Origin of the sequence: Streptomyces sp. NPDC007901, assembly GCF_042959465.1 — a bacterium.
Classification (GTDB): Bacteria; Actinomycetota; Actinomycetes; order Streptomycetales; family Streptomycetaceae; genus Streptomyces.
This window is the reverse complement of the sequence record NZ_JBIBKW010000020.1, coordinates 1-57,018: the sequence shown is the minus strand read 5'-3', so window position 1 is coordinate 57,018 and position 57,018 is coordinate 1. Positions and strand designations below refer to the sequence as shown.

Genomic DNA, 57,018 nt, shown 5'->3' with positions numbered 1-57,018 from the left:
CTCCGACGACCCCAAGGTCGACTGGGTCACCGACTTCGAGAAGCAGACCGGCTGCCAGGTCCACTCCAAGGTCGCCGCCAGCTCCGACGAGATGGTCAAACTGATGAAGACGGGGGAGTACGACGCCGTCTCCGCGTCCGGCGACGCCTCACTGCGCCTGATCGCCTCCGGCGACGCGGCCCCCGTCAACACCAAGCTCGTACCGAACTACCAGGACATCTTCAGCGGCCTGAAGAACGGCGCCTGGAACTCCGTCAAGGGCCAGATGTACGGCATCCCGCACGGCCGCGGCGCCAACCTGCTGATGTACAACACCCAGAAGGTCAGCCCCGCGCCCACCTCCTGGTCCGCCGTCTTCGACGACGCCGGGACGTACAAGGGCCATGTGACGGCCTACGACTCGCCGATCTACATCGCCGACGCGGCCCTGTACCTCAAGGCCACCAGGCCCGAGTTGAAGATCAAGGACCCCTACGCGCTCGACCAGAAGCAGTTCGACGCGGCCGTCGCCCTGCTGAAGAAGCAGAACGCCGACATCGGCGAGTACTGGAGCGACTACCTCAAGGAGATCTCAGCCTTCAAGAGCGGCGACTCGGTGGTGGGTACGACCTGGCAGGTCATCGCCAACCTTGCCGCCGACGAGGGCGCGAAGGTCAAGGCCTTCGTACCCAAGGAGGGTTCCACGGGCTGGTCCGACACCTGGATGGTCTCCGCCAAGGCCAAGCACCCCAACTGCGCCTACAAATGGCTCGACTGGATCGTCTCCCCGAAGGTCAACGCCGAGGTCGCCGAGTACTTCGGCGAGGCCCCGGCCAACGCCAAGGCCTGCGACCTGACCAGCGACAAGAACTTCTGCGCGACCTACCACGCGGCCGACGAGAGCTACTGGAAGAGCATCGCCTTCTGGAACACGCCCATCGAGCAGTGCCTGGACGGCCGCACCGACGTCACGTGCGTGCCGTACGCCAAGTGGGTGCAGGCCTGGACCGAGATCAAGGGCTGAGCCATGACCGTGCTCACCCGGACCGCGGGGGCGCTGCACCGGCGCCCCCGGCTCCGTCTCGTCCTGCTGCTGAGTGCCCCGCTGCTGTGGCTTGCGGTGCTCTACCTCGGTTCGCTGGCCGTGCTGTTCGTCTCCGCGTTCTGGACGACGGACTCCTTCACCTCCGAGGTGGTGAAGGTCTGGTCGACCGACAACTTCCACGAGCTGTTCACCACGCCGGTGTTCCGGCAGGTGATCCTGCGCAGCGTCGGCGTGGCCCTCGCGGTGACCGCCCTGTGCGCGGTGATCGCCTTCCCGGTCGCCTTCTACACGGCGCGGGTGGCCAAACCGAGTCGCCGCCCGCTGCTCGTCGTCGCCATCCTCACCCCGCTGTGGGCGAGTTACCTGGTCAAGGTGTACGCCTGGCGGCTGATCCTCTCCGAGGGCGGGCTCGCCGACTGGGCGCTGAAGCCGTTCGGGCTGAGCGGGCCCGGCTTCGGCCTGCCGGCCACCGTGCTCACCCTGACGTACCTGTGGCTGCCGTACATGATCCTGCCGATCCACACCGCGCTGGAGCAGCTGCCCGACAACCTGCTGGACGCGTCGGCGGACCTGGGGGCGCGGGCCGGGCGGACCTTCCGGTCCGTGGTGCTGCCGATGGTGCTGCCGTCCGTCGCCGCCGGGTCGGTGTTCACCTTCTCGCTCAGCCTCGGCGACTACATCACCGTGCAGATCGTCGGCGGGAAGACCCAGCTCATCGGCAACCTCGTCTACGCCAACATCGAACTCAACCTGCCCATGGCCGCCGCGCTCGCCACCGTCCCGGTCGTCGTCATCGTGCTGTATCTGCTGGCGATGCGGCGGACGGGCGCGTTGAGCAGCCTCTGACGACGGGTGTTATGTCACATGCCACTCTCCCGATCCGCCCGTATCGCCCTCCGTGTCGCCGCCGGCCTCGGCTTCGCCGTGATCTACGTGCCGCTGCTGCTGGTCCTCGTCAACTCCCTCAACCCCGACCGGAGCGCGAGCTGGCCGCCGCCCGGCCTGACCACCCGCTGGTGGTCGGCCGCCTGGCACAGCTCCGGCGCCCGCGAGGCCCTGTGGACCTCGGTGAAGGCCGGGCTCGGCGCCACCGCGATCGCGCTGGTGCTCGGCACGCTCGTCGCCTTCGCCGTCGCCCGGTACCGCTTCTTCGGCCGGGACGGCCTGTCCTTCGTGGTCGTCCTGCCGATCGCGCTGCCCGGCATCGTCACCGGCATCGCCCTCAACTCGGCCTTCAGCACGGTCCTCGCGCCGCTCGGCGTCGGGCTCGGCCTGTTCACCGTGGTCGTCGGACACGCCACCTTCTGTGTGGTGATCGTCTTCAACAACGTCGTCGCCCGGCTGCGCCGCACCTCCGGGAGCTACGAGGAAGCGGCGGCCGACCTGGGCGCCGACACCTTCCGCGCCTTCGCCGACGTCACCTTCCCGCTGGTGCGCTCGGCGCTGCTGGCGGGCGGGCTGCTCGCCTTCGCCCTCTCCTTCGACGAGATCGTCGTCACCACCTTCACCGCCGGTCCGGGTGTCCAGACCCTGCCCCTGTGGATCTTCGACAACATGACCCGGCCCCAGCAGGCGCCGGTGGTGAACGTGGTGGCGGCCGTCCTCGTCCTGCTGTCCGTCGTCCCGATCTATGTCGCGCAGCGGCTGTCGGCGGACACCGCGACCGCCAGTCGCGTCTGATCCCCGGCCGGCTGAGGAGGGCCGACTTTCGACGGTTACGCAAGCAGCTTGCGTAACTTGCGCTATCCTTGCGTGTATGACGCGACGACTTGCGGAAGTGGCCAAGAAGGTCGGGGTCAGCGAGGCCACGGTCAGCCGGGTGCTCAACGGCAAGCCCGGGGTCTCCGAGGCCACCCGGCAGGCGGTGCTCTCGGCCCTGGACGTCCTCGGCTACGAGCGGCCCACCCAACTGCGCGGCGAGCGCGCCCGGCTCGTCGGCCTGGTCCTGCCCGAGCTGCAGAACCCCATCTTCCCGGCCTTCGCCGAGGTCATCGGCGGCGCGCTGGCGCAGCTCGGGCTCACCCCGGTGCTGTGCACCCAGACCAAGGGCGGGGTCTCCGAGGCCGACTACGTCGAGTTGCTGCTGCAACAGCAGGTCTCGGGCGTGGTGTTCGCCGGCGGGCTGTACGCCCAGGCCGACGCCCCGCACGACCACTACCGGCTGCTCGCCGAACGCAACATTCCGGTGGTGCTGGTCAACGCGGCCATCGAGCACCTCGGTTTCCCCGCGGTGTCCTGCGACGACGCGGTGGCGGTGGAGCAGGCCTGGCGGCACCTGGCCTCCCTCGGCCACGAGCGGATCGGTCTCGTCCTCGGCCCGGCCGACCATGTCCCCTCGGCCCGCAAGCTGGCCGCCGCGCGGGCCCTGGGGGAGCTCCCCGAGGAGCGTGTCGTCCGCGCCATGTTCTCCATCGAGGGCGGTCACGCGGCCGCCACCCGGCTCATCGACCAGGGCGTCACCGGGATCATCTGCGCCAGTGATCCGCTTGCGCTCGGCGCGATCCGGGCGGCCCGCCGCAAGGGCCTGGACGTCCCGTCCCGGGTCTCGGTCGTCGGCTACGACGACTCCGCTTTCATGAACTGCACCGAACCGCCGCTCACCACCGTCCGCCAGCCCATCGAGGCCATGGGCAGGGCCGCCGTGGAGCTGCTGAACGCACAGGTCAACGGCAGCGCCGTGGCCCCCGAGGAGCTGCTCTTCGAGCCCGAGCTGGTGGTCCGCGGTTCCACCGCGCAAGCGCCTCGCGACTGAGACAGGGAGTTATCCAGGAGATCCCATCCACTGTCAAATAATTACAGATTCTGCGCGACATATTGCGGACTCTTGCTTCCGGTGCTTGAGTGTGCGGCGCCCACCGGTCCCGGTGCGGCGCCCACTGCTCCTGTCTGGGGGGTCCACCGATGTCCAGCACCGGGTTCCGCCGTGCTCTCGTCGCGATAGGCGTCTGTTCCTCGCTCGCGCTCTCCGCCTCGGCCTGCGGGTCGAGTGACGACGACGCGGGGAGCGGCAAGACGCGCATCACCGTCAACTGCGAGCCGCCCAAGAGCGCCAAGGTCGACCGCTCCTTCTTCGACCAGGACATCGCGACCTTCGAGAAGCAGAACCCGGACATCGACGTCGTCGCGCACGACGCGTTCCCCTGCCAGGACCCGAAGACCTTCGACGCCAAACTGGCCGGCGGCCAGATGGAGGACGTGTTCTACACGTACTTCACCGACGCCAAGCACGTCGTGGACATCAACCAGGCGGCCGATCTCACGCCGTATCTCAAGGAGTTGCAGAGCTACGACACCATCCAGCAGCAGCTGCGGGACATCTACACCGTCGGCGGCAAGGTCTACGGCATTCCGCGCACCGGCTACTCGATGGGTCTGATCTACAACCGCAAGCTCTTCCAGCAGGCCGGCCTCGACCCCGACAAGCCCCCGACGACCTGGGAAGAGGTCCGCGCCGACGCCAAGAAGATCGCCGCGCTCGGCAACGGCACCGTCGGGTACGCCGACTACAGCGCCCAGAACCAGGGCGGCTGGCACTTCACCGCCGAGATGTACTCCCAGGGCGGTGACGTCGTCTCCGCCGACGGCAAGTCCGCGACCGTCGACACCCCCGAGGGCCACGCGGTCCTGCAGAACCTGCACGACATGCGCTGGACCGACAACTCGATGGGCAGCAAGCAGCTGCTGATCATCAACGACGTCCAGCAGATGATGGGTTCGGGCAAGCTCGGCATGTACCTCTCCGCCCCGGACAACATCCCGATCCTGGTGAAGGAGAAGGGCGGCAACTACAAGGACCTCGCCCTCGGCCCGATGCCCGGCGGCAAGGGCACGCTCATCGGCGGCGACGGCTACATGTTCAACAAGAAGGACACCCCGGCCCAGATCCGCGCCGGCCTCAAGTGGCTCGACTCCATGTTCCTCACCCCCGGTGACGGCTTCCTCGGCGACTACGCCCGCGCCAAGAAGAACGACGCGCCCGTCGGCCTGCCCGAGCCGCGCCTGTTCACCGGCGCCGCCGACGCCAAGGACCAGGCGGTCAAGAAGGCCAACGCCAACGTGCCGGTGGAGAACTACCAGGCGTTCCTGGACGGCAACCAGTCACTGGAGATGAAGATCGAGCCGCCGGACGCCCAGCAGATCTACTCCGTCCTCGACGGCACCGTCTCCGCCGTCCTCACCAAGAAGGACGCCGACATCGACCAGCTCCTCAAGGACGCCAACGGCAAGATCGACGGCATCCTGGCCAGGGGCTGACCGCGATGACCAAGACGGCCGAGCGCCGACCGGCCCCCGCGGCGGTCGGCGCCCGACAGGCCCCGGCGCCGCCCCCGGCAGGGGACCGGAGGCGGCGCCGGATCACCGACCAGGCCCGGGCCTACGGCTTCCTGCTCGGCGGACTGATCTGCTTCGCCCTGTTCTCCTGGTACCCCGCGATCCGCGCGATCGTGATCTCCTTCCAGAAGTACACGCCCGGCTCGTCCCCCGAGTGGGTCGGCACCGCCAACTTCACCCGGGTCCTGCACGACCCCGAGTTCTCGGCGGCCTGGCGCAACACCCTCACCTTCACCCTGCTGGCCCTGCTCATCGGCTTCGCGATCCCGTTCGTGCTCGCCCTGGTCCTCAACGAACTCCGGCACGCGAAGGCGTTCTTCCGGGTCGTGGTCTACCTCCCGGTGATGATCCCGCCGGTGGTCAGCGCCCTGCTGTGGAAGTGGTTCTACGACCCGGGCGCCGGCCTCGCCAACGAGACCCTGCGCTTCCTGCACCTGCCGACCTCGAACTGGTCCAACGGTGCCGACACCGCGCTCGTCTCCCTGGTGATCGTGGCCACCTGGGCGAACATGGGCGGCACCGTCCTCATCTACCTGGCCGCCCTCCAGTCCATCCCCGGCGAGCTGTACGAGGCCGCCGAACTCGACGGCGCCAACCTCCTCCAGCGCATCCGGCATGTGACGATCCCCCAGACCCGATTCGTCATCCTCATGCTGATGCTCCTTCAGATCATCGCCACCATGCAGGTGTTCACCGAACCGTTCGTCATCACGGGAGGCGGCCCGGAGAACGCCACGGTCACGGTCCTCTACCTGATCTACAAGTACGCCTTCCTCTACAACGACTTCGGCGGCGCCTGCGCGCTCAGCGTGATGCTCCTGGTGCTGCTCGGCATCTTCTCCGCCGTGTACCTGCGGCTGACCCGCTCCGGGGAGGACGGATGAGCAGCGCGACCCGCACCCTGATCTCGCCCGCGACCCTGGCCCGCCCGCGCGGCAGGGCGGTCTACTGGACGGTCTTCACCGGCGTCGTCCTGCTGTTCGCGCTCGCCTTCCTCTTCCCCGTGTACTGGATGGTGACCGGCGCGATGAAGTCCCCGGACGAGGTCACCCGGACCCCGCCCACCCTCGTCCCGAAACACTGGCACCTGTCCGGCTACACCGATGCCTGGGACCTGATGCAGCTCCCGGAGCACCTGTGGAACACGGTGGTGCAGGCCGCCGGCGCCTGGGCCTTCCAGCTGGTGTTCTGCACGGCCGCCGCCTACGCCCTGTCGAAGCTGAAGCCCGCCTTCGGCAAGGTGGTCCTCGGCGGCATCCTGGCCACCCTGATGGTCCCGGCCCAGGCCCTGGTCGTCCCCAAGTACCTGACCGTCGCCGACCTGCCGTTCCTCCACACCAGCCTGCTCAACGACCCGCTCGGCATCTGGCTGCCGGCCGTCGCCAACGCCTTCAACCTGTATCTGCTGAAGCGGTTCTTCGACCAGTTGCCGCGGGACGTGCTGGAGGCCGCCGAGATCGACGGCGCCGGAAAGCTGCGCATCCTGTGGTCCGTGGTCCTGCCCATGTCCCGCCCGGTGCTCGGGGTGGTGTCGATCTTCGCGCTGGTCGCGGTCTGGCAGGACTTCCTGTGGCCGCTGATGGTCTTCTCCGACACCGACAAGCAGCCCATCAGCGTGGCCCTGGTCCAGCTGTCGCAGAACATCCAGCTCACCGTGCTCATCGCCGCGATGGTGATCGCCAGCATCCCGATGGTCGCGCTGTTCCTCGTCTTCCAGCGGCACATCATCGCCGGGATCAGCGCGGGCAGCACCAAGGGCTGACGGCCCTTCCTCCGACAGAAAGGTACGCACAGTGGGACAGCCCAGCCATGCCCCGAAGGACCACGAGGACCACGACTGGTGGCGTTCCGCCGTCATCTACCAGGTGTACGTCCGCAGCTTCGCCGACAGCGACGGCGACGGCACCGGCGACCTCGCGGGCGTCCGCGCCCGGCTGCCGTACCTCGCCGAACTCGGCGTGGACGCCCTGTGGTTCAGCCCCTGGTACCCGTCACCCATGAAGGACGGCGGATACGACGTCGCCGACTACCGGGCCATCGACCCGGCCTTCGGCACCCTCGCCGAGGCCGAGAAACTCATCGCGGAAGCACGGGAGCTGGGCATCCGGACGATCGTCGACATCGTCCCCAACCACGTCTCCGACCAGCACCCCTGGTTCCGGGCGGCGCTGGCGGCCGGCCCCGGCAGTGCGGAGCGCGAGCTGTTCCACTTCCGCCCGGGCCGCGGCCCGGACGGCGACCTCCCGCCCAACGACTGGCCCTCGCAGTTCGTCGGCTCCACCGAACCGGTGTGGACCCGGCTGCCCGACGGCGAGTGGTACCTGCACCTCTTCACCCCCGAGCAGCCCGACCTCAACTGGGCGCACCCGGCCGTCCGCCAGGAGCACGAGGACATCCTGCGGTTCTGGTTCGAGCGGGGCGTCGCGGGCGTCCGCATCGACTCGGCGGCCCTGCTCGCCAAGGATCCGGCCCTGCCCGACCTGGCCACCCGCCCGCAGCCGCACCCGTTCGTCGACCGCGACGAACTCCACGACATCTACCGCTCCTGGCGCGCGGTCGCCGACGCCTACGGCGGTGTCTTCGTCGGCGAGGTCTGGCTGCCCGACGCCGAGCGCTTCGCCCGCTACCTCCGCCCCGACGAACTCCACACCGCCTTCAACTTCTCCTTCCTGTCCTGCCCCTGGGACGCGGACCGGCTGCGGACGTCGATCGACACCACCCTCGCCGAGCACGCGCCCGTCGGCGCCCCCGCCACCTGGGTGCTGTGCAACCACGACGTGACCCGCACGGCCACCCGCTACGGCCGCGAGGACACCGGCTTCGACTTCGCGGCCAAGGCCTTCGGCATCCCGACGGACCTCGCCCTGGGCACCCGCCGGGCCCGGGCCGCGGCCCTGCTCTCGCTGGCCCTGCCCGGCGCGGTCTACGTCTACCAGGGGGAGGAGCTGGGGCTGCCGGAGGCCGAGATCCCGGCCGACCGCATCCAGGATCCGATGTACTTCCGGTCGGGCGGCACCGATCCGGGCCGCGACGGCTGCCGGGTGCCGCTGCCCTGGGCGGCCGGGGCGCCGTACGCGGGCTTCGGTTCAGGCGAGGAGCCGTGGCTGCCGCAGCCGGCCGGCTGGGCGTCGTACGCGGTCGACCGCCAGCAGGACGACCCCGGCTCCGTGCTCGCGCTCTACCGCCACGCGATCGCGCTGCGCCCGCGCTTCGGCGCAGGACCGCTGACCTGGCTGCCCGCCCCCGAGGGCGTCCTGGCCTTCACCCGCGCCGACGGTGCGACCTGCGTGGTCAACCTCGCGCCCGCCCCCGCCGAACTCCCCGCCCACTCCGCGCTCCTGCTCACCAGCGGCCCCCTGGACGACGAGGGCCGGCTGCCGCAGGACACGGCGGCCTGGCTGACGACCTGAGCCGCCGGTACCGCTCGCGCTATCCCGTTCACCCCCCACCTCGAAGGGATCAGCACGTGCAGGGCACCACAGGCGGAACTGTCAGGGGCATGCCAGCCATCGCGGCGGCCGCCACCCTCCCCTTCACCTCCGTGGAGGCGGAGTCGGCGACCACCACCGGCACGAAGATCGGCCCCGACTACACGCAGGGCACCCTCGCCTCCGAGGCATCCGGCCGCCAGGCCGTCCGCCTCACCTCCGGGCAGCGGGTCGAGTTCACCGCCCCCAGACATCCAACGCCGTGAACGTCTCCACTTCTTCGACAACGCCCGGCTGCTGCTCGGCCGGAACATCCAGGCCGGCGACAAGGTCGCCTTCGAGTCCACAGGCACTCAAGTCACCGTCGACGTGGCCGACTTCGAGCAGGTCGCCGCAGCCGCCTCGCATCCACCCAGGCCTTCCGGGACGCCATCTCCGCCGCCCAGGGCGGGACGGTGTGGATCCCGCCGGCGACTACAAGCTGACGTCCTCCCTGAGCGGCGTGCGGAACGTGACCCTGCTCGGCGCCGGCAGTTGGTACTCGGTCGTGCCCAGCACCTCTGGTGGGCGCCGCCGACTACCGCTTCGACCCGGCCACCGGCAAGACCGTCACCGTGGCCCTGGCCGACTCCACCAACCTGCGCCACCTGCGGCTGACGTCACCGCCAACAACGGCTGGCCGGATGGCCAGTTCAGTGAAGTGGAGGTCTATCTGAGGTCGTGACCGGGTCCTCCCCCCGGGGTACCCCGCGCTTCGCCGCCTGGATCTGCTGGTACACATGGGTCCGCAGTTCGGCGAAGCGCGGGGCGACCCGCGTGTGCAACTGGTCCCGCTCGTCCGGCAGATCGACCTTCAGCTGTTCCCGCACGACGGTGGGGGAGGCGGAGAGGACGATGACCCGCTCGCCCAGGTAGACCGCCTCGTCGATGTCGTGGGTGACGAACAGGATGGTGATCCCGCGCTCCCGCCACAGACCCCGGACCAGGTCCTCCAGATCGGCCCGGGTCTGGGCGTCGACGGCCGCGAACGGTTCGTCCATGAGCAGCACCCGGGGTTCGTAGGCGAGGGCGCGGGCGATCGCGACCCGCTGCTGCATACCGCCCGAGAGCTGCCAGGGGTACGCGTCGGCGGCGTCCGCGAGGCCGACCGAGCGCAGCGCGTCGGCGACCAGCTCCCTGCGCCGCTCCCGGGGCAGGTTCTTCTGCTTCAGCGGGAGTTCGATGTTCGCGGCGACCCGCATCCAGGGGAACAGACTGCGGCCGTACTCCTGGAAGACGAAGGCCATCCCGGGCGGTGGCCCGGTCACCTTCCGCCCCTCCAGCTGGACTTCGCCGCCGGTCGGGGTGAGCAGCCCGCCCATGCACTTCAGCAGGGTGGTCTTGCCGCAGCCCGACGGGCCGACGAGGCAGACGAGTTCGCCCGCCTCCACGGTGAAGGTGAGGTCCCGCACCGCCTCGATACGGCGTCCGGATCCGTCGTAGACCTTCCGCAGGCCGCGTACGTCGAGCATGGACCGCCCTTTCACGAGGTTCACTCAAGGCCGCCGGGTTGTCGCGCGCAGACCGTGGTACCAGCCGAGCACCCGCCGCTCGACCACCTGGAAGACCGCCGACAGCGCGAAGCCGAGCAGGCCCAGCAGCAGGATCCCGGTCCACATGTCGGGGATCGCGAAACCGCGCTGGAACTGCACGATGGTGAAGCCGAGCCCGTTGCTGGCCGCGAACATCTCGCTGATGACCATCAGGATGATCCCGATGGACAGCGCCTGCCGCAGGCCCGCGAAGATCTGCGGGCTCGCCGAACGCAGTACCAGCGTACGCAGCCGGGCCACGCCTGTGATGCCGTAGGACCGGGCCGTCTCCGCCATCACCGGGTCGACCGCCCGTACGCCCTCGACCGTGTTGAGCAGGACCGGCCAGACGCAGCCGCTGGCGATCACCACGATCTTCATGGTGTCGCCGATGCCCGCGAACAGCATGATGACCGGGACCAGCACCGGCGGCGGCACCGCCCGCAGGAACTCCAGGACCGGCTCGCACACCGCCCGCACCCGCCGGTACGAGCCGATGACCGTGCCGAGGGCCACCCCCGCGACGGCCGCCGTCGCGTACCCGGCGAGCAGCCGCAGCACACTGCGCAGCAGGTCGTCGCGGAGCCGCTGACCGGTCCAGACGTCCGGGAAGGTCCTCAGGATCGTGCGCAGCGGCGGCCAGTAGACGTTCGTGCTGCCGTCCGAGGCCACCCACCAGAGCGCGACCAGCACCGCGGGCAGGGCCAGCACGTACACCGCGCCGAGCAGCAGCCGCCTCACACCGCCACCTCCCCGCGCACCGACTGGTGCCAGGCCAGCGCCCGCCGCTCCACCGAGCGGGCGCCCACGTTGATGACCAGCCCCAGCAGCCCGGTCACCACGATCAGGGCGTACATGTCCGGCACCGCCTGCGAGGCCTGGGCGACCGCGATCTGCTGCCCCAACCCCGGTGCGCCGATGACCAGTTCGGCGGTGATGGTGAGGATCAGCGCGACCGCGGCGGCCAGCCGGACGCCGGTCATCACATACGGCAGCGCGGTCGGCCACAGCACATGGCGGACCCGGGCCCAGGTGCCGAGACCGTACGACCGTGCCGTCTCCTCGGCGACCGGGTCGACGTCCTGGACGCCGTACATCACCTGGATCAGCACCTGCCAGAAGGAGGCGTAGACGACGAGCAGGAGGACGGAGCGGAGTTCGGTGCCGTAGAGGAGGATGGCGAGGGGGATGAGAGCGACCGAGGGGATCGGGCGGAGGAACTCGATCGTGGAGGCGGTCGCCCGGCGCAGGTGCGGGACGACCGAGAGGACGACGCCCGCCGCGATGCCGGCGCCGACTGCGACGGCCAGACCCACCGCCCAGCCGGTGAGGGTGTCGCCGAGCGCCGACCAGAAGGCGCGGTCGGCGAGTTCGGTGCCGAGGGCGCGGACGATGCGGCTGGTCGGCGGGAAGTAGTCCGCCTTGACCAGGCCGAGCCGCGGCACCGCCTCGCCGAGGGCGAGGAAGGCCGCGAGCCCGGCCGCACCCAACAGGGTGTTCAGGCCCTTCACGGCAGCAGCTTGTCCAGGTCGGGGGCGGTCTTGAAGAGGCCGTCCTGCTCGCTCAGCTTCTCCAGCGCCTCGATCGAGGAACGGTTCGCGTCGGCGGGCCACTTGGGCAGGGTCACCTGGGCCAGCACATCGGCCGGGGTCTTGGTGTACGTGGTGACGATCTGCCGGACCTCGTCCGGGTGCGCGTCCGCGTAGGCCAGCGACTCGGCGGTGGCCTCCTGGAACTTCTTGACGACGGCCGGGTTCTTCTGCGCGTACGAGGCCGAGGTGAAGTACATCGCCACGGTGAGGTTCTTCGCCACGTCGACCAGCGGCGAGGCGATCTCCGTGGCGCCCTGGCCCTTCATGGTGGCGAGGGCCGGCTCGACGGCCATCGCCGCGTCGATCTGGCCCTTGTCCAGCGCGGCCGGCATCTGGTCGAAGGCGAGCTCGACGAAGTTCACCTTGTCCGGGTCGCCGCCCGCCTTGCGCACCGACTCGCGCACCGCGGTCTCGTTGATGTTCTTCAGCGTGTTGACGGCGACCTTCTTGCCCTCCAGCTGCTTCGCCGAGGTGATGCTGCTGCCCTTCTTCACGACGAGCCCGCCGAAGTCCTTGCCCTCGACGCCGGTCGAGGCCACGCCGTTGGCGATCGCCTGCACGGGCACGCCGTTGGACTGGGCGATCATCAGCGAGGTCATGTTGCTGAACCCGAACTGGAACTGACCACTCGTCACCCCGGGCACGATGGCCGCGCCGCCCTGGGCGAGCGTCATGGACAGCTTCAGGCCGCGCTTGCTGTAGAAGCCCTCCTTCTGCCCGAGGTAGAGGGGGGCCACGTCGACGATGGGGATGATCCCCACCTTGACGGTGGTGGTGCCGCCCGGCGAGGACGAGGTGGACGACGAGCCCCCGGAGGAGCCGCAGGCCGCCGTGGCGAACATGAAGGTGCCGGCCGCGAGACCGGCGAGCAGACGACGCATGGCTCCTCCTGTGCAGACAACGGTGTTCCGACAGGCTGTGCGCTGTGCGCACAATGGTGCTCGGTTGGGGGGCTCAGCGGGACGGTAGAACCGGCCGGACAACCCGGTCAATGGTTTTAGCTGACAAAATTGTTGACAGTTATCGAACCGCGCTCTCACCGTGTTCTCCGAGTCGAACCGCCGAATCGGGGAGGCGCCCATGCCGAGTGATGCCCGCGCACCGCACTTCGTGAGGTCCTTCGAGCGTGGTCTGGCCGTGATCCGCGCCTTCGACGCCGACCATTCGGCGCGCACGCTCAGCGAGGTGGCCCGCGCCTGCGACCTGCCCCGCGCGGCCGCCCGCCGCCTGCTGCTCACCCTCGCCGACCTGGGCTATGTGGACTCGGACGGCCGCCTCTTCCGCCTCACCCCACGCGTCCTGGAACTCGGCTACGCCTATCTCTCCGGCCTCGACCTGCCGGACCTCGCGCGACCGCATCTGGAGCAACTCGCCGTGCTGACAGGGGAGTCGGCGACGCTGTGCGTGCTGGACGGAGGCACGGTCGTGCATGTCGCCGCCGCCCCGGCCCGGCGGGTCATGGCGGCGACGATCGCCGTGGGCGCACGCTTCCCGGCGTACGGGACGGCGGCGGGCCGGGCGTTACTGGCCCACGCACCGGGACACACCCTGTGCGAGGACGACCCCGAGGACGGCGTCAGCACACTGGCCGCCCCGGTGCGGGACCGGAGCGGCCAGGTGGTGGCCGGGGTGACCCTCGCGACGCACAGCGGCCGGACGTCCGCCGCGACGGCCCGCCGCGAACTGCTGCCCCACCTGCTGGCGGCGGTGGCGCGCATCGAGGCGGACCTGCGGATCACAGATCGAGTACCAGGCGCTCCCCTCGGCACCGCGACACGCAGATGAGCATGGTCTCGCCGGCCGCCCGTTCCTCCTCGGTCAGCACCGAGTCCCGGTGGTCCGGCTCGCCTTCGAGGACGTCCGTCTCGCACGTCCCGCAGGTGCCCTCGGTGCAGGAGTAGAGCACCTCGACCCCGGCGCCCCGGACGGTCTCCAGCACGGAGACACCGGGCGCGACCGTGAGGGTACGACCGCTCTGCGCGAGGACGACCTCGAACTCCCGCTCCTCGCCCGCCGGTCGCTCCTTGGGCTGGAACCGCTCCACCCGCAGCACCCCCGCCGGACAGCGCGCCTCCACCGCGTCCAGCAGCGGCCCCGGACCGCAGCAGTACACCAGGGTGCCCTCCGGGACGTCGTCCAGCACCGCACCCAGGTCCAGCAACCCCGTCTCGTCCTGCGGGGCGACGGTGACCCGGTCGTCGCCGTACCGGGCCAACTCCCCGGTGAACGCCATGGACTGCCGGGTCCGTCCGCCGTACAGCAGCGTCCACTCGGCGCCCGCGGCCTCGGCGGCGGCGAGCATCGGCAGGATCGGGGTGATGCCGATACCGCCCGCGACGAACCGGTAGCGGGGGGCCGCTTCCAGCCGGAAGTGGTTACGGGGTCCGCGCACCCGTACCTTGTCGCCGACGCGCAGCTGCTCGTGGACGAAGGCGGATCCACCCCGCCCGTCCGGCTCCCGCAGCACCGCGATCCGCCACCGGGAGCGGTCGCCGGGGTCCCCGCACAGCGAGAACTGCCGTTCCAGCTCCGGCCCCAGCACCACGTCGAGATGTGCTCCGGGCTCCCAGCCGGGAAGCTCCTCGCCGTGCGGGTGCCGCAGCGTGAGGGCGACGACACCGTCGGCCGCCGACTTCCGCTCGCCGACGACCAGTTCGGCCTCGTACAGGTTCATGGGGTGCGCTCCGGGGGCTGGTGGCCTTCGGGGGGGCCGAGCATCCACTCCCACATCTCGACCGGGTCCTGCGCGGTGTGCTCGGCGCCGCAGTGACAGGTGCCGTGCAGCACGTCGGTGCCCGGCAGCCAGTCGATGCGGTAGACCTCACCGGTCGGCGTGCTCACAGGACCTTCTCCACGGGCTTGTCGCCCTCCTCGACCAGCCGGGCGAGGATCCGGCGGGCGGCGAGACCACCGGTGTCGATGTTGATGCTCAGCTCCTGGTAGCCGGCCCGCTCCGAACCCAGCGTCCGCTGCAGCAGGTTGAGGGCGTCCACGTCCTGCATGACCACCGTGTGGTTGTTGCCGCGCAGGAACTCGGTGACCTCGGCGTCGTCGGTCGCCCAGTCCCGGGAGACCATCCAGAAGTCGTACACCTTGCCGTCCGCGGACGGGGTGATCGCGTAGGTGATCTCGGTGTGGAAGCCGTTCGGGTCGCTGCCGTCGGCCTCCGGCACCACACCGACCGGGGCGATCCTGCTGTGCAGCAGATACAGGCACGGGGCGTGGTACTCGATGTCCTGCCAGCGGGTGATCCGGCCCTCGATCCCGGTCGAACGGGCGTAGAACGGCGGGCACTCGGCGTCGTCCATGTGCCGGCTCACCCGCACGATCCCCGCCCCCTCGTCGACCTCGGTCGTGATGGGCGTCTCGGCGACCTCGGGGGTGCCGATGTAACCGCCGTGCAGATAGGTCTCGTGGGAGAGGTCGAGGAGGTTGTCGACGAGGAGACCGTAGTCGGCGTCGATGGGCTCCATGCCCCGCACGGTCGTCCAGCCGGGGGAGTCCAGGTGCCGGGCCCGCGGGATGGTCTCCGCGTCCGCGAGCGCCGGGTCGCCGATCCACACCCACACCAGCGAGTCCTGCTCGACCACCGGGTAGGAGGTGACCCGGGCGGTGCGCGGTATGCGTTTCTGCCCCGGCACGTACACGCACGCGCCGGTCCGGTCGTAGGTGAACCCGTGGTACCCGCACACGATCCGGTCCCCGTCCAGCCCGCTCTCCGACAGCGGGTAACGCCGGTGCACACAGCGGTCGCTGAGCGCGACCGGCGCACCGTCCTCCTCGGCCCGGTAGAACACGAGCGGCTCCCCGAGGATCGTCCGCCCGAGCAACTCCCGCCCGACTTCCTCGCTGTAGGCGGCGACGTACCACTGGTTCCTGGCGAACGCGGTCATGTGCGGCATGGCAGTTCCCGTCCCTGTCGGCGGGGCTCCGTCGCCCCGCGTGCCGTGGTTGGAATCAGAGTCGTGAGACTTGCATCGGCTCGGCAAGGCGGCTTCTGTCAGGCGGAAGAACTTCTGCAAAGAGGCTGGTCACAGCCTTGTTCTGTCAACCCTGGTCGCCAGAGTGGAGTGCCGCGTGGTGCGGCCATTCGGTTCGCGCTCGGGGGAGCCGGAGGCGGCGACGGCGAGTGCGACTACTCACGGCGTGGCGTTAATCGCCCAGTAATATCCATTTAGTTTCAATTGCGCTACTCGTTTGTCGGTGGATGCTCGGTACAGCGGCAAGAATCAGCATCACTGCAGGTCAACTACTGTTCGTTGTGGAGTCTGGGGCCCTCGGGTCGAATCCAAGGACGTGACGACCGGAAAGACACCGCGAAAGGACGCCGCGCGCAATCGCCGCAGAATCCTCGAAGCCGCTGAGCTTGTCTTCGCACGCCGCGGGCTGGACGGGTCTGTTGAAGAGGTCGCAGCGTCTGCGGGCGTCGGCGTCGCGAGCGTGTATCGCGCCTTCGGCTCCAAGGCTGGCCTCGTCAAGGAGGTCTTCGAGGACGTCCTCGACCGCGCAATTGCTGTCCTTGATGAGTGCGCGCGCAGACACCGGCTGGGATGCGCTCTGCGCGGCACTGCGCCGCATGTCCGAGATGCAAGTAAGGGAACGAGGTGCCTACCAGGCCCTGTTTGAGGGGGCTGTACGGGAGGACTTCACAGCCACCGACTTTGCCTTGCTGATCCACGCCGCCAGTTCAGCAGCGGCTCGCATGGAAACCCACGGTCCCGAGCTTGCGTCTCGGCACATCGAGCTGCTCATCAAGGGCATCGCCGCAACCCCTGACCCCACTCCCGTACCAGCGCCGCTGGCGGACGACGACTTCCAAGCCTGGATGCGGGCAGCTTATTCACCATGACACGGGTGCGACATTGTTGACGGAGTACCCGGGGGTGGCCCGGTGGGACAGGATGCTTCCCCGTCATTGCGTCATTCTCGCGGCCTCGGGAGGGATGGCCGGTGGTGCGGCGGGCCATGACGCTGGCTGGCGCTCCACGGCGGGTCTCACCCGCGACGAGACCCTTCCCGCCCGCCCCTGAGTCGTGGTCCACCTCGCTGTGACCGACCTGAGGGCCCGCCGCCGCCTCACCGGCGCGCCCACCATCTCCTGGCGCAACCCGACACCGCATGGCGAAGTCCGCATTCCAGAAGAAAACAGGAGGAAACAACGGGAGGCGGCGACCTCTCAGAACTGCGTTCAGCACTTCCAGGTGGCCCAGTACCACTTCCCCTTCATCTGGCCGTCCGACAGCCTCACGGGCGTGGTGGTCTGGACGCCCGTGGAACCGCGGCCCGGGTAGTACCAGTAGTAGTGGCCGTGGTTGCGCTTGCCGTAGTGGGCCTCGATCCAGCCCTGGGAGTGCCGCCAGTACGGCGCGAACCACCAGCCGCCGGCCTCACCAGGAGGGACATGGCTCGTGAGCGACTGGCTGGCGCTGAGGGTGGTCCCCACCTGCCAGGTCTCGGTCTGCGTCGAGCTGGCGGTCATGCCCGCCTCGATCTCCTTCGCGAGGCCGGCAGAGACCTCCACCGACGTCGACTGCTCGAAGGAGTACGACGTCGTGCGGTCGGTCCGCCACGTGAGGGTCTGGTCGACGGTCTGGCTGCCCGAGCAGTTGTAGATCGGGTTACCCACCTCCCGGCGCTTGCCCAGCGCGGTCCACGCGTTGACCTCGTGGTACCAGCACTTGGCCTTGCCGTGGTTGCAGTCCCAGACCACGTCCGGCCGGTCGTCACCCCAGCCGGGGCTGGTGTTGGCACTGGCCGATCCGGCAGAGAAGGGGATCAGGAGGACGGCGAGGGCGGAGGTGAGGACGGCCAGTTTTCTGCGGCCGGTCTTCTTCAGGCGCATGGGGGGCTTTCTCCCATCGGGTCGGTCGAAGCAGCGACAGGACGATCCTCGGAGCCCAGGAGTTGACCGACCACCCGTTTCATCAGGGCTGTCAATCCTCCGGCAGGGAAATCAACCTCCGCACGCCCTCCGGTACGGGGCGTCTGGAAGGTACGTCCGCCACTGCGCCCGCGTCAGCCCGCTGCCACCCGCCCGCGCGCACACCTGTGCCACGACCTGCCCGGGATCGACCACGTACCGCTGGAGCGGGACATGCGCGCTGCCCGCGTACAGGGTCGTGCCGTCCGGGCCGAAGGCGAGCGAGTCGAGACGTTCGCCCGACGTGGTCAGCGGTCCGCCCAGGGGCTGCCGGGCGACCACGTCCCACAGCTGGAGGCTGCCCGCGTCGCCGCCGACGGCGAGGATGCGGCCGTCCGGGCTCAGGGCCAGCGCGCTGACCGCCTCGGGGGTGGTGTCGTGCACGGCGGGGAAGACGTTGCGCAGCATGCCGGCCCGGTGCTGCACGTCCCCGTCCCACAGCGCGACCCGGCCGGTCTGGTCGCCCACGGCCAGCAGGGAGCCATCGGTGTCGAAGGCGAAGGCGCCGACCTGGTCTCCCTGGACGAGATTGCGTCCGGTGACGGAGCCGCCAGGGAGCCGCGCGAGGCGGTTGTCACCGACCAGGAGCCGGCCGTCGGGGCGAACGGCCAGGTCGCCGCTGGCCAGACCGGGCAGGGTCGAGACCGGGCGGTGGCGCCCGGTGTCCCACACCTCGTCGCGCAGTTCGCCGACGGCGGGCGTGCGGACGCCGTACAGCCTGAGGCCGCCGGAGTCCAGGGCCAGGCCGATGACGGCCCCGGCGGAGTCGCCGGTCGCAAGGTCCAGGGTGGTACGCATGCGGTGGTGGGACACGTCCCAGAGCGTGATCAGCTGGGGGGCGGCCTCGTAGCCGGCGGCGTAGATGCCGTAGGCGAGTGTGCCGCTGTCCGGGGCGAACGCCATCAGGGGCGTGGTGTCGCCCGGGTCGACCGGGCGTGCGGGATCACGGGAGACGGGGAGAGGAGAAGACGGCAGCGTCCGAACGACGTGGCCGTCCCGGGTGTCGCGGAGCTGGAAGCGGTAGTCGCCGCCGATGCGTTCGGCGGTGACCAGGGTACGGCCGTCCGGGCTGAGCAGCGCGTCGTCCAGGGGGTGCCCGAGCCAGGCGGGGGTGACGGCCCGGGTGAGGTCGAGTGAGTGGACGGCGCCGCCCTCGAGGTAGCGCAGGGTCGGGTGACCGGGATCCCAGTACAGGCCCCGGTACAGGTGCTGCCCGTCGAGGGCGTGACGGAACACGGGGGCGTCGGGGGAGGACAGCCGCCACACCGTGATCTCCGTGCTGTCGGCCGTCGCCAGGAAGTCCCCTTCCTTGCTGAAGGAGGCGTAGTCCACGCCCGGCTGGGAGAGCTCGGCCACTTGGTGTCCCGACCGGATGTCCCAGACGCGGACGCCGTTCGCGGTGAACGCGGCCAGCCGCCCGGAGCCCAGTACCGGCGCGGCCTCGTCGTCGCCGCAGACGTCCGTGGCATTCGTCCAGTCTCCGGACAGAGCGCGATGGCGGGCGGTGTCCCATACCTGTGGTGCGGCCGAGGCGGAGGAGCAGACCACCATCAGCGGACCGCCGGGACCCGGGCCCGCGGCCGCGTCGGCCGACCGCGCGGCGAACAGCAGGCGGCCGTCCCGGACGGAACGCAGCAGCGTCTGGTCGTCGCCGTCCACGGAGGTCACCAGATAGCCGGCACCGGTGAAGTCGACGATGGAGTAGGGCTTCTCCGGATGGGCCGGGTCGCCGGTCCATGCTCCGGTGGCCGTGTCCCACAGCCGTACGCCGTCGCTCGCCGAGAGCGCCAGCACACGTGCGTCCTCACTTACCGCGACCGCCGTCTGTCCGGCGGGGAGCCGCCCCGAGGCGATGCGGCGGTGGGTGGCCACGTTCCAGGTGCGCCAGGTGTGGCCCTCGACGCTGAGCAGCGTCCGGCCGGAGTCGGCGAGGAAGCGATCGGAGTCGTCACCGGGTTCGGGGTCGGTGAAGGTATCCGTCTCCGGCTGGGCGAGGGAGCCGAGCAGGGCCCGGTGTGTCTCGGGAAGTGTGGCCGTCCGCCAGGCGGCCACGCCGAGCAGCAGCGCGGCACGCGGGTCGGTGGTGCGCAGTGCGTCGGCGACGTCGGCCATGTGGCGGGCCGTGTTCTGGGTGCGCTGGGTCTGGTTGTCGTCGTACTCGCGCCAGACGGCGAAGCCCGTCAGCAGTGCCACCGCCAGGACGGCGGACAGTGACACGGTCAGGAAGCGGTACCTGCGGCTGGTGCGGGCGGCTGCCCGGCGTTCCGACGCGCGGGCCTCGAGCGCGCAGGTGAGGAACGTCCGCTCCGACACGGTCAGCGCCTGGTCCCGCTCGTGGTCGGGGAACAGCTCCTCGGCGCGGGTCAGCCGGGTGCCTCGGTACAGGGCGCCGGGGTCGTGGTCGTGCTCCAGCCAGGTGCGGGCCGCGTCCGCCAGCATCCGGTGGTGGCGCAGCCTTTCGCGGTCCTGCTCGATCCATTCGTGCAGCCGGGGCCAGCAGGTGATGAGCGCCTCGTGAGCGAGTTGGACGCCGTCCTCGCCGGCGGTCAGCAGCCGGGCACGGGTCAGCCGTTCCACCACGACCGTCGCGTCCGGAGTCGCCCACTCCTCCAGTTCGGAGCGGGCGAGGGGGCGGCGGGTGTCGGGGGTGCCCTGGCCGGGCTCGACCATCCGCAGCATCAGGTGCCGTGCGGTGCGGGCCTGCTCCGGCGACAGGCCGCCGTACACCTTCTCGGCGGTCGCCGCGATCGCGCCGCGCACCCCACCTGCGGCCTCGTAGGCGGCGAGCATGAGCGTCCGCCCCCTGCGACGGCGCCAGGTCTCCAGCAGGGCGTGCGAGAGCATCGGCAGGGCGCCGGGTTCGCCGTGGACCTCGTCGATCAGACGGGCGGTCAGTGTCCGTTCGACGAGACAGCCGACCGCCTGGGCCGGGCCGACCACCGCCTGCCGCAGTTCGTCGGCCACCATCGGTCCCAGCAGCAGCGCGGCACCTCGTAGGGCGTCCGCCAGGCCCCGGTGCTCGGCGCAGCGGGCGTAGAAGTCGGCACGTACGGCGACCAGCACCCGCAGTCTGTTGCCCGGGTCGCGGGCGGCGAGCAGCAGATCGATGAAGCGCGAGCGCTGGTGCGGGTCGCGGCAGAGGGTGAAGACCTCCTCGAACTGGTCCACGACGACCCAGCTCTCCGGCTCGTCCTCGGCCGGGGTGAAGAGGTGTCCGTAAGTCGTGGCGGGTGTGGGCCCGGGGGTCATGATCCGCAGCTTCACGGGGTGGTCGCGCTCCGCGCTCATCTCCTGCAGCCGGGGGATCAGGCCGGCCCGCAGCAGGGACGACTTCCCGCTCCCCGAGGGGCCGAACAGCACCGCGAACCGTTGCCGGTACAACAGGTCCCTGACCTCGGTCACCATCCGGTCCCGCCCGAAGAACAGATGGCGGTCGGACGGCTCGAACCGGGTGAGGCCGCGATACGGCGACGGAGCGTCCTCGGGAAGTTCGGCGGGGGCCCGGTCCAGCTCCGCCTCGGCCTCCTTCCACCGGCGTTCCCACTCCCCGGGGTCGCCCGCACAGGCGCGCGCATACCCGAGGACGACGGCGAGCGAGGGCAGCCGCTTGCCCCTGGCGGCTTCGGACAACGTTGCCGACGAGAACCCCGCCGTCTTCTCCATCATCCGGTAGGAGGGACTGCCCGCGCCCCTGCGCAGCTCCCGCAGCTCGCAGGCGAGCCGCTGCACGGGACCGGCCGCCGGGTCCAGGGGTCTCTCGGGACGCCCCATGCGCTCGTACCTCCATACACCTGGCGAAAAGAGACATCAGGAGCGATGACCATACGAGTGGCCCGGCGACGTCCGAATTGCCCCCAGGTGACGGCCAGGTGAATCCGATCGATCCTTCGGCCCTGACGGGGTTGATTTGTGTGACGGAAGGGAGGTGCCTGCCAACTTTCCGGTGGCGAATCTCAATGAGGCAAGGCCGGATCCCGGCACACCGAACACCTGGAGAGAACAGCGCCATGTCCCGCTTCCAAGCCATCCGTAACCTGTCCACCACGGCCGTCGCGTCGGCCGCGCTCGTCGCCGTCGCCGTCACCGGCGTGAGCGGGCTCACGTCCGGCGACCACCCGTCCCACCCGGGTTCACAGATCCAGCTGGTCGGCAAAGACGTTCCGACCGACGGTATGAGCTATGACATGACCGTCGGCGTCCACAAGGACTTCGCCAACCGCTACGACGCCATCATCAACGACATCCGTGGACGACTGCGGGGCACCCGCCTCTACGGCAACATCATCCTGACCAGGTCTGTAGACGACTACTTCCCCGTCACCCTGGCCATGGGCGGCAGCCAGGTCACCCTGGTGATCAACGCGAGGAACCTGTACGTCGTCGGCTGGCGCAATGACGGCACGGACACGTACTACCGGCTGGACACAGGGCCCGCGACCTATGGCGGTGCGCGCCCCCGGAACCTCGACTGGGTCAACTACAACGACATGGAGAGGGCCGCCGGTGTCAGCCGGGACAGCCTGGGCATCTCCATGGGCACCATCCAGGGCGCGATCAGTGACCTGGGCAGCCGTAACAGCACGACAGCCGGCCGGAACGAGGCGCGGTCCCTGCTGATCCTCACCCAGGCCCTCGCCGAAGGCGCCCGCTTCGACTTCATCTCCTACCGCATCAGCCAGGCAATCAGAGGCAGCCACAAGTGGTACCCGGGAACGTCGTCGAGGGTCAGCAGCACCGGGTCGAGCGGCAGCAACATCGACGTGACGGGCATTGACCTCGAGAACAACTGGGACGGCATCTCCAGGGCCGCCCAGAACGCGACCCAGAACGGCACCCACCCGAACTACCGCATCGGCGACGGCACCCTCTGGACGCTGTCGGCCATCGACGCCCAGTTGGCAGTGGCTCTCCACCACTCTCTGTGACACGGCGAGCCCCCTACCGCGCCGGGCGGGGTGGGTGTCGGACGACGCTCCCCCCATGGAGGTCCCCACCTCGTCGGCGACTACATCGTCCGCGCCCCGCACCGGTCGCCGGCGCGGGGCGTCGCCGGCGGACGTCGTCCACGTCTGGTCCCTGCTGCGGCGCGCCAGCTGTCCAACACCACCTTCACCACCCACGAGCACCTCATCCAGACCATCCGCCACGACATGAGGAAGATCCGGTACCGCCCTCATCTCATCGACGCATGCCTCGCCGGAACCGGACTGTCACTCATCCCGACGACATCACGAGTTCAAGCTCAGTAGTGCGTTGTGGATCGAGGAGGGTGCGATGCCGTCGGGTCGGTGCTGGGGTTGATGGAACAGCGTGAGGCGCGGGCGAGGCAGGATCTGGAGTCCTGGACGGAGGTCCTGGAGCAGGCTCAGGCTGAGGTGGATGCCGCGCGGGAGCGAGTCGAGCGGGCCCGGGTGGGGCGTGAGGAGCTCGTGTCGGTGCCGGCCGAGGAGAGCCCGGTGAATACGTCGGTTTCTGTGCCGTCTGGTGGTGAGATGGCTGTCGCGGTGGGGTCGAGTGGCTTGGGCGCGGGGCATGGCGAGAGGCCGTCGGTGTGGCGGTCGGGCATGGGGGAGGTGCTCAGCGGCCTGTATCGGGAGGTGTTCGCCGCTGCGGTGGCCGCGTCGGGTCCGGTGAACGGGGTGGAGCTGACGCGGGCGGTGGGCCGAGAAGCGGAGATCAAGAACGAGGTGGAGAAGATCCGTCACCGTGCCTACGTGCTGGAGAGGCGGGGCTGGCTGGTGCGGGCGAAGGACGGACGGTTCACGCCCATTGCGTGCACCGCCCCTGGGCCGCCGCGGAGGGCCACCATGAGCGCCGAGCCGCTCTGGGCGTTCTCCGATCCGAAAGGGCCAACGCGGTCTGTCTGGGACCGCCTTGTCCCTTTCGGATGACCTGATGACGGTGTTGGGAAGAGACGGTGCCGCCGGTCAGCTGATGGTCTCTGCCTGGTGGGCTGCGGTGGGGTGCGGTAGCGGGATCCTCTGCGCGAGCTTGTCGCCTTCGACGTCGAGGTCGGGCAGCAGGCGGTTCAGCCGGGCGGGGATCCACCAGGCCTTCTCCTGGGCGAGTGCCATGGTGGCCGGGATGAAGGTCATGCGGATGACGAAGGCGTCGATGAGGATGCCTACGGCCAGTGCGAAGCCGGCCTGTTTGATCATGGGCTGGGCGTTGAAGACGAAGCCGGCGAAGACGGAGACCATGATGGTGGCCGCCGCCAGGACGACGGAGCTGGCACGGGCGAAGCCGGTGATGGTGGCGTTGATGGCGGTGGCGCCGTGGACGTGTGCTTCGCGTATGGAGGTCCCCAGGAACATCTGGTAGTCCATGGCGAGTCCGTAGAGGACGCCGGTGATGATGATGGGCAGCAGGCTCACGATCGGTGCGGTGGCGTCGAGTCCGATCAGGCTCTGCAGCCAGCCCCACTGGAAGACGGCTGTGGTGAGGCCGAAGGTGGCGGCGATGCTCAGCAGGAAGCCGAGGGTGGCCGTCACCGGGACCATGAGGGAGCGGAAGACCAGGAGCAGGACGATGAGGGACAGTCCGAGGACGGTGGCCACGTAGAGCGGCAGGACGTCGGCGAGCCGGTCGGAGACGTCGATCGCGAGGGCGGTGAAACCGGCGATGCCGATGTCGGCGCCATGAGTCGCGCGGATTTGCGGGCTCTTGTCCCGTACGGCTGTGACGAGATCCTTGGTGGCCTCGTCGTTCGGGCCGCTGCCAGGGATCAGGCTGAGGATGGCGGTGGTGCCGGTCTGGTTCATCCCGGCCAGGGAGACCGATGTGGCGCCCTTGACGCTTCGCAGGTCCGAGGTCACCGCGGCAAGGGTTGCGGGGGTGAGGGGCTGTCCGTTCGTGGTGGAGCCGACGGCGATCAGGAGGGGGCCGTTGTAGCCGGGCCCGTACGCGTCGCTGACCAGGTCGTAGCTGCGTCGCTGCCCGGTGTCGGTGTTGTAGCTGGCGCCGGAGGGCAGGCCCAGTTTCATGTCGGCGGCGGGCATCGCCAGGATCGCGGGGATCAGGATCGAGGCCGCGAGGGCGGCGTACCGGTGGCGGACCAGGAGTGCTCCCCAGCGGACGGCCCGGGTGCGCTGGGCACCTCCTGTCCGCTCCTGTTCCCTTCGCCGGGTAACGGTGGGGCAGATGCGTTCTTTGACCAGGCCCAGCAGGGCGGGCAGCAGGGTCAGGGCGAGCAGGACAGCGATCGCGATCGTGCCGGCCGCGACGATGGCCATGGTGCTGAGCAGCGTGATGCCGATGACCAGGAGCCCGGCCAGCGCGATGATGACGGTGCTGCCGGCGAAGAAGACCGCGCTCCCGGCGGTGCCGAGCGCACGGCCGGTCGCTTCATGGGGGTCCATGCCCTGGTCGAGGATCAGTCGGCGTTCTCGGTTGACGATGAACAGTGCGTAGTCGATGCCGACGGCCAGTCCCAGCATCAGCGCCAGCACCGCGGCGAGTGAGTGGATCTCGAAAATGGTGGAGAGGGTGAAGGCGCCGCCGACTCCCACCGTGACGCCGGCCAGGGCGATGACGAGTGGCAGACCTGCCGCGACGACCGATCCCAGAGTGATCAGCAGGACAACGGCCGCCACCGCGACGCCGACGACCTCTCCGACGCCGATGATGTCGGGGATCTCCATCATCGCCGCCGACGGCAGGACTTTCAGGCCGCCGGGCGCGGCCTGCTGCTTGGCGGCCTGGATGGTGCTGTCGATCGTCCCGGAAGGAAGTTCGAAGGTCTGCTCGTCGAACTGGAACTGCATCAGCGCCGTTGAGCCGTCCGCGGAGACGACGACCCCCGGCACCGGCTGGCCGCCCTGCTGCAAGGGGAGGGGTGTCTTGCCGGAGGACGGTCGTCCGGCGGCTTGGGCGACCGCTGCCTGAGCCCGCAGCAGTGGGCTGTTCTCGCCCTTGGCCGCTTCCCGGGCCAGGGCTTTCCTGGCGTCGATGACGTGGTCATGGCGGTAGACGGCGTCCACGGCGTCCACAAGGGCGGACCGGACCTTCTCGTCGTTGATCCGGGCGCCTTCCGGAGCGGTGAAGAGCAGCATGCCCTGGCCGCCGGACGCCTCTGGCAGGGAGGTGGCCAAGCCGTCGATGACCTTTTGGGACGGAGTGCCGTCGATGCGCACTTCATTGCTGAGCTTGACCGGATTTGCCACGAGCAGGAGTACGACCGCGGCCAGCACGGCCAGCCATCCTCCGATGACGTACCAGGGTTTGCCGTAGGCGAACTTTCCCAGCCGGTACAGCAGAACGGACACAGACTTCTCCCTCTGTTTCCAGGCGGCCTGACGGGCCAGGCCGCACCGCGAAGTGAGAGGGTACTATCAAACCGATAGTGAACTATCGATGCGGTAGGGTGCTATCGAATGCAGGGACCTCATCGGAGATCAGGGAAGAGTCACAGATGGCAACGATGGAGGGCCGCGTGCCCCGGCGCCGGGTCGACGCCCGCTCCAGCGTGGAGCGCATCACCGCCGCGGGACGGACGGTGCTGGGCAGAGGTGACGCCTCTCTGGAGCAGATCGCGGCAGAAGCCGGCGTGGGCATCGCCACGCTCTACCGCCACTTCCCCAACCGTGAGGCCATCGTCCGAGCTGTCCTGGAGGACATCCTCGAAACCGACCTTCTTCCCCTTGTCGAGCGAGCCGCCGACTCCCCGCGCACCCGCCAGGCTCTTCAGGACATCGCCACACATCTGCTCGACCTGATCACCGAGGAGCGGGGCCTGGTCACCTTCGCCGGCAACTTCGCCGACGTCGCAGTGGAAGTCCTCCAGCGCTTCAGCGCCTCACTCCATCCACTCCTGGTGCGCGCACAGCAGGCCGGCGAGATCCGCCCCGACCTCACCGCCGAGGACATCCCTCACTTCCTCGTCATGGCCGTCGCCGGCCTCGCCCTCCCCGGCGCCACGCCCTCACTGCGCGCCCGCTTCATCGCCCTGCTCTTCGACTCACTCAACCCGGCCACCGCGACCCCCCTGCCTCCCTTGCTCAGTGGAGAGGACGACCTGCGCGCCTCGCTCGGCAATGTCGCACGCACGTGATTCAGGCCACCTGACCTGCCAGGTCACCGGAGTCCACCCGCGGGGACTCGGGAGCGCGATGGCTTGGGTCGTGGGGTCGGCGGCACCGGCAGAGTGAAGCCACCGGTGCGGAGCGCCAGAGCGGGCGGGCGTGTTCCTGTACTCGCCGGCTGGATCGGCCGCTGGTCGAATGCCATGCGTTCCCGCAGTTGACGGCGTTGACCCTCGTCGTCGACAGCTGGCTGCATCCGAACGCTTCGATACCCCGGCGGCGCGGCTCGACGTGACGACACGATGTGGATGCCCCGTTCGTGGAAGCGCTGCTCGGCGACGTCGGGAAGGCAACCGGTCGCGTGTTGCGACAGCGCCCGGCGCCCGGCATGGGCCGCGGTGCTGTCGAATCGATCACACGTCAGAGGCCACATGTTCACTTGCGTCATGGAAACCGATCTGTTTTCCTAAGGGGAAACAGATCGGTTTCCGACCGATGGTCGGCCCATGACCAGCGACAAAGGGGAAAAGTGAGTACCACCTTCGACCGCGGGGCGCCCGCCTCCGGGAAAACAGACTCGGGCCACCGCGGCTCACACGCCGTGCGCTGGTGGGTGCTGGTCGTGCTGGGCGTGGCGCAGCTCATGGTCACGCTCGACGCGACCGTCGTGAACATCGCGCTGCCCGAAGCGCAGCATGACCTCGGTTTCAGTGACGGCAGCCGGCAGTGGGTCATCACGGGGTACGCCCTGGCGTTCGGCAGCCTGCTGCTGCTCGGGGGTCGCCTCGGTGACCTGTTCGGCCGCCGTACGACCTTCGTGACCGGCCTGGTCGGTTTCGCGGCCGCATCCGTCGTCGGCGGCGCGGCCACCAGCTTCGACATACTCGTCGCGGCACGCGTGGCCCAGGGCCTCTTCGCCGCGCTGCTCGCGCCCGCGGCGCTCTCGCTGCTCAGCGTGACCTTCACCGACCCGGCCGAGAGGCCGAAGGCGTTCGGCATCTTCAGTGCGTTGTCCGGCGCGGGCGCCGCGGTCGGACTCCTGCTCGGCGGCATGCTCACCGAATGGGCGTCGTGGCGCTGGGTGATGTACGTGAACGTCGTTTTCGCGGGCGTCGCGCTGGCCGGTGCGCTGCTGCTGCTGGCCAAGCCCGCGGTCACCGTGCGACCCAAGATCGACATTCCTGGCACCGTCGTGGTGAGTGCCGCGCTGTTCGGCATCGTCTACGGCTTCGCGCACGTCGAATCCACCAGTTGGACCGACCCGGTCGCCCTCGGCTCCATGATCATCGGCGTGGTGCTGCTCGGGGTGTTCGCCTGGCTGGAGTCCCGGGTCGCGCATCCGCTGCTGCCGCTGCGACTCGTGCTGGACCGGACCCGAGGTGGTTCGTTCCTGGCCGTGTTCGTCCTGGGCATGGGGATGTTCTCGATCTTCTTGTTCCTGACCTACTACCTGGAGGCCAGCATCGGCTACTCGCCGATCGAGGCCGGTCTGTCCTTCCTGCCGATGGTCGCGGGCATCGTCGCCGCGTCGACCACAGTGCCCTCACTGCTGCTGCCCAGGGTCGGCCCGAAGGTCGTGGTCAGCGCCGGCTTCCTGGTCTCCGCATCCGGCATGGCCCTGCTGACGCAGCTCACGCTGAACAGCGCCTACGTCACCAACATCATGCCCGGCATGATCCTGCTGGGCCTCGGTATCGGCACGGTGATGACCACCGCGTTCCAGGGTGCGACCGCAGGCATCCATCACGAGGACGCGGGCGTCGCCTCGGCGCTGATCAACACCAGCCAGCAGGTGGGCGGCTCGATCAGCACGGCACTGCTGACCACCGTCGCCTCATCGGCCGCGACCGACTACCTGTCCTCGCACAAGGCCGGCGCGCTGACCATGGCCCAGGCCGGGGTCGAGAGCTACACGGCCACCCTGGCGTGGGGCGCCGGGATCTTCGTGGTCGGCGCGGCGCTCACGGCGTTCCTGATGCCGAACGCACCTCTGGCGCCGTCGGAGGGCGAGCCCGTGCTTGCCCACTGAGCGTGCCGCCCACCCGGCCTGAATCCACCGAGCCCGCGCGGTCGATCGCAACGAGTGGACAATGTCGATCGCAACGAGTGGACAATGAGGAACGCCCTGCTACCAGCGCTGACCGGTGTTCTCACGGCACAGATCGGCGAAGGAAGACAGGGCATCTCTGGGATGGTGCCCGCTGCTACACGCGTGATCCGTCTTGAGGAGACTGATCAGCGCAGGAATCCGGCACCGTCCGTCAACGCGGCGTACGCGGCGTCAGATCCACGATATGGGCTGAATTTCCGAGGCCGGTGGGCATACCGGCATGCCGGGCACGCTCGGCCTCATGGCGACGGACGCCGCCCGCCTACCGCTGCTGGGGCTGTACTCGGCGGGCGCCATCGCGGTCTCCGGGATCGGTGCGCGCACCTCCTTGCCGTGTTGGGCGCGTCCGGCATGCTGGTGGGCACGTTGCCCTATGTCGCGAGGGTCGTGCCGACGGCCGGTTCCACCGCCACCAGAGGCGCTGCCCGGCTTCTGTCGCTTTCTCGCGGAGTTCGAACCCCTGCGGCAGATCCCCGGTGGCATCCGCTCGATCCACTACTACGGCGCCCAGGATGACGCGGGCCTGGCCCCGGGGTGGGTGATGATCGCCGTCGGCCTCGTGGCGGCCGCACTGTTTGGCTTCGGTGGAACGGGTTGGTGCGACCGCAGAGGACTGCACCGCATCCTCACCGAGGCGAACCCCGAGGAGACTGCCGTCCCTGCGTAGCGGAACACGACTCACCCAGGACGGGGGCCATTGTGCGGAGTGGCCCCGGCGCGTGCCGCTCCGTGGGGATGGGAGTGCGCACGCGGGCAGGGCTCGGCGACGGTCTTCCCCTTAAGGGCGTCGCCGAGCCTCTGTGCGCGCTTCCAGCGTGCGCTCGGCTCTGCGCGGCGCGGGAATCGTCCTGACGGCCCCTCTGTAAACCGATCGGTTTCCATTTCGTCGGAAGCGAGTTAATCTCGCAGTATGACCACCGAAGTGAAGCCAAGTTCCAGAGAGCGGCTGCTGGAGGCAGCGGCCACGCTCACCTACCGAGACGGTGTCCACATCGGCATCGATGCGCTGTGCAAGGCGGCGGGGGTGTCGAAGCGTTCCATGTACAAGCTGTTCGAGAGCAAGGACGAACTGCTGGCAGCGAGCCTGGAGGAACGCGCCGCCGCCTTCGTGGCCGGGCTCCTGCCCGCCGCGGACGACGGCCGCTCACCCCGCGAGCGGATCATGCACGTCTTCGAGCAGGTGGAATCGCAGGCGGGCGCACCCGAATTCCGAGGCTGCCGGTACCTGGCCGTGCAGATCGAGCTGAAGGACCAGAGCCACCCCGCGAGCCGGGTGGCGCACCGCATCAAGGCGAACCTGACGGCCTTCTTCCGTGCCGAGGCTGAACAGGGTGGGGCGAGCGACCCGGATCTGCTGGCCCGTCAGCTGATCCTGGTCTTCGACGGCGCCAGCGCCCGCGCCGGGATCGGAGCCGACAAACTGACAGGGCTCATCGCGCCCACGGTGACCACCATGCTCGATGCGGCACACCTGCGCTGACGCAGCGCCCTTCCGAGCAGGCTCGGTGACCTATGTGCTCTTCGAGTGGCTGCCGGTCTCCGACAGCAGGAGCGGCTCCCATAGCCTCATGCCCTTGCTTCCCGGCAGTCGGGAGGGGGAGCCCAATGGCCGTAAGAGCGTTGATGGGCATGCCGTGAGCCAGGAAGGGTGAGGAAGTAGGCCGACATGCCGAAGGAGGGGCCCGTTGCGTGGCCTTGCATGTGGAAACCGATCGGTTTACAGTGGCTGGAAACCGATCAGTTTTTCAATGGGTGCGGGAGTCACGATGACGACAGATCGGCCGGTGGCACTCGTGACGGGTGCGTCCTCCGGCATCGGAAAGGAAACCGCGCTCGCACTGGTCGCAGCGGGTTTCAACGTGGTCGGTACAAGCCGCGACACCTCACGCGTCACCCCGCTCGACGGTGTGACCTTCGTCGACCTCGACGTCGCCAGTGACGCCTCGGTCACCGCCGCGGTCCAAGAGGTGAGCGAGCGGTTCGGGCGGATCGACGTCCTGGTCAACAATCCGCGCAGGCCGCCACCGTGATCTCACCGCAGACCCGCGCTCCTGCGGTGTCCCGACCGGGTGTCCTCGCGCAGTACGAGCGCGTGGCCAACAGCAAGATGGGGGCCGTGGTCCGGGACGTGCTCAGGGGCCAGCGTTCCACTGCCACCCGGACCCGACTGGCCCAACCGCGGCTGCGGTTCGACCAGTTGCGGGGGCAGGTCGGCAGCGGGCCGATGACGCCGGCCCAGCGGACCGATGCCACCGCCATCCTCCGGGAGGCGAGGAACCTGGCGAGGGCCGACTTCAACAACGTGCGGGACGGGATCTGGCGCCGCCTGCGCGCCGACCCGGATCTCCAGCGCATCGAGGGGCGGCTCCAGGACGCCGGTGACGCGGCCCAGGGCGGTACCGCACTGCAGGTCAACACCCGGACCGCCGCGGGCACCCGGTTCGAGTCGCTCGGTGTCGAGCTCCGCACCCGGCTCTCGGACGACCCCTGGCGGTACAACGACCCCGCCAACCTCATCGTCACGGACGCCCCCCAGAACGAGCAGTTCCTCGAAGCGCTGCGCCGGCACGGCTCGATCTGGCCGACCGGTGACGTCGAGGAGTTCGTGATCCGGCATCAACTCAACGACCAGGGCGTGGATTTCTCGCCCGACACCCGGCGGTGACCCGGCCGGACTCCGACTCCGACTCCGGCCTCAGGCCGGTGCCTGACGCGCATCGGGAGCAGCGGTGTCGGCGGAAGCGGGGCCGAGCCGTTCGAGGAGCCGGGCACGCAGCGGATCGGCGTCCGGGAGACCGAGTTCGGTGGTGATGGCCAGCGCCTGGGTCCACGCGGTGCGGGCGGGATGCGGGCGGGCCGTGGCACCGTGGACGTCGCCGAGACAGAGGAGACCGGCCGCCTCGCTGTGCCGGTCCCCGGTCTGGTGGAACAGTTCGAGGGCCTGCTGGTAGCGGTCGACGGCCTCGGCGTGCTCACCGAGCCGGTGGAGGATGTAGCCGAGGCTGTCCTGGATGTGGGCCTCCCCGTTGAGGTCCCCGCTCGCGTGGGCCAGCTCCAGTGCCTCACGGCAGAACGTCAGGGCCTGCTGGTGGTCGCCGAGCTGGGCGAGTATCCAGCCGATGTGGTTCAGCGCGGCGGACTGCCCGGCCCGGTCGTCGACGGCACGGTGGTGCGCGAGGCTGTCGTGGGCGTGGCCGAGTGCCTGCTGATGCCGGCCCTGGGCCTCGGACATCCGGGACAGGTGCTGATGGATACGCGCCTGCCCGGCATGGTCGCCGACCTCGCCGAAGAGCTCCAGCGCGCGCAGGTAGTGCGTGCGGGCCGCGTCCGGACGGTCCAGCCGGTCCTCGGCGAGCCCGAGTCCCCGGTGGGCCTCCGCCTGCCCGACGACATCGCCCTGGCGCCGGGCGGCGTCCAGCGCCGCGGTGTGCGCGGCGATCAGTGCCCGCGGGTTGCCGTGCCGGTCGAGATAGGTCGTCAGGGCCGAGGCGAGCCGCCAGGCGTGCTGGTGGAAGCCGGCCGCGGACGCCTGCCCCACCGCGGCGAGCAGGACCGGATGCTCGGCGGTGAACCAGGCCTGTGCCTGCCGGTGGTCGGACAACTCCTCGGCAGCGGACCCCGGTTGGACGGGCGGCAGGGGAGCGGGGGTGGGCCGGGGAGTCAGCAGGGCGTCCGCCCGGTGCGCGGTGTGCAGGTAGTGGTCGAACATGCGGTGCGCCGCGGTGTGCCGGGTGTCGTCGCCCTCGTGCGTGGCGACCAGCTCGGCCGCGTAGGCGCGCAGCAGGTCGTGGAAGGTGTACCGGCCTGCGGGCTGTTCGGTGAGCAGATGCCCGCGGACCAGTTCGGCCACCAGCGCGCGGGCGCGGGCGGCGGGTACGCCGGCCAGTGCGGCGACGGCCGGGAGCGCGGCGTCCGGGCCCGGATGCAGGCCCAGTAATCGGAAGAGCCGGGCGGCCTCCGGGCCGAGCGCCCGGTACGACCAGGAGAACACGGCCCGTACCTCGCTGCTCGCCTCCCCGCTGTCCAGGGCGTCCAGCCGTCGGTCGGTCCGCCGCAGTTCCTCGGCGAGGGCCGCCAGCGGCAGTGCGGGCTGCGCGGCGGCACGGGCGGCGACGATCGCCAGCGCGAGCGGCAGACCCGCGCACCGGCCGACGATCTCGCGGACGGCGTCGGGATCGGCCGTCACCCGCTCCGCGCCGAGCCGGCGGATCAGCAGCTCCCGGGCCTCCTCGGGGGCGAGCATGCCGACGGTCAGCAGCTGTGCCCCCTCGGTGGCCGCGAGACCGGTCAGCGATCTCCGACTGGTGATCAGCGCCAGGCATCCGGGGGCCCCGGGCAGCAGCGGACGGACCTGCTCGGCGTCGCGGGCGTTGTCCAGCACCACCAGGACCCGACGCCCCGCCAGGAGGCTGCGGTACAGGCCGACCTGAGCCTCCAGACCCGCCGGGATCCGGGCCGGCGGCACACCCAGGGCGTCCAGAAACCCCCGTACCGCCTCGGCCGGGCTCATCACCGATCCGCTGGGCCCGAACCCGCGCAGGTTCACATACAACTGACCGTTGGGGAAGGCCCGTTGGGCTCGCCTCGCCCAGTGCACGGCCAACGCGGTCTTGCCCACCCCGGCCGTGCCCGACAGCGCCGTGATCACCACCGCCGCCGGCTGGTCCGCCGCCGAGGCGAGGATGTCCTCCAGCCGGGCGAGTTCCTCGCCGCGCCCGATGAACCCCCGTACTCCCATGGGAAGTTGGACGGGGGCCGCGCCCGGCCAGGGAGTCGCCGCGGGAGCCGCCCGGGCCGGTGTCCGGGACGCCGGCCGTGCGACGGACTCGGCCGGGCCACCCCGGAGAATCGCCTCGTGGACCTTCCGTAGTTCCGCCCCGGGGTCGGTGCCCAGCTCCTCGGCGAGCCGCTTGCGGACGGCGGCGTAGGAGTTCAGTGCCTCCGCGCTGCGGCCGGCGGCGTGCAGCGCCCACATCAGTGCCTCGGTCAGCGGCTCCACGAGCGGGTAGGCGTCGAGGAGTTCGGTCAGCGGGCCGATCACGGCGACGGGGTCGCTGACCCGCGACTCGACCTGGGCCCAGGCGACCGCGGCGTCCACGTGCTGCCGCCGCCAGGCCTCGCGCACCTGTGCCGCCCACTGCCCGCCCAGCCCGGCCAGCGGTTCCCCGTGCCACAGCCCGAGCGCCTCGCGCAGCAGCGCCGCCCGGGCCTCGTCCGTCCGCCCCGACTCACGGGCCTGACCCGCCAGTTGCCGGAACCGATGGATGTCCACCTGGTCCGGGCGGGCCTCCAGCAGGTATCCGCCGGAGCGCCGGACCAGACGTAACCGGGGGTGCCCCGGGTCCTCGGTCTGCTCGCACAGCCGGCGCAGCCGGGCGACATGAGCGTGCAACGCGCGCCGGGCCCCGTCGGGTGGATCGGCCCCCCACACCCGTCTGATCAGTGCGTCGGCCGGGACCGGCCGGCCGGTGTCCACCGCCAGCGCGGCCAGCACGGTCCGCCGCTGCGGTGGCCCGACCTCGGCGGTCCGGCCCTGCACCGAGAGCTCCACGGGGCCGAGAAGGCGTAATTCCACCACTACTTCCACACTCCACGCACAGCTGTTCTTCACTCGACGCACACATTCTCGCGCCGGTCGACAATCTATCGACAACGTTCTCAGCCACACTCGAACTTCAGTCTGAAGACGCGGACTTCAGTCTGCTGGGGCGCGGGGTCACCACGCACGGCGGCGCACCGCACACGGGGAACGGCGGTACGGGGAGCCGGTCGGGCGGTATCCGGGGGAGAGGCACGTGAACGAAAAACGGGGAGCAGCCACAGCCACGAGACCGGCGGAACCACCGCACCCGCCGGACGGCGGCGGGCGCAGTGTGCTGGAGGGCGCCTTCGCGCTGCTGGGGGCGGTGGAGCGGGCCGGAGAGGCCGGACTGACCAGGCTCGCGGCGGAGTGCGGCCTGCCCAAGACGACCTCGTACCGCCTGCTGGAGCAACTGGTCGAACTGGGCGCCGTCGAGCGAGGCCGCAAGGGCTACCGCATGGGGTCGCGGATCTTCCGGCTCGGGCAGGGCTGGCAGCCGTACCCCGGCCTGCGCACGGCCGCCCGTGCACCGGCCCGCCGCCTCGCCCGCCTCACGGGCGCGACGGTGGGGCTGAACGTACTGCGGGAGGGACAGACCCTCGTCCTCGACTGGACGCCCGGCGACGCCGCCGGAGCGCTCGGCCGATCGCTCGACACCGGGGTGTGGCCATGGTTCACCGCGGCGGGCAAGGTGCTGGTCGCCGGGGCGGATCCGCGGCTCCCGCTGGGCCCGCTGACCGGGTCCTGGCACCGGCAGGCCGGGGTGATCCGGGACCGGGGCGTCGCCTTCGACCGGGAGGAGGTGGCGGCCGGCGTGTGCTGTGTGGCGGTGCCGGTGCACGGCCCGAACGGCGCGCTGCTGGCGTCCCTGAGCGCCGTGACCGATCCCGGGCACAGCCTGGACCGGCTCGCGGGCGCGGTGCAGCAGACGGGAAGGATGATCGGCGCGGCCCTGCGTGGCCGGTGAGCCGGCGAGCGGCACATACCCGGCCGGCCTGTGGTGGTCAGCGGCGCTGGGTGGTCAGTACCAGGTAGGGGGCCGGGCCCTGCTGGGAGGCCGGTACGGTCGGGGTGGTCGTGGCCGGGGCGGGGAAGCCGGAGCCGGTGAGCAGTGCGGTGTACGCGGACAGCGGGCGGTAGTGGCAGACCGTCGTGACCGTGGTGCCGTCGAGCCGGCGCAGCTCGGTGGGCACGGGTGCGCCGTGGGCGTAGGACGCGCCCGGGTCGCCGTACCGGAGGGTGGCGAACTGCTCTCCCACCGCCGCGGGGTTGAGGTCCGCGAGGACGTAGGGGGCGCCGGGGCGGAGCACGCGGTGGATCTCGGCGGTGAGTGCGGCCAGCCGCCGGTCGTCGGGGTCGGTGCAGTAGACCAGGCAGCAGACGGCCGCGTCGACGGTGCCGTCCGGGATCCAGGACAGTGAACGGCCGTCGAAGCGGCGGTAGTCGACGCGCGGGTCGGGGCGGTCGGCGCGGGCGATGTCCAGCATGTGGGCGGAGGGGTCGACGCCCTGGACCGACCAGCCCCCGGTGCGGGCCAGTTCCAGGGCGAGCGCGCCGGTGCCGCAGCCGATGTCGAGGACGGTCGCGCCGGGGGCCGGGGGAGTGCCGACGCGGTCCAGCACCGCCGGGAAGATCAGCTGCCGGGCCAGCCTCATGTCCCGGTCGCGGTAGGCGGCCGCGGCCGCCGGGGTGTCCCAGGTGAGCGCCCGGGACTGGTCGGAAGCGGTCATGACCTTGAGTCTTGTGGCCGGGGCGGGCTCCCACCAGTCCCTCGATCGGGGGACGGCGGCCGTGCTCACCGCGCGGCGGCGGCCTCCTCGGCGATCCGATCGAACTGGGCGCCCATCGCCTCGGACAGCGCCTGGGCGGCCGACAGCGGGCGCACCATCACCGTGAAGTCGTCGATCTTCCCGTCCTCGTCGAAGTGCAGGAAGTCGCAGCCCTGGAGCTTCTTGCCGGCGACGGTCGCCGTGAAGACGAAGGCGTGGTCGCGGCCGTCGGGGTTGGCGATCTCCCGGACGTACTCGAAGTCCTCGAAGACGCGGGACACCGCGCGCAGGATCGCCGCGGTGATCGCCTTGCCCGGGTACGGCTTGAAGGCGACCGGGCTGGTGAAGACGACGTCCTCGGCCAGCAGGGCGGCCACGGCGTCCATGTCGCCGTTCTCGACGGCCTTGCGGAAGGGGTGCATGAGATCCACCTACCTATTCAAAAAGTTGAATAGCTCCGCATGCTAGCGTGTCCCCATGGCTCTGCGGAACGCGGTGATGGCGGCCCTCCTGGAGGGCGAGGCCTCCGGGTACGACCTCGCGAAGGGATTCGACGCGACGGTCGCCAACTTCTGGACGGCGACACCCCAGCAGCTCTACCGCGAGCTGGAACGCATGGAGGCCGAGGGGCTGGTCTGCGCCCGGGTGGTCGAGCAGGAGCGCCGGCCCAACAAGAGGCTGTTCTCGCTGACGGAGGCCGGGCGCGAAGCCGTCCGCGCCTATACCGCCGAACCGCCTGCCCGGCCCTCCGTGGTCCGTGACGAACTGCTGGTCAAGGTGCAGTGCGCGGACGCCGGTGACCTGGCGGCGGTCCGGACGGCGGTCGCCGGGCGCATCGAGTGGGCCACCGCCAAGCTGGCCCGTTACGAGCGGATCCGGCAGCGCCTGCTCGCCGGGCGCTCGGAGGAGGCGTACTTCGCCGAGGCGGAGCGCATCGGCCCGTACCTCACCCTGCTGCGCGGGATGTCCTTCGAGCGGGAGAACCTGCAGTGGGGGGAGCTGGCGCTGCGGAGGATCGAGCAGCGGATGGATCTTCTTAGACAACAAAGTGAATAGTCCGGCGGACGGGATGCCCCGTCTGCCGGACTCGGGTCAGCAGGTGGCGACCCCCGGCAGCCACGCCGGGCCCTTGATGTAGATGTTGGTCATCCACGCGCCGTTGGTCAGCTTGGACCAGGCGTCGTTGGTGTAGCCCTCGGCCGTGACCGTCTGGGCGTGCGCCTGGCACACCACGTTGACCGTCGTCGGCTGCGGGAAGTAGTCGACGACACCGGCGTTCACATTGGGCTCGCTGTGCGTGCGCACACCGGTGCCCCAGGTCTGGAACGCCGTGCTGCCCCCGCTCGGCGGCGGGGCGCTGTCCCCGCCGCAGTCCGGGATGCCGGGCAGCGAGGCCGGGCCCTTGATGTAGATGTTGGTCAGCCAGGAACCGTCGGCCAGCTTCGACCAGATGTCGTTGGTGTAGCCCTCGGCGGTCACCGTCTCCGCGTGCTCCTGGCACTGGACGGAGACCTGGGTCGGCCCGGCGAAGGTGTCCACGACGGAGGAGCGCACGCTCGGCGTGGAGTGCGTGCGCACGCCCGTGCCCCAGGTCTCGAACGTGGTACCGCCGTTGGCCGGCGGCGGCACCGGCGTACCGGACGGGTTGATGCGGATCGCCCCCGCGTAGTCGCCGCCGGTGCGCACCGGCGTCACCCGGATGTGGGTGCCCGACTCGTAGGCCTCCACCATCTGCCCCGCGCCCAGGTACATGGCGACGTGGTGGATGTGCCCGCTGCCCCAGAACATCAGGTCACCGGGGACCAGGGGAGCGGTGCCCTGGCCCGCCGAGAAACGGGCCGCGGCCTGCGGGCTGTGGTACTGGTCGTCCGCCGTGCCGTTGAGCAGGTCCCGGCCGGTCGCCCGGTAGTAGGCGTACCGCATCAGGCCCGAACAGTCGAAGCCCTTGCGCTCGTTGTCGTGCAGGCTGTCCGGGTCGGAGCCGTCGTAGTAGCCGTACGTGGCACCGGGCGTGGCGCCGTGGCCGCCGCCCCAGCTGTACCAGACACCGATCTGCGAGCAGGCCGCGTTCACGGCGGCCTCCGCGGTGGCCGAGGCGCCCGAGGCCAGCACCCCGCAGGTGGCGTCCTGGGCGGCGCGCGGGGCGGTGGCGGTGGCGGCGTGGGCGGTGGCGGACAGGAGCGGGACCGTCGCGAGAGCCGCCGCGACGACGACCGCCCTGCCGGGTGTGGTGAGTCTCAAGATGCACGTCCTAGGTCGACATGGGCCGGGTGCGGGGGTCGGGCGAACTGCCCGGGTGTCGCGTCCCACCCCCGTCGGGACGCGACACCCGGAACTCAACCGGCCAGCGCCGCGCGCATCTTGGCCAGCGCCCGCATCCGGTTGCGCTGGACGGTGCCGCGATGGGCGCCGAGCCGTTCCCCGGCCGTGTCGTGGGTGAGGCCCTCCAGATCGACGAGGATCACCGCGGCCGCCTCCTTCGGCGAGAGCATGCTCAGCAGCGCGAGGGCGGTGGCCGAGGCCTCGTAGGTGCCGAGCCCGCCGTCCCAGCCGGCCTCCGGCAGCCGGTCGGTGGTGCGCTCCCGCCGGGAGGGGTGCAGCCAGGAGTCGCGCAGCAGGTTCAGCGCGACCGTGCAGGTGTAGGCGTACGGATGCTGCTGGTGCGCCAGGGTGCTGGCGCGGGCCCGCCGGGAGAGCCGCAGATAGGTCTCCTGCAGCAGGTCGTCGGCGTCGTGCGGATTGCCGGTCAGGGCGAGCAGCCGTCTGCGGAGTCTGGGCATGTCGGCGGTGAAGGAGGCGTCGAAGTCGCCCGGGCTCATGCGCTCCGGGGCCGCTTCGCGCGGGTCCTGCGTACAGGTGCCGCCGTGGCTTTCCATGGTCGTTCCCCCGATGGTCGTCGATGGTGTGGGAGAGGTCCGGTCCGTTGGTCAGACGGGCCGGACAGGGGCGGCGGCGGGTCCGTAGCGGGCGGCCGGCGCGCCGCTCAGCAGGGCCCAGTACCGGTCGCCGTAGGACCAGTGCCACCACTTCCCTGATGATTGGATGTGTTCAAGCATCAGGGGAGGCTCAGGTTGGACGAGTGGCGTGTGGTGTGGGTACCGGATCCGGAGTGGTGGGGATCGGAGCCAGTGGCGAGGGCATTCGGGTTCGAGGACCTGCCGTCCGCAGTCGAGCAGATCGGATTGATGCCAGGGGATCCTGTCTTCATCGCTCCTAATTTCACTATCGATTCCAACCTGTTGGACTTTGTTCTCTCGGAGCACTTCCGGTTCCTTGAGCGGGAGACGAAGCGGAACTACGCGACGGACATTCGGATTCTGTTGACGTACCTGTCTTCGCGCGGCATCTATTGGCGGCGGGCCTCCAAGCAGGATCTGTTGAACTACCGCTCCTGGCGCTGCGATGCGCCGCAGAACCCCAAGCGCATCGGCGGGTCGAAGTGGGACCGCGAGGCGGCGGCGTTCACGCGACTGTTCAAGTGGGCGAGGATGAGCCCGCTGCCCGTGGATGCGTCGCGCCGGGAACATCGTGCCGCCGATTCGGTCAGCGCCCGGGTCTCGTGGTTGACGCCCCGGACCTGGAGCTTGTGGTCGGACATCGGGCTGCGTGGTCACGGCCGTGACGGGGTACCGACGTGGGGCTGGGATGCCCGGACTGAAGCACGCAACACCGCGTTCGTGCGATTGACTCTGAGCTCGGGGCTGCGGCGGCAAGAGGCCGGATCCCTTCTGCTCTTCGAGCTGCCCGCCCACCGGTTGCAGCACGGGCGCTACCTGCACGGTCAGCTGGCCGGGGCGGTGACCCGGTCGAAGAACGGCCGGACGTACTACGCCTCCGTGGAATCCGTCGGGCAGGTCGAGACCTACATCCAGTCGGAACGTGCTTGGGCAGTGCAGCGGGCCCAGCGCCTGGGCCGTTACGAACAGCTCGACCAGATGCGCCTGGTCACGGGGGTGACCAACGGCCGGGCCAAAAAGGTGTTCTGGGTCGACCGCAACGGCGTCGAGGGCCAGCAGCTGTTGACGCGGCTGGGCTGGCGGGAACGGCAGTTGCTGTTCCTGGAGGGCCCGCGGGGCCCGGAACCCGCCTGGCTGTGGTTGACCGAGCAGGGCATGCCGATGCTGCCGGACCGCTGGAACCCGGTGTTCACCACGGCGAACAGGCGATGCGAGGAAGTCCTGCTGACGCCTGCCGAGCGGAAGGTGAGCCGGGACCTGCGGGCTGCCGAGGTGCGAGGCAAGACTCCGTACGCGACGCCGCACTCCGCCCGGCACTCCTTCGCGCTCTACATGCTGATCGTGCTGAACCAACTCATGGAGGCCCGCTTCGGGTTGACGAAGGAGGACCGCCGGGACTTCGCGATGCTGTTCGGCGATCCGTGGTGGCTGGTCAAGACCCTGCTGGGCCATGCGGACATCGAGACGACCAAGCGTCATTACCTGGCTCCCGTCGCGCATCTGCAGTTGGAGTCGATCCTGGCCGCGGCCGACACCGACGACGGCCAGGAGGTCGAGGACGTGGACGGGGTGTTCGCCCGGCTCGCGCGGGAATCGGCCGGGATCCAGGACATCGACGTGCTCGTCGACCATCTGAAGGTGGATGCCTGATGGGCCGTCGCGGACGCCGGGCGGTCCTGCCGCCGGCCCATTTCACGGTGGAGCCGCCGCTGGCCGAGGACGGCCTGGCCGTCACGATGGTCAACAAGGCCGGCCACAAGAAGGTGTTCGACTTCGCTGATCTGTCGGTTCCGGCGCCGATGCAGCGGTCCTTGGCAGTGGTGTTCGCTGCTCAGCAACCGAGGTGGAACAGCCACAGCACCGCCACATCCGCCTGGGGACGGCTGCAGGTGTTCGCCCAGTTCGTCTCCGGACTCGACCAAGTACCCGAGGACCTGACAGATCTCGATGTCGCGGCCCTCAAGCGCTGGCGGCTGCAGCATGTCAGCACCAACACCGGACGCACAACGCTGCGGGTCGTCCACCGCCTGCTCCGCAGTGATCCTCGATTGAGTACAGGAGCGGTTGCCGAGGAACTCGCCCGCCGCGTCCCCGGACCGAAGCCGGTCAGGAAGTCCTACGGCGACGCCGAGCGCGAGCGCGTCCTGCTGACAGCAGGACGCCAGTTCCGGGCCGCCTGGCTGAGGATCACCGAGAACACCGCCCTGCTCGAGCAGTGGCGGGCGGGAGCTTTGGATGAGAACAGCCGTGACGGGAAGCTCGGCACGATTCTGGATCATCTGGCCCGCGTCGGCGACGTCCCGCGCACGCGACTGCCGAGCGGCCGGATGGCCGTGACCAACCGGGGTCCGCTGGGCGGCCGAGACTGCGAACACACCTGGGGCCGGCTGTTCCTTTCCCAGGCCGAACTGACGGCCCTGGCAGTGCTCATGACCGACCGCTTCGGCTGGAACCTCTCCGTCTTCGACCGCCTGCCTGCCCCGACCCGAGCCCCGTCGGTCGCCGAGACGACCAACATCACCTACCAAGTGCAGATCGAGAAGCGGCGGGCCGGGAACGGCCGCTGGTTCTCCACGGAGAACATCACCGACTCCGGGGCCGACTCCCCGGGACGCCTGATCACGCAGGCCCTGGCGGCCACTCTCCACGGCAGGCTGCTGGCCGCACAACTCGCCCCCGGCACCGATCTGTTGATGACCGGTCGCTCTTCTCTTCTGGCAGGCAGCAGTGCCACGGACTTGGACCGGCCCCAGCCGGTCGGCCCGCTGATCTTCGGGATCTCGGGAGCCGACGCCAAGGAGTGGGCAGACCAGCATGGACTGCCCGGGTCGCCGTTCCGCCAGCTGCGTCGCACGACGGTGACCCGCGAAGGAAGCCCCCTCCAGCACACCCAGGGCACCCACGAGAGCGTCTACGTCCTGCCCGACGGGAAGGTCCAGGAAGCCTCTCAGGAGGTCTTCGCGGACGGCGCCCTCGAGGCCCTCGACCAGGCGAAGAAGGCCGCCTTCGGCGGGCGTCTCGCCCAGGCACCCGAGCCCGGCCATGGACAGACCGCCACAGCCGACTGCGCGGACGAGACCACCAGCGCCTGGCCGGCCGAAGGCGGCGGCTGCGGCGCCGACTTCATGCTCTGTCTCGCCTGTCCGAACGCACACGTCCATCCCGGTCACTACCCTCGCCTTGCTCTCCTGCACGAACAGGTCCAGAGCCTGCGGTCCGTACTGCCTGAGCGGCTTTGGCAGTCGCGCTGGGAGGAGCACTCGCAGCGGTTGAACGACCTGGCAAGCCGGGTCGGCCCGACCACCTGGACCACCGCACGGAGTCGGGCCGGCGACACCGACCGCGCAGTCGTCGACCTCCTGCTGAAAGGACAGCTGGCCCTGTGAGCCTCGCTCCCGCCTTCGACAACGACTCCTACCTGCTGCCGCCGCCGTCGCCGACCAGCCCTGTCGTCCTCAAGAAGTGGATCAGCCGCGGCAACGCCAACCCCAACGGCCTCTACCAGGAGCCGGTCTGGCCCCTGGGACCGCTCATCGACAACCAAGGGGCCAGCTTGGTCAAGCTCCACTGGCGGAACTGCCCGACCGAGTTGACGAGCCAGGTCAAGCAGGTCAGTTGGCTCCTGCTGAACGGGCAGTTGAGGCCCAGCTACCTGAAGAACCGCGGGGTCCGGGCCCGCGCCCGAGCGTCCGCTGAGGAGATGCGGGAGACCTGCGCCGAGTGGATGCGGCTCGCCCGCTGGCTGCACGCCCGCGGCATCAACGATCTGCAGTCCTGCACCGACGCCCACTGGAGTGCCTACACGGCCAAGCGCTTCAGCACGCTCACCCGGCACTCTGCGGAGGAGATCCTGGGCCGACTCACCGACATGTGGGCCTTCGATCAGCTTTGCATTGAGCCCGTTGGGGTCCCTCAACCTCCGTGGGACCGGGAAGGCGTCGACAACTACCTGCCCGCCTCCGGCGCACAGGACAGCGGGGAGAACTCGGTCGAGCCGCTCGACCCCTCGGTGCTGGGGCCTCTGCTGGTCTGGGCGATCCGCATGATCGACGACTTCGCCGACGACATCCTCGCCGCCTGGGAAGAATGGCACCGCCTGAACCAGCTGGCCCTCGCTCAACCGTCCACGCCGACGGGCCTGTCCGCGTTGGACGCCTACCTCCTGCCCCAGCTCGCAGCGGGCAAGAGTCTGCCCACCACGCAAAACCGCGGCCGAACCGTTCTGGCCAGCAAGTTCATCGCGGCCACCGTCGGCTGCAGCATCAACCAGGTCAGCGGGTTCCGGGAACGCCACCGCATCGACGACCTCCAGCCCGGCCCCTGTCCCCTCCAGAGCCCGGTCACCGGACAGATCAACGGAAAGCCCTGGCGAGAGCACCTCGACTTCAACGAGGTGACGACTTTGATGAAGCACCTTGCCACCGCCGCCATGATCATCTGTCTCTACTTGACCGGCATGCGGCCTCAGGAAGTACAGGGCCTCAAGTCCGGGTGCTGCCCCGATCCGGAAGGCGGCGGCCGCCACCTCATCCGCAGCCATCACTACAAGAACGTCACCAACGACGACGGCAATCACGTCTCCGGCGGTGAGGAACGTGAAGTCCCCTGGGTCGCCATCACCCCCGTCGTTCACGCGATCCGCGTTCTTGAACGCATCGTCCCCGCTCGGGCACTGCTCTTCGACGCCACCCACCACGACTTCGCCCGGGGCCGCAAGATGCGCGGCGCTCTGAAGAACGCCGCGATGAACCAGCGCATCGAAGACTTCATCGCCTGGGTCAACCTGGAGGCCCACCGCCATGGCCTTCACGACCAGCGCGTCCCCAAGGATCCCCACGGCGCGATCGGGCTCGCGCGGTTCCGCCGCACCCTCGCCTGGCACATCGCCCGCAGACCCGGCGGACTGATCGCGCTGGCGATTCAGTACGGTCACATGCGCACCGTTCTGGACGCCCGCACCTCCAGCGCCTACGGCAGCCGCAGCCGCCGCGGCATCCACAGCGTCCTCGACGTCGAAACAGCGCTGGCAGCCGCAGACACAGCTGCCCAACTGCGGGACCGACTGGCTGCGGGCGAGAAGATCTCCGGCCCCGCCGCCCGGCGGGCCATCGCCGCCGCCGCCCAGGCCCCACGATTCGAGGGACGCATCGTCACATCGAAGTTCGCCAAGCAAGCCGCCGACTACCTCGCCCGCGACGGCCTCGTCCTCTTCGACAACCCCGACGCCAGCTTGATCTGCGTCTTCAAGCGGGACAACGCTCTTTGCGAGCCTGGCCCCGACGCAACCGCCCCCAACCAGTACGACTGCCGCCCCGGCTGCGGCAACGCCATCCGTCTCGACAGTCACGCAGACCAGTTGGTCGATGAAGCCACCCGCACCGAACAACTCGCCGCCGTCACCCCCGAGCCTCTCGCCGCACGGATCCGTGCCGACGCCAAACGCCACCAGACCACCGCCGCCGAGCATCACGCCGCCGCCCAACCCGCCGAGGCCCTGTCATGACCGACCAGCCCACTGACGAACGCACACGCATCCTCGAGGCCATCGACCGGCTGCTCGAAGGACGGCCCACCACCTCCGACGGTGCGCTGACCGTCGTCTCGCTCGCGGTCGAGGCAGGTGTGCACCGGATGGCTCTTCAGAAGCGCCACGCCGACCTGAAGAACGAGTTTTATGACCGCGTCCGCACCGAGACGAAACAGATCCCCGAATCGGAAATGCGGCTTCGCAAGAAGGTCACCCAACTGCAAGAGACAGTCTCCTCGCAGAAAGATGAGATCGAAGACCTCCGACGGCAAGTGACCGAACTCGCCCTCGCGAATGCGGTCCTGACCCGCCGGGCTCACAAGGGCTCCCAGAGTCAAGCGGAAGAGACCCCGGGCAATGTGATCGCCCTTCACCCGACAGAGGGGTGACGGCCCGCGCCGCACGACCTGACGCTGTCCACTCTGAAGGTGAACACAAGAACTTGACTGGGAACACCACTCCGTGGGGTAGTTGACGAAGCCGGCGGCGGAGAGCGCCTCGCCCATCAGGGTCCGGTGGGCGCGTGCCTCGGCGCTGATGTTCGCCGCGCCGGTACGGCAGGCGCCCGCGCTCTCCTCCGGGGTGGCGTTGACCTCCGTGCCCAGCGGCAGCTCCGTGCCGTCGACGGTGCACAGGGTCAGGTCCACCGCCCCGCCGCTGACATGGGGGGCCACCTCCGGCGGGGAGATGTAGGCGCTGGCCAGCTCGCGGATCAGGTCCGCGGAGGCGTCGGGGTGGGCCGCGCGCAGGGTCGCCGCGTACTGCTCGAAGTAGCGGCGCTGCAGCGCGGGCGGCCGGTACCCCTCGACCACCAGGAACCGGATTCCGGCGGGCAGCAGCGCCTGTGCCTGCAGCAGCCGGCGCAGCGCCGCCAGCCGCAGATGGGCGTAGCCGCCGTCGGCGTCGGCCTGGCGGGGGTCGATCCGCAGTACGGGTGTCCCGCGCAGATCGACCAGCGGTTCACCGCATTCCTGCTCGGTGACCGCGGCGACCCGGGAGTCGGAGAGCGTGATGATGTCCGTCACGCTCACCAGAGTGCCGGGGCCCCCTGCAATTGCTCTGCAGGTTCCCTGCAAGCCCGTCACCAGGGCTTCTGCAGCCGGATTCCGACTACGACGGCTCGTCGTCCGCGCGTTCCCACGCCTCCCGCACGCCCACCGACCGGAACACCTCCAGCGCCTCGGCCCGGGCCGCCCGGGCGGCCTCCTCGGCGCCGTCCGCCGTCCACACCTCGGCCAGGTCCCGCACCGTGCGCGCCCGCCACAACGGCAGCCCCAGCTCCGCCCACAGCGCCGCCGCCTGCTCCAGCGGCCGGCGCGCCCCGCCGGTGTCCCCGGTCGCCAGCAGCTGCTCCCCGAGCGTACGCAGCACCAGGGCCTCGCCGAACCGGTCCTGCCGCTCCCGGGCCACCTCCAGGCAGCGCACCAGCCGCTGTCCCGCCTGCTCCGTACGGCCGGTGCGCAACTCCACCTTGGCCAGCGACTGTTCGGTGTACATCAGGCCGAAGGTGTCGCGCAGGCCGGTGAAGACGTCCAGCGCGTCGTGCAGCAGCCGCTCGGCCTCCGGGTAGCGGCCCTCGGACCGGTCGCACAGGGCCTGCGAGCGCAGGGTGAGCCCCTCGCCGTGCCGGTCGGCGGCGGCCCGGTACAGGACCAGGGCGCGGTCCAGGGCCGCCCGGGCGGCGGCCCCGCGCCCCTGCTCGCGGTGCACGTACCCGATGCCGTACAGCACGCCCGCCCGGGCACCGACGTCCCCCTCGTCGCCGTACCGCTCCAGCGCGGCCTCCAGCAGCTCCGACGCCTCGGCGTACCGGGCCTGTTCGCGGCGGGCGGTGCCCATCCCGGCCAGCGCCACGGCCGACCCGTCCGGCACCTGCTCCCCGAACAGCCGCAGCGCGTCCGCGAAGTAGGCGTACGAATCCTCGAACCGGTCCTGTTCGTAGCGGAGTTGGCCGAGTCCGGCGAGCAGCCAGGCCTCGCCCTCGACGTCCCCGCCGCGGCGGACCGCCGCCATGGCCGCGGTGTGCGAGCGGGACCAGGCGTCGAACTGGTTGTACAGCGCGGCCGAACTCGCTATCAGCGCACCGGCGAGATCCCGGGCGGCCCGCGCCATGCCGTGGTCGGCGCAGTGCGTCACCGCGGCCAGCAGCCCGGCCTGCTCGGCGGCGAACCAGGCCGCGGGCCGGGCCAACAGGGCCTCCTCGGTCTCCGGATCGAGCGGGCGTACGGCGGCCGGTTCGGGGAAGTGCCGGGTCGCGCCGCCGGGGCCGCGGGCGGCGGCCTTCCGGGCCAGGTCCAGCCAGCAGCCGACCAGGCGCAGCACCGCCGCCGCGCGGTCCTCGGCGCTCTCCTCGGAGAGACAGCGCTCGCGGGCGTGTTCGCGGGCGAGGTCCTGGATGCGGTAGCGGGGGAGGCCGGTGCCGTCCATCCCGATCACGTCGATGAAGTGGCAGTCCACCAGCCGCTCGACGGCCTCCTCGGCCTCCTCGGCCCCGATGCCGAGCAGCGGGGCGGCGATCCAGGCCGCGAAGTCGGGCAGGTCCAGCAGGGCCAGGCGGCGCAGGGCCCGGCGTTCTGGCGGGTCGAGGTCGGCGTAGCCGAGCTCCAGGCTGGTGCGCAACTCCAGGTCCCCGGCGCTCAGTTCGTTGAGCCGCCGCCGTTCGTCGCGCAGCCGTCCGGCGAGTCGGCCCGGCGCCCAGTGCGGGCGGGCGGCCAGCCGTGCCCCGGCGATCCGCACCGCGAGCGGCAGCCGCCCGCACAGCGCGACGATCTCGGCGGCCCGCTCCGGCTCCGCCCACGTCCGCCCCTCGCCGGCCACCCGGCGCAGCAGGTCCAGGGCCTCGGCCTCGTCCGGCACCGCGAGGTCCAGATGGGCGGCGCCCTCCAGCGCCACCAGCCGCCGCCGGCTGGTGACCAGCACCGCCGAGCCGGGTCCGGGCGGCAGCAGGGGCCGGACATGCGCCTCACCGGCCGCGTTGTCGAGGACGATCAGGACCCGCCGGTGGCCGATGTGGGTGCGGTAGAGGCCGGTCAGCTCCTCTACGCCGGAGGGCAGGGTGTCCGGTTCGACGCCCATCGCGCGCAGCAGCCGGGCGAGCGCGTCGGCGGGTTCCAGCGGGGTGGTGTCGGCGGCCCGCAGGTCCACGAACAGCCGCCCGTCCGGGAAGAGTTCGGCGGTCCGGTGGCCGACGTGCACGGCGAGGGCCGTCTTGCCCATGCCGGAGCGCCCGGAGATCACCCCGATCGGGGGTGCGGTCCGGCCGGGGTCGCCGACGCCCCGCAACAGCTCGGTGGCCCACTTGACCTGCCCGCCGCGGCCGACGAAGTCGGCGATGTCCGGGGGGAGATGGGAGGGCGCGGGGCGGGGCCGCTCACCTCCGGAGCCACCGGGACGTCCGGAGCCACCGGGACGTCCGGAGCCACCGGGACTTCCGGAGTTTCCGGGGCTTCCCGGGCCTCTGGGGGCCGGTACCGGTCGGGCGGTGCGGCCCGTTCCCAGCACGCCCGTGTCATGGGTCAGCACGGCCTGGTGCACCGCCCGCAGCTCGGGGCCCGGGTCGATACCCAGCTCGTCCCGGAGCACCGCGCGGCCCTCCTGGTAGACGCGCAGGGCGTCGGAGACCCGGCCGGTGCGGAACAGGGCGGTCATCAACTGGCCGCGCGGCCGCTCCCGCAGCGGATGCGCGGCCACGTGCGCGAGCAGCGGCGCGATCGTCTCGTCGGCCCGGTCCAGCTCCAGGGCCAGCCCGAAGCACTCCTCCTCAGTCACCAGCCGCAGCTCCGCGAGGCGGGCCGCCTCGATCCGCGCGAACGACTGGCCGAGCCCCTCCAGCGCCTCCCGGCCCCGCCACAGCCCCAGCGCCTCCGCCAGCACCCCGGCGGCCTCCTCCGTACGCCCCAGGGACCGCCCGGCCGCGAGGAGTTCCTCGAAGCGGCGGGCGTCGACCCGGTCGGGCGCCAGGTCGGCGACATATCCCGGCGGGCGGGTGCGGATCACCTCGGCGGTACCGACCCGGGCCAGGGCCCGGCGTACGGCGGAGACATGGGTGGCGACCAGGGCGCCCGCGGTGGCCGGAGCCTCCTCGTCCCAGACGAAGTCCACCAGACGGTCGGTGGAGATCACCTCGCCCAGGTGCACGACGAGTGCGGCGAGGACGGCGAGGGGTCTGGAACCGCCGAGCGGGGCCCGCCGGCTCCCCTCCCAGACCTCCACCGGGCCGAGCAGACGTACTTCGAACATCGATCCCCGATCGCTGCCCCCAGCAGATGCCGACAACGATATCGGCGGCCACCGACAGAGCAGGCCGAAAGCCGGGCCGTCGTGTCCGGAACCGTTCCGCCCGACAGGGCGGACGGCACCGTCCACGACGCCCGGTGTGCCGGGCGGGACCGGGATCGGGGGCGGTTCTCCCTCCTGGCGCAGTTGGCTGATTCCTGTGGGTGGCCATAGCGGCCCCTGTGTGTGGGACGGGTGGTCGGCGGCCCTCGTATGAGCGCGCCCCGGAATCGCCACGAAATCCGTCGCGGCGGAAATTCTCCGCAGGCGCATGTCATACGAACGCCCCGTCGGCAGCGTCAACGGCCCGAAAGCACCGAGCCGTTCGCCGTACGCCGAGGGAGTACCCGATGAAGCGCCCCGCCTTCCGCCGCAAGGCCGCGCAGCTGAGCGCCGTCGCCGCCGTGGCCGCGCTCGTTCTCACCGGCTGCTCCCGGGCGTCCGGCGACGACCCGGCCCCGCCCGCCGGGTCCCGGGCACGTGACCTGACCTACGCCGAGGACCTGCGGATCTCCGACGCCGAACAGCGCCTGGTCGCCCGGTGCATGGCCCGCCACGGCTTCCGCTACTGGACGGACCGGCCGCTGAGCCTGGCCGAGAGCAGGCCGCTCGGCTACGTCCAGGACGACGTGCGCTGGGCCCGTACCCACGGATACGGCAGCCGGATCACGGCCGAGGAGGACCGTGCCCGGCTGCGCAACCCCAACAACGCCTACCGCAAGGGCCTCACGGCCACCCGGCAGGCCGCCTACGACACCGCTCTCGACGGCGGCCGGCAGGCCGAGCCGCTGCGCACCGACGTCCCCGGCGGAGGCAGCGTCAGCAAGCAGACCGGCGGCTGCGACAGCGAGGCGGAACGGACGCTGTACGGCGATCCGCGGACCTGGTTCCGGCTCGACACGACCGCGAGCAACCTGCGCCCGCTCTACGTCGGCAAGCTGCTGCACGACCGGCGGTTCACCGCCGCCGTGCACGCGTGGTCGGCCTGCATGAAGCGGGCCGGCCACCCCTACCCGGACCCCGACGCGGCCCGGCAGGCCACCCGGGAGCACCCGGCGGTCCAGACCCGGGCCGAGGAGGCCAGGAGCTTCGCCGCCGAGACCCGGATCGCGGTCGCCGACGCCACCTGCGCCCGCGAGGTCTCCCTCAAGTCCGTGGGCCAGGCCCGCGAAGCCCACTACCTGGCCCAGCTGGACGGCGAGTACGGCGCCCGGCTGGACGCCTACCGGCAGGTGCGCCTGAAGGCGCTGGCACGTGCCGAGCGGATCGTGCCCGCCCGCACCTGACACCTGCCCCGACCCCATGACTCCGCGGCGTCCGCCGCGGCCCTTTCCCCGCACCGACCGCCTCCGACGAGGCAGAACGGGAGTTCACCATGCGCAAAATGACCCTCGCCCTCACCACCCTTGCCCTCGCGGCCGTCGGCTTCGCCATGCCCGCCACCGCCCAGGCCTCCGCCGGCTGCAACGCGCAGTGGCCGGGCCGCGACGGCAACGTGCGGGCCTGGAAGGACTGGGACTGCGCGGGCGGGCTGCTCGGCGTCACCGCGGGCAACGACTCCTCCTGGTCCGACGCCGCCGGCGCCTTCCAGGGCAGCGACGGCAACGCCGCCTCCTCCGTGATGAACAGCGGGTACGTCGGCGGCAAGGACGTCGTGGCCTTCTACTACTTCTCCAACTACTCCGGCGGCTACGGCTGCCTCAAGCCGGGCGAGCTGTACGTGGACGACCTCACCCGCGACCACTTCACCGACGGACACCCCATGAACGACAACATCCTGTCCCACCAGTGGGTGACGGAGAGCGCCTGCGCCGCGGGCTCCTTCATCAGCTGACGCCCCCGCCGACCGGTCACGGCCGCTCTCCCGGCCGTGACCGGTTCGCCGTCTCCTTACCGACTCCCTACCTCACGTACCTCCGACTTTCACATCGGCGCCATCGGACCCTTCCCTGACGTTCGCTGCCCTTGGAACACTCGCACCCGCACACATTCCGCCCTGTTCCGGCCATCCGTACGTCAGGATGAGAGGTCGCTCACTCATGACCGAAGTAAACCGGCGCCGCTTCCTCCAACTCGCGGGCGCCACCACGGCGTTCACCGCGCTGTCCAGCAGCATCCAGCGTGCCGCCGCGCTGCCCGCGAACCACCGCACCGGGTCGATCGAGGACGTCGAGCACATCGTCGTCCTGATGCAGGAGAACCGTTCGTTCGACCACTACTTCGGCACCCTCAGAGGTGTCCGCGGCTTCGGCGACCCGCGTTCGGTCACCCAGAACGACAAGTCCGTGTGGAACCAGTCGAACGGTACGAAGGACATCCTGCCGTTCCACCCGGACGCCGACGACCTGGGCCTCGCCTTCCTCCAGGACCTCCCGCACGGCTGGAGCGACACCCACACCGCCGTCAACGGCGGCAAGTACGACAAGTGGGTGCCGGCCAAGGGCTCCACGACGATGGCGTACCTGAACCGGGACGACATACCGTTCCACTACGCGCTCGCCGACGCCTTCACCGTCTGCGACGCCTACCACTGCTCGTTCATGGGCTCCACCGACCCGAACCGCTACTACATGTGGACGGGTTACACGGGCAACGACGGCCAGGGCGGCGGCCCGGTCCTCGGCAACGACGAGGCCGGCTACAGCTGGACCACCTACCCGGAGCGCCTGGAGAAGGCGGGCGTCTCCTGGAAGATCTACCAGGACGTCGGCGACGGCCTGGACGCGGCCGGCGGCTGGGGCTGGATCCAGGACGCCTACCGCGGCAACTACGGCGACAACTCGCTGCTCTACTTCAAGCAGTACCAGAACGCCCAGGCCGGCGACCCGCTGTACGACAAGGCCCGCACCGGCACCGACGCCACCAAGGGCGAGGGCTTCTTCGACCAGCTCAAGGCCGACGTCAAGGCCGGCAAGCTGCCGCAGATCTCCTGGGTGGTCGCCCCCGAGGCCTTCACCGAGCACCCCAACTGGCCCGCCAACTACGGTGCCTGGTACGTCTCCCAGGTCCTGGACGCGCTGACCTCGGACCCCAAGGTGTGGGCGAAGACGGCCGTGTTCATCACGTACGACGAGAACGACGGCTTCTTCGACCACCTGATCCCGCCGTTCCCGCCGGCCTCCGCCGCGCAGGGCAAGTCCACGGTCGACCCGACCCTGGACCTCTTCAAGGGCGACGCGAGCCACGCGGCCGGCGCCTACGGTCTCGGCCAGCGGGTGCCGATGCTGGTCGTCTCCCCGTGGAGCAAGGGCGGTTACGTCTGCTCCGAGACGCTCGACCACACCTCGATCATCCGCTTCATGGAGGCCCGCTTCGGCGTCCACGAGCCGAACATCTCGCCCTGGCGGCGCGCCGTCAGCGGGGACCTGACCGGGGCCTTCGACTTCTCCCGCAAGGACACCAAGCCGGTCGCGCTGCCCGCCACCGACGGCTACCAGCCGCCGGACGGCAACCGCCACCCCGACTACGTGCCCACCCCGCCCGCCAACCCGTCCCTGCCCAAGCAGGAGCGCGGCTCGCGGCCCACCCGGCCGCTCAAGTACGCGCCGCTGGTGGACGGCTCGCTGGACGCGGCGGCCGGCAAGTTCTCCCTGACCTTCGCGTCGGGCGCGCACGCGGGCGCCGCCTTCCTGGTCACCTCGAACAACCGCGCCGACGGCCCCTGGAGCTACACCACCGAGGCCGGCAAGTCCGTCTCCGACACCTGGAACTCGGTGTACTCGGGCGGCTCCTACGACCTGACCGTGCACGGCCCGAACGGCTTCCTGCGCACCTTCCAGGGCCCCGGCAAGGTGGCGGGCCCCGAGGTCACCGCGCGGCCCGCGGGCGACGACATCGAGCTCACCCTCACCAACAAGGGCTCCGGCACGGTGAAGCTGACGCTGGCCAACGGCTACGGCGGCAAGCCCTGCACGGTCACCGTGCGCGCCGGGGCGACCGTGAAGCACACCGTCGACCTCGCGCGCAGCCGCCGCTGGTACGACGTGACGGTCACCTCCGACGCGGACAAGACCTTTGTACGGCGGTTCGCCGGACATGTCGAGAACGGTCTTCCGGGCGTCAGCGACCCGGCGATCATCACCGAGTGACAGGGCGATGAGGGCCGCATCGTGCGGGCTGGTCAGGTACCGGTCATATCGGGGTAGTGTGCCCCGGTGACCACGCAATCGAACACTCCTGCAGGCTGGTACCCCGATCCGCACGGTGCGTCCCAGACCCTCCGGTACTGGGACGGCACCCAGTGGACCGACCAGACGAATCAGCAGGGCGCGGTGCCGGGGCAGGCCCCGGACGCCGACCCCAAGGTGCAGCGGCAGGTGCAGCAGCAGGCCGGCGTCGCGGGCGGGGGCGCCGGTGGCGGCACCCTGTTCACCGAGCCGGTGCTGGTGGTGAACCAGAAGGCCAAGCTGATCGAGCTGACCAACGAGTACAAGGTCATGGACCAGCACGGCCGCGAGCTCGGCTCGGTGGTCGAGGTCGGACAGAGCGCGCTGAAGAAGGTCCTGCGGTTCGTCTCCAGCCTCGACCAGTTCATGACCCACCGGCTGGAGATCCGGGACGCCCACGGGCAGCCGCAGCTGGTGCTGACCCGGCCGGCCAAGTTCCTGAAGTCCCGGGTGATCGTGACGCGTCCGGACGGGTCGCCGGTCGGTGAGATCGTCCAGGAGAACATGATCGGGAAGATCAACTTCGCGATGAACGCGGGTGGCCAGAAGGTCGGCGCGATCAAGGCGGAGAACTGGCGGGCGTGGAACTTCGCGGTCGTGGACCACTCCGGCAACGAGGTGGCCCGGATCACGAAGACGTGGGAAGGCCTCGCCAAGACCATGTTCACGACCGCCGACAACTACGTCCTGCAGATTCACTACCAGCTGCCGGAGCCGCTGCTGAGCCTGGTGGTGGCGACGGCGCTGACCGTGGACACGGCGCTGAAGCAGGATTCGCGGGGGCTGGGCTGAGGATCGAACGGCAGTGGGGTGACTGCGGGCCGGTTGTGGCTGGTCGCGCAGTTCCTCCCCCAGCCTTCGGCCGGGGGACCCCCAGCGCCCCTTGGGGGGCGCTTCGGTCCAGGGCGCTTCAGAGTGCCGTGAGTTGTCCGGGCTCTTGCTTCTGTTGGGGGAGCAGCGCCTGCTCGGCCGCCGCCCTCGCCGACTCCAGGGCCAGTACCGCCGCCACCGGGTGCTCCTCGTCCGGTTCCCGTACGACCGGCGGCGTTGCCGGGGTCACCCGGGTCAGGAGGACCACGCCCCAGGAGGCGAGGCCCGCGCCCGCGAGGGCGAGGAGGATTCCGGTCGCGCCGCCCTGGAGACCCTGGCCCAGCAGGGTGAGGCCGATGACCGCCGCGGCCAGGGGGTTGGAGAGGGTGACCACGGCGAGCGGGGCGCCGAGGCCGCCTCGGTAGGCGGTCTGGGAGAGGAGGAGGCCGCCGACCGCGAACGCGGCCACCAGGAGGGCGACCACGATCACCTCGGTGCTGAGGACCGGGCCCGAGCGGTCGGTCGCCGCCACCGTCACCGTCTGGGTGAGGGCGGAGGCGACGCCGGAGGCGAAGCCGGACGCGGTGGCGTGGCGCAGGCCCGGGCGGCTGCCGGGGCGGGAGAGCACGCCGATCAGGGTGGCCGTCGTACCGGCGACCGCGAGCGCCTCGGTGAGGCTCAGGGTGCGGTCGGGTGCCGGGCCGGAAGCCGTGACCAGCAGGGCGCCGAGGCCCAGCAGGGTCAGGGCGGTGCCCCGCCACTCCGCCGTGCTGACCCGGCGGCCCGCGACCCGGGCGCCCATCGGCACGGCCGCGACCAGGGTGAGCGCCCCCAGAGGCTGGACGAGGGTCAGCGGGCCGTACTTGAGGGCGACGACATGGAGCAGGGCCGCGCCGGCGTTGAGGCCGACCGCCGCCCACCAGGCGCCGGAGCCGAGCAGTCGTAGCAGACCCGCTCCGGAGGACTTCGACGCGAGGCGTTCCTGGGCGACGGCGGCGGCCGCGTAGGCGACGGCCGAGACCAGGGAGAGCGCGACGGCGACCAGGGCTGCGGCGCTCATCGGCCGGCCCCCGCCAGCACGGGCTCGTCCGGTACGAGGGTGCGGGTGCCGCGGCCGGCCGTGGTGGCCGTGCGGTGGGGCGGGTGGATCAGGGCGAGGGCGGCGCCCAGCATCGCGGTGGCGACGATCGCGTCCAGCCAGTAGTGGTTCGCGGTGCCGACGATCACGAGGAGGGTGATCGCGGGATGCAGCAGCCACAGCCAGCGCCGGCGCGAGCGGGTCGCGACGATCAGGCCGATCGCCACCATCAGGGCCCAGCCGAAGTGCAGCGAGGGCATCGCCGCGAACTGGTTGGAGAGGTGGTCGCTGGAGGGCGGGCCGTAGACGGAGGGGCCGTAGACCCGGGCGGTGTCGATCAGGCCGGTCGCGGCCAGCATCCGGGGCGGCGCCAGCGGGAAGGTGAAGGGCAGCACCAGCGCGGCGGCGGTGACCACGGCGAGGACCCGGCGGGCCCAGACGTAGTGCGCGGGCCGCTTCAGGTAGAGCCAGACCAGGAAGGCCAGCGTGGCCGGGAAATGAACCGTGGCGTAGTAGGTGTTGGCCAGGTGGACGAGGGTGTCGCCGTGCAGCAGTGCGGACTGCACGTCGACCTCCGAGGGCAGGTGCAGCGTCCGTTCCAGGTCCCAGATCCGGTGGGCGTTGTGCAGGGCCTCGGCGGTGTGGCCGGTGGCGAGCTGCCGCCCGAACTTGTAGACGAGGAAGAGCCCTGCGACGAGCAGGAGCTCTCGGACGAGCGGCGGCCGGGTTATGGACCCCGGCTCCGCTGCTGCCGGCTCGGACTGGGATCTCATCCCAGGCCCCCTCACTGACGGTGGTGCTGTGCCGAGTCCGGGCGGTGGCCCGGACTCACCGAAACTCATCGATACGGAAGCGTACCGATACGCCACTGTACCGATACGGCCGAGTACCGGTACAGTGGCGTATCGATAGACGTAGGCCACACTGGTTGTAGGTTTCCGCCCCGGCCGAACGGTGGGTGGGGCGTAAGTGATCCGTAAGTGATGGGCGAGTGAGGAGAAGGGCACATGACGTCGCAGGACGCGGAGGTGCCGGACGCGGTCGCCGCCTCGCGCCGCTCCAAGATCACGCCGGAGCGTGAGCGGGAGTTCTTCGACGCCGTGCTCGAACAGATCCGCGAGTGCGGCTACGACTCCGTGACCATGGACGGCGTCGCCGCCAGCACCCGGTGCAGCAAGTCCACGCTCTACCGGCAGTGGAAGACCAAGCCGCAGTTCGTCGCGGCGGCGCTGCGCGCCAGCCGCCGGGTGCGCTTCGTCGGTATCGACACCGGGTCTCTCGCCGACGACCTGCGTCAGGTCGGGCGGACCGCGGGTGACTGGTCGGGCAAGGACACCAAGCTGCTCCAGGCGCTGGGGCACGCGGTCACCTCGGACCGCGAGCTGGCGACGGCCCTGCGCGAGGCGCTGGTCGAACCCGAGATGGTCGCGCTCCAGGAGATTCTGCGACGCGGTGTCGAACGCGGCGAGATCCCCGCCGACCATCCCGCGCTGGAGTACATCCCGGCCATGATGTTCGGCGTCCTGCGGATCCGGCCCATCCTGACCGGCGAGTACGCCGACGCCGACTACCTGGTCCGCTTCGTGGAGGCCGTCGCGCTGCCCGCGCTCGGAGTGACATAAGACCCAGGCCGCCGTCCACGGGATGACTGGACGGCGACCTGCTCGCGCCGCACCGTGGGGACGGGGGCGGCGCGCACCCCCCGGGGGGGGGGGGGGGGGGGGGGGGGGGGGGGGGGGGGGGCCCCCCCCCCCCCCCCCCCCCACGCCGCGATGGACGTGTGCGTCATCGCGTCAGGGCTCCCGATCGTCAGTCGTTGCCGTCGCTCTTGCCGGTGCCGCCGCCGTCCGAGGGGATG

General features: G+C 70.5%; 46 protein-coding genes and 4 pseudogenes (1 of these 50 only partly in view). 30 read left to right on the top strand and 20 right to left on the bottom strand.

The annotated features are described in order from the left end of the window. The 9 genes and pseudogenes from ACFZDK_RS42920 to ACFZDK_RS42880 form a co-directional block, all read left to right on the top strand. Positions 1–1,003 carry the 3' portion of an extracellular solute-binding protein gene (locus tag ACFZDK_RS42920; protein WP_390981159.1) on the top strand. 188 nt of this gene lie to the left of the window's left edge, so 1,003 of the gene's 1,191 nt are visible here — the last part of the coding sequence; the start codon falls outside the window, past its left edge; its stop codon occupies positions 1,001–1,003. A gap of 3 nt (positions 1,004–1,006) precedes the next feature. Further along, positions 1,007–1,870, top strand: coding sequence for an ABC transporter permease subunit (locus ACFZDK_RS42915; RefSeq protein ID WP_390981157.1), 864 nt, complete (start codon positions 1,007–1,009; stop codon positions 1,868–1,870). A gap of 18 nt (positions 1,871–1,888) precedes the next feature. Continuing rightward, positions 1,889–2,704 (top strand): ABC transporter permease subunit, encoded by an 816-nt coding sequence (locus ACFZDK_RS42910; RefSeq protein WP_390981155.1) that lies wholly within the window; start codon positions 1,889–1,891, stop codon positions 2,702–2,704. Positions 2,705–2,780: 76 nt separating this feature from the next. After that, the gene (locus ACFZDK_RS42905; RefSeq protein WP_390981153.1) at positions 2,781–3,776 is read left to right on the top strand and encodes a substrate-binding domain-containing protein; all 996 of its coding nucleotides are present in this window, start codon (positions 2,781–2,783) and stop codon (positions 3,774–3,776) included. A 149-nt stretch (positions 3,777–3,925) separates the two neighbouring features. Continuing rightward, entirely contained in the window at positions 3,926–5,278 is a 1,353-nt protein-coding gene (locus ACFZDK_RS42900; protein WP_390981151.1) for an extracellular solute-binding protein, read from the top strand. Positions 5,279–5,283: 5 nt separating this feature from the next. Continuing rightward, on the top strand, positions 5,284–6,240 hold the full coding sequence (locus ACFZDK_RS42895) for an ABC transporter permease subunit (protein ID WP_390981149.1): 957 nt from the start codon (positions 5,284–5,286) through the stop codon (positions 6,238–6,240). Next, positions 6,237–7,118 (top strand): ABC transporter permease subunit, encoded by an 882-nt coding sequence (locus tag ACFZDK_RS42890; protein ID WP_390981147.1) that lies wholly within the window; start codon positions 6,237–6,239, stop codon positions 7,116–7,118. The genes ACFZDK_RS42895 and ACFZDK_RS42890 overlap by 4 nt, the downstream gene beginning before the upstream one ends. Before the next feature lie 31 nt (positions 7,119–7,149). Beyond that, complete coding sequence (locus ACFZDK_RS42885; RefSeq protein WP_390981145.1) at positions 7,150–8,766, top strand: alpha-amylase family glycosyl hydrolase; 1,617 nt, start codon at positions 7,150–7,152, stop codon at positions 8,764–8,766. A gap of 89 nt (positions 8,767–8,855) precedes the next feature. Next, positions 8,856–9,334: pseudogene (locus ACFZDK_RS42880) on the top strand (mycodextranase); the annotation flags it as partial. A gap of 142 nt (positions 9,335–9,476) precedes the next feature. Here the strand turns inward: ACFZDK_RS42880 and ACFZDK_RS42875 are convergent. Genes ACFZDK_RS42875 through ACFZDK_RS42860 form a run of 4 tightly spaced genes read right to left on the bottom strand, consistent with a single transcriptional unit; the run spans position 9,477 to position 12,828 of the window. Next, a complete protein-coding gene (locus ACFZDK_RS42875) occupies positions 9,477–10,295 on the bottom strand; it encodes an ATP-binding cassette domain-containing protein (RefSeq protein ID WP_390981143.1) in 819 nt (272 codons plus the stop codon). A 24-nt stretch (positions 10,296–10,319) separates the two neighbouring features. Beyond that, on the bottom strand, positions 10,320–11,096 hold the full coding sequence (locus ACFZDK_RS42870) for an ABC transporter permease subunit (protein WP_390981141.1): 777 nt from the start codon (positions 11,094–11,096) through the stop codon (positions 10,320–10,322). Then, positions 11,093–11,866 carry an ABC transporter permease subunit gene (locus ACFZDK_RS42865; protein WP_390981139.1) on the bottom strand — a complete coding sequence of 258 codons (774 nt, stop codon included), beginning with the start codon at positions 11,864–11,866 and terminating at the stop codon, positions 11,093–11,095. The genes ACFZDK_RS42870 and ACFZDK_RS42865 overlap by 4 nt, the downstream gene beginning before the upstream one ends. Further along, on the bottom strand, positions 11,863–12,828 hold the full coding sequence (locus ACFZDK_RS42860; protein ID WP_390981137.1) for an ABC transporter substrate-binding protein: 966 nt from the start codon (positions 12,826–12,828) through the stop codon (positions 11,863–11,865). Before ACFZDK_RS42860 ends, ACFZDK_RS42865 begins: the two co-directional genes overlap by 4 nt. A 199-nt stretch (positions 12,829–13,027) precedes the next feature. Here ACFZDK_RS42860 and ACFZDK_RS42855 point away from each other — a divergent pair, with 199 nt between their 5' ends. Continuing rightward, positions 13,028–13,732 (top strand): helix-turn-helix domain-containing protein, encoded by a 705-nt coding sequence (locus tag ACFZDK_RS42855; protein ID WP_390981136.1) that lies wholly within the window; start codon positions 13,028–13,030, stop codon positions 13,730–13,732. Here ACFZDK_RS42855 and ACFZDK_RS42850 read toward each other — a convergent pair. From ACFZDK_RS42850 to ACFZDK_RS42840, 3 genes are read right to left on the bottom strand one after another with little or no spacing between them, the layout of a single operon-like run. Continuing rightward, entirely contained in the window at positions 13,683–14,621 is a 939-nt protein-coding gene (locus ACFZDK_RS42850; RefSeq protein WP_390981134.1) for a 2Fe-2S iron-sulfur cluster-binding protein, read from the bottom strand. The genes ACFZDK_RS42855 and ACFZDK_RS42850 overlap by 50 nt on opposite strands. Further along, positions 14,618–14,788: a hypothetical protein gene (locus ACFZDK_RS42845; protein WP_390981132.1), complete on the bottom strand. Its 171-nt coding sequence runs from the start codon at positions 14,786–14,788 to the stop codon at positions 14,618–14,620. The genes ACFZDK_RS42850 and ACFZDK_RS42845 overlap by 4 nt, the downstream gene beginning before the upstream one ends. Further along, positions 14,785–15,849, bottom strand: coding sequence for a Rieske 2Fe-2S domain-containing protein (locus ACFZDK_RS42840; RefSeq protein ID WP_390981130.1), 1,065 nt, complete (start codon positions 15,847–15,849; stop codon positions 14,785–14,787). Before ACFZDK_RS42840 ends, ACFZDK_RS42845 begins: the two co-directional genes overlap by 4 nt. A gap of 301 nt (positions 15,850–16,150) precedes the next feature. Between ACFZDK_RS42840 and ACFZDK_RS42835 the strand changes: the two genes are divergently transcribed. Continuing rightward, positions 16,151–16,573: a TetR family transcriptional regulator gene (locus ACFZDK_RS42835; RefSeq protein WP_390981343.1), complete on the top strand. Its 423-nt coding sequence runs from the start codon at positions 16,151–16,153 to the stop codon at positions 16,571–16,573. Continuing rightward, a complete protein-coding gene (locus tag ACFZDK_RS42830; RefSeq protein WP_390981375.1) occupies positions 16,524–16,796 on the top strand; it encodes a hypothetical protein in 273 nt (90 codons plus the stop codon). The genes ACFZDK_RS42835 and ACFZDK_RS42830 overlap by 50 nt, the downstream gene beginning before the upstream one ends. Before the next feature lie 339 nt (positions 16,797–17,135). Here the strand turns inward: ACFZDK_RS42830 and ACFZDK_RS42825 are convergent, their stop codons facing one another. Next, on the bottom strand, positions 17,136–17,789 hold the full coding sequence (locus tag ACFZDK_RS42825; protein WP_390981128.1) for a hypothetical protein: 654 nt from the start codon (positions 17,787–17,789) through the stop codon (positions 17,136–17,138). Between the two features lie 111 nt (positions 17,790–17,900). Next, positions 17,901–21,638 carry a hypothetical protein gene (locus tag ACFZDK_RS42820; protein WP_390981126.1) on the bottom strand — a complete coding sequence of 1,246 codons (3,738 nt, stop codon included), beginning with the start codon at positions 21,636–21,638 and terminating at the stop codon, positions 17,901–17,903. Positions 21,639–21,874: 236 nt separating this feature from the next. On the opposite strand from ACFZDK_RS42820, the gene ACFZDK_RS42815 reads away from it, so the two are divergent. Together ACFZDK_RS42815 and ACFZDK_RS42810 are read left to right on the top strand one after the other, a co-directional pair. Then, positions 21,875–22,792 (top strand): ribosome-inactivating family protein, encoded by a 918-nt coding sequence (locus ACFZDK_RS42815; RefSeq protein ID WP_390981124.1) that lies wholly within the window; start codon positions 21,875–21,877, stop codon positions 22,790–22,792. Positions 22,793–23,167: 375 nt separating this feature from the next. Next, positions 23,168–23,758: a hypothetical protein gene (locus ACFZDK_RS42810; protein WP_390981122.1), complete on the top strand. Its 591-nt coding sequence runs from the start codon at positions 23,168–23,170 to the stop codon at positions 23,756–23,758. 36 nt (positions 23,759–23,794) lie between these two features. Here the strand turns inward: ACFZDK_RS42810 and ACFZDK_RS42805 are convergent, their stop codons facing one another. Further along, a complete protein-coding gene (locus tag ACFZDK_RS42805; protein ID WP_390981120.1) occupies positions 23,795–26,131 on the bottom strand; it encodes an MMPL family transporter in 2,337 nt (778 codons plus the stop codon). A 146-nt stretch (positions 26,132–26,277) separates the two neighbouring features. On the opposite strand from ACFZDK_RS42805, the gene ACFZDK_RS42800 reads away from it, so the two are divergent. The 6 genes and pseudogenes from ACFZDK_RS42800 (at position 26,278) to ACFZDK_RS42775 (ending at position 31,662) form a co-directional block, all read left to right on the top strand. Then, positions 26,278–26,916, top strand: coding sequence for a TetR family transcriptional regulator (locus ACFZDK_RS42800; RefSeq protein WP_390981118.1), 639 nt, complete (start codon positions 26,278–26,280; stop codon positions 26,914–26,916). Between the two features lie 500 nt (positions 26,917–27,416). Beyond that, a complete protein-coding gene (locus tag ACFZDK_RS42795) occupies positions 27,417–28,916 on the top strand; it encodes an MFS transporter (protein ID WP_390981116.1) in 1,500 nt (499 codons plus the stop codon). Between the two features lie 322 nt (positions 28,917–29,238). Continuing rightward, a complete protein-coding gene (locus tag ACFZDK_RS42790) occupies positions 29,239–29,664 on the top strand; it encodes a hypothetical protein (protein WP_390981114.1) in 426 nt (141 codons plus the stop codon). 243 nt (positions 29,665–29,907) lie between these two features. Continuing rightward, positions 29,908–30,477 (top strand): TetR family transcriptional regulator, encoded by a 570-nt coding sequence (locus tag ACFZDK_RS42785; RefSeq protein WP_390981112.1) that lies wholly within the window; start codon positions 29,908–29,910, stop codon positions 30,475–30,477. Between the two features lie 286 nt (positions 30,478–30,763). After that, positions 30,764–31,006, top strand: a pseudogene (locus ACFZDK_RS42780) (SDR family NAD(P)-dependent oxidoreductase); the annotation flags it as partial. A gap of 47 nt (positions 31,007–31,053) precedes the next feature. Continuing rightward, on the top strand, positions 31,054–31,662 hold the full coding sequence (locus ACFZDK_RS42775) for a hypothetical protein (protein WP_390981110.1): 609 nt from the start codon (positions 31,054–31,056) through the stop codon (positions 31,660–31,662). 30 nt (positions 31,663–31,692) lie between these two features. On the opposite strand, the gene ACFZDK_RS42770 is transcribed toward ACFZDK_RS42775, so the two are convergent. Continuing rightward, complete coding sequence (locus ACFZDK_RS42770) at positions 31,693–34,572, bottom strand: BTAD domain-containing putative transcriptional regulator (protein ID WP_390981108.1); 2,880 nt, start codon at positions 34,570–34,572, stop codon at positions 31,693–31,695. Between the two features lie 220 nt (positions 34,573–34,792). On the opposite strand from ACFZDK_RS42770, the gene ACFZDK_RS42765 reads away from it, so the two are divergent. Next, positions 34,793–35,545, top strand: a complete 753-nt coding sequence (locus ACFZDK_RS42765) for a helix-turn-helix domain-containing protein (RefSeq protein WP_390981106.1) — start codon at positions 34,793–34,795, stop codon at positions 35,543–35,545. 37 nt (positions 35,546–35,582) lie between these two features. On the opposite strand, the gene ACFZDK_RS42760 is transcribed toward ACFZDK_RS42765, so the two are convergent. Further along, on the bottom strand, positions 35,583–36,308 hold the full coding sequence (locus ACFZDK_RS42760; RefSeq protein WP_390981104.1) for a methyltransferase domain-containing protein: 726 nt from the start codon (positions 36,306–36,308) through the stop codon (positions 35,583–35,585). Positions 36,309–36,373: 65 nt separating this feature from the next. Beyond that, entirely contained in the window at positions 36,374–36,769 is a 396-nt protein-coding gene (locus ACFZDK_RS42755; RefSeq protein WP_390981341.1) for a nuclear transport factor 2 family protein, read from the bottom strand. A gap of 55 nt (positions 36,770–36,824) precedes the next feature. On the opposite strand from ACFZDK_RS42755, the gene ACFZDK_RS42750 reads away from it, so the two are divergent. Beyond that, on the top strand, positions 36,825–37,403 hold the full coding sequence (locus ACFZDK_RS42750; protein ID WP_390981102.1) for a helix-turn-helix transcriptional regulator: 579 nt from the start codon (positions 36,825–36,827) through the stop codon (positions 37,401–37,403). 36 nt (positions 37,404–37,439) lie between these two features. On the opposite strand, the gene ACFZDK_RS42745 is transcribed toward ACFZDK_RS42750, so the two are convergent. The 3 genes and pseudogenes from ACFZDK_RS42745 to ACFZDK_RS42735 all read right to left on the bottom strand — a co-directional run. Beyond that, positions 37,440–38,588 (bottom strand): NlpC/P60 family protein, encoded by a 1,149-nt coding sequence (locus tag ACFZDK_RS42745; protein ID WP_355727454.1) that lies wholly within the window; start codon positions 38,586–38,588, stop codon positions 37,440–37,442. A gap of 95 nt (positions 38,589–38,683) precedes the next feature. Then, the gene (locus ACFZDK_RS42740) at positions 38,684–39,223 is read right to left on the bottom strand and encodes a sigma factor-like helix-turn-helix DNA-binding protein (RefSeq protein ID WP_390981099.1); all 540 of its coding nucleotides are present in this window, start codon (positions 39,221–39,223) and stop codon (positions 38,684–38,686) included. 51 nt (positions 39,224–39,274) lie between these two features. Beyond that, positions 39,275–39,376: pseudogene (locus ACFZDK_RS42735) on the bottom strand (dipeptidase); the annotation flags it as partial. A 42-nt stretch (positions 39,377–39,418) separates the two neighbouring features. On the opposite strand from ACFZDK_RS42735, the gene ACFZDK_RS42730 reads away from it, so the two are divergent. The 3 genes from ACFZDK_RS42730 to ACFZDK_RS42720 are packed head-to-tail and all read left to right on the top strand — an operon-like array spanning position 39,419 to position 44,807. Continuing rightward, positions 39,419–40,954 carry an integrase gene (locus ACFZDK_RS42730; RefSeq protein WP_390981097.1) on the top strand — a complete coding sequence of 512 codons (1,536 nt, stop codon included), beginning with the start codon at positions 39,419–39,421 and terminating at the stop codon, positions 40,952–40,954. Then, entirely contained in the window at positions 40,954–42,690 is a 1,737-nt protein-coding gene (locus ACFZDK_RS42725) for a hypothetical protein (RefSeq protein ID WP_390981095.1), read from the top strand. The genes ACFZDK_RS42730 and ACFZDK_RS42725 overlap by 1 nt, the downstream gene beginning before the upstream one ends. Further along, the gene (locus ACFZDK_RS42720) at positions 42,687–44,807 is read left to right on the top strand and encodes an integrase (protein WP_390981093.1); all 2,121 of its coding nucleotides are present in this window, start codon (positions 42,687–42,689) and stop codon (positions 44,805–44,807) included. Before ACFZDK_RS42725 ends, ACFZDK_RS42720 begins: the two co-directional genes overlap by 4 nt. Positions 44,808–45,286: 479 nt before the next feature. Here ACFZDK_RS42720 and ACFZDK_RS42715 read toward each other — a convergent pair. Together ACFZDK_RS42715 and ACFZDK_RS42710 are read right to left on the bottom strand one after the other, a co-directional pair. After that, positions 45,287–45,856: pseudogene (locus ACFZDK_RS42715) on the bottom strand (M15 family metallopeptidase); the annotation flags it as partial. A gap of 85 nt (positions 45,857–45,941) precedes the next feature. Next, positions 45,942–49,070, bottom strand: coding sequence for a BTAD domain-containing putative transcriptional regulator (locus tag ACFZDK_RS42710; protein WP_390981091.1), 3,129 nt, complete (start codon positions 49,068–49,070; stop codon positions 45,942–45,944). A gap of 386 nt (positions 49,071–49,456) precedes the next feature. On the opposite strand from ACFZDK_RS42710, the gene ACFZDK_RS42705 reads away from it, so the two are divergent. From ACFZDK_RS42705 to ACFZDK_RS42690, 4 genes are all read left to right on the top strand, one after another. Further along, on the top strand, positions 49,457–50,392 hold the full coding sequence (locus ACFZDK_RS42705; RefSeq protein ID WP_390981089.1) for a hypothetical protein: 936 nt from the start codon (positions 49,457–49,459) through the stop codon (positions 50,390–50,392). Positions 50,393–50,481: 89 nt separating this feature from the next. Continuing rightward, positions 50,482–50,940, top strand: a complete 459-nt coding sequence (locus ACFZDK_RS42700; RefSeq protein ID WP_390981087.1) for a hypothetical protein — start codon at positions 50,482–50,484, stop codon at positions 50,938–50,940. A 205-nt stretch (positions 50,941–51,145) separates the two neighbouring features. Then, entirely contained in the window at positions 51,146–53,194 is a 2,049-nt protein-coding gene (locus ACFZDK_RS42695) for a phosphocholine-specific phospholipase C (protein WP_390981085.1), read from the top strand. Between the two features lie 66 nt (positions 53,195–53,260). After that, a complete protein-coding gene (locus ACFZDK_RS42690; protein WP_390981083.1) occupies positions 53,261–54,064 on the top strand; it encodes a phospholipid scramblase-related protein in 804 nt (267 codons plus the stop codon). Between the two features lie 118 nt (positions 54,065–54,182). Here the strand turns inward: ACFZDK_RS42690 and ACFZDK_RS42685 are convergent, their stop codons facing one another. Both ACFZDK_RS42685 and ACFZDK_RS42680 read right to left on the bottom strand, forming a co-directional pair. Beyond that, complete coding sequence (locus tag ACFZDK_RS42685) at positions 54,183–55,142, bottom strand: hypothetical protein (RefSeq protein WP_390981081.1); 960 nt, start codon at positions 55,140–55,142, stop codon at positions 54,183–54,185. Continuing rightward, positions 55,139–55,933 carry a phosphatase PAP2 family protein gene (locus ACFZDK_RS42680; protein WP_390981079.1) on the bottom strand — a complete coding sequence of 265 codons (795 nt, stop codon included), beginning with the start codon at positions 55,931–55,933 and terminating at the stop codon, positions 55,139–55,141. The genes ACFZDK_RS42685 and ACFZDK_RS42680 overlap by 4 nt, the downstream gene beginning before the upstream one ends. Positions 55,934–56,167: 234 nt before the next feature. Here ACFZDK_RS42680 and ACFZDK_RS42675 point away from each other — a divergent pair, with 234 nt between their 5' ends. Next, complete coding sequence (locus tag ACFZDK_RS42675; protein WP_390981077.1) at positions 56,168–56,782, top strand: TetR/AcrR family transcriptional regulator C-terminal ligand-binding domain-containing protein; 615 nt, start codon at positions 56,168–56,170, stop codon at positions 56,780–56,782. Positions 56,783–57,018 lie beyond the last annotated feature (236 nt).

What these genes read in the sequence shown, in the direction of transcription:
- ACFZDK_RS42830 (WP_390981375.1), top strand. Translation starts at nt 16,524, where the DNA reads ATGTCCGAGATGCAAGTAAGGGAACGAGGTGCCTACCAGGCCCTGTTT.
- ACFZDK_RS42915 (WP_390981157.1), top strand. Translation starts at nt 1,007, where the DNA reads ATGACCGTGCTCACCCGGACCGCGGGGGCGCTGCACCGGCGCCCCCGG.
- ACFZDK_RS42850 (WP_390981134.1), bottom strand. Translation starts at nt 14,621, where the DNA reads ATGAACCTGTACGAGGCCGAACTGGTCGTCGGCGAGCGGAAGTCGGCG.
- ACFZDK_RS42900 (WP_390981151.1), top strand. Translation starts at nt 3,926, where the DNA reads ATGTCCAGCACCGGGTTCCGCCGTGCTCTCGTCGCGATAGGCGTCTGT.
- ACFZDK_RS42785 (WP_390981112.1), top strand. Translation starts at nt 29,908, where the DNA reads ATGACCACCGAAGTGAAGCCAAGTTCCAGAGAGCGGCTGCTGGAGGCA.
- ACFZDK_RS42700 (WP_390981087.1), top strand. Translation starts at nt 50,482, where the DNA reads ATGCGCAAAATGACCCTCGCCCTCACCACCCTTGCCCTCGCGGCCGTC.
- ACFZDK_RS42705 (WP_390981089.1), top strand. Translation starts at nt 49,457, where the DNA reads ATGAAGCGCCCCGCCTTCCGCCGCAAGGCCGCGCAGCTGAGCGCCGTC.
- ACFZDK_RS42755 (WP_390981341.1), bottom strand. Translation starts at nt 36,769, where the DNA reads ATGCACCCCTTCCGCAAGGCCGTCGAGAACGGCGACATGGACGCCGTG.
- ACFZDK_RS42810 (WP_390981122.1), top strand. Translation starts at nt 23,168, where the DNA reads ATGGAACAGCGTGAGGCGCGGGCGAGGCAGGATCTGGAGTCCTGGACG.
- ACFZDK_RS42820 (WP_390981126.1), bottom strand. Translation starts at nt 21,638, where the DNA reads ATGGGGCGTCCCGAGAGACCCCTGGACCCGGCGGCCGGTCCCGTGCAG.
- ACFZDK_RS42695 (WP_390981085.1), top strand. Translation starts at nt 51,146, where the DNA reads ATGACCGAAGTAAACCGGCGCCGCTTCCTCCAACTCGCGGGCGCCACC.
- ACFZDK_RS42725 (WP_390981095.1), top strand. Translation starts at nt 40,954, where the DNA reads ATGGGCCGTCGCGGACGCCGGGCGGTCCTGCCGCCGGCCCATTTCACG.
- ACFZDK_RS42800 (WP_390981118.1), top strand. Translation starts at nt 26,278, where the DNA reads ATGGCAACGATGGAGGGCCGCGTGCCCCGGCGCCGGGTCGACGCCCGC.
- ACFZDK_RS42685 (WP_390981081.1), bottom strand. Translation starts at nt 55,142, where the DNA reads ATGAGCGCCGCAGCCCTGGTCGCCGTCGCGCTCTCCCTGGTCTCGGCC.
- ACFZDK_RS42875 (WP_390981143.1), bottom strand. Translation starts at nt 10,295, where the DNA reads ATGCTCGACGTACGCGGCCTGCGGAAGGTCTACGACGGATCCGGACGC.
- ACFZDK_RS42840 (WP_390981130.1), bottom strand. Translation starts at nt 15,849, where the DNA reads ATGCCGCACATGACCGCGTTCGCCAGGAACCAGTGGTACGTCGCCGCC.
- ACFZDK_RS42815 (WP_390981124.1), top strand. Translation starts at nt 21,875, where the DNA reads ATGTCCCGCTTCCAAGCCATCCGTAACCTGTCCACCACGGCCGTCGCG.
- ACFZDK_RS42825 (WP_390981128.1), bottom strand. Translation starts at nt 17,789, where the DNA reads ATGCGCCTGAAGAAGACCGGCCGCAGAAAACTGGCCGTCCTCACCTCC.
- ACFZDK_RS42895 (WP_390981149.1), top strand. Translation starts at nt 5,284, where the DNA reads ATGACCAAGACGGCCGAGCGCCGACCGGCCCCCGCGGCGGTCGGCGCC.
- ACFZDK_RS42675 (WP_390981077.1), top strand. Translation starts at nt 56,168, where the DNA reads ATGACGTCGCAGGACGCGGAGGTGCCGGACGCGGTCGCCGCCTCGCGC.
- ACFZDK_RS42680 (WP_390981079.1), bottom strand. Translation starts at nt 55,933, where the DNA reads ATGAGATCCCAGTCCGAGCCGGCAGCAGCGGAGCCGGGGTCCATAACC.
- ACFZDK_RS42750 (WP_390981102.1), top strand. Translation starts at nt 36,825, where the DNA reads ATGGCTCTGCGGAACGCGGTGATGGCGGCCCTCCTGGAGGGCGAGGCC.
- ACFZDK_RS42790 (WP_390981114.1), top strand. Translation starts at nt 29,239, where the DNA reads ATGGCGACGGACGCCGCCCGCCTACCGCTGCTGGGGCTGTACTCGGCG.
- ACFZDK_RS42890 (WP_390981147.1), top strand. Translation starts at nt 6,237, where the DNA reads ATGAGCAGCGCGACCCGCACCCTGATCTCGCCCGCGACCCTGGCCCGC.
- ACFZDK_RS42855 (WP_390981136.1), top strand. Translation starts at nt 13,028, where the DNA reads ATGCCGAGTGATGCCCGCGCACCGCACTTCGTGAGGTCCTTCGAGCGT.
- ACFZDK_RS42740 (WP_390981099.1), bottom strand. Translation starts at nt 39,223, where the DNA reads ATGGAAAGCCACGGCGGCACCTGTACGCAGGACCCGCGCGAAGCGGCC.
- ACFZDK_RS42910 (WP_390981155.1), top strand. Translation starts at nt 1,889, where the DNA reads ATGCCACTCTCCCGATCCGCCCGTATCGCCCTCCGTGTCGCCGCCGGC.
- ACFZDK_RS42710 (WP_390981091.1), bottom strand. Translation starts at nt 49,070, where the DNA reads ATGTTCGAAGTACGTCTGCTCGGCCCGGTGGAGGTCTGGGAGGGGAGC.
- ACFZDK_RS42860 (WP_390981137.1), bottom strand. Translation starts at nt 12,828, where the DNA reads ATGCGTCGTCTGCTCGCCGGTCTCGCGGCCGGCACCTTCATGTTCGCC.
- ACFZDK_RS42905 (WP_390981153.1), top strand. Translation starts at nt 2,781, where the DNA reads ATGACGCGACGACTTGCGGAAGTGGCCAAGAAGGTCGGGGTCAGCGAG.
- ACFZDK_RS42760 (WP_390981104.1), bottom strand. Translation starts at nt 36,308, where the DNA reads ATGACCGCTTCCGACCAGTCCCGGGCGCTCACCTGGGACACCCCGGCG.